This window comes from Shinella granuli, from assembly GCF_004341885.1.
Taxonomy (GTDB): Bacteria; Pseudomonadota; Alphaproteobacteria; order Rhizobiales; family Rhizobiaceae; genus Shinella; species Shinella granuli.
The window spans coordinates 1-57,671 of record NZ_SLVX01000017.1; the positions used below are offsets into that span (position 1 = coordinate 1).

47 protein-coding genes (1 of these 47 running past the window's edge) are annotated in these 57,671 nt (G+C 64.5%); 35 read left to right on the forward strand and 12 right to left on the reverse strand.

All coding sequences use genetic code 11. The features are described 5' to 3' along the window. Positions 1-97: NAD(P)(+) transhydrogenase (Re/Si-specific) subunit beta (locus tag EV665_RS22145; protein ID WP_133035726.1), on the forward strand; the 97-nt coding region annotated here is incomplete at its 5' end. 45 nt (positions 98-142) lie between these two features. Here EV665_RS22145 and EV665_RS22150 read toward each other — a convergent pair. Continuing rightward, entirely contained in the window at positions 143-1,330 is a 1,188-nt protein-coding gene (locus EV665_RS22150; protein ID WP_133035727.1) for a serine hydrolase domain-containing protein, read from the reverse strand. A 54-nt stretch (positions 1,331-1,384) separates the two neighbouring features. After that, positions 1,385-2,590, reverse strand: a complete 1,206-nt coding sequence (locus EV665_RS22155; RefSeq protein ID WP_162853131.1) for an ester cyclase — start codon at positions 2,588-2,590, stop codon at positions 1,385-1,387. 216 nt (positions 2,591-2,806) lie between these two features. Between EV665_RS22155 and EV665_RS22160 the strand changes: the two genes are divergently transcribed. From EV665_RS22160 to EV665_RS22210, 11 genes are all read left to right on the forward strand, one after another. After that, entirely contained in the window at positions 2,807-3,826 is a 1,020-nt protein-coding gene (locus tag EV665_RS22160) for a LacI family DNA-binding transcriptional regulator (RefSeq protein ID WP_245507797.1), read from the forward strand. 169 nt (positions 3,827-3,995) lie between these two features. Further along, a complete protein-coding gene (locus EV665_RS22165) occupies positions 3,996-5,249 on the forward strand; it encodes an ABC transporter substrate-binding protein (protein WP_210234662.1) in 1,254 nt (417 codons plus the stop codon). Continuing rightward, positions 5,191-6,276 (forward strand): carbohydrate ABC transporter permease, encoded by a 1,086-nt coding sequence (locus EV665_RS22170; protein WP_210234663.1) that lies wholly within the window; start codon positions 5,191-5,193, stop codon positions 6,274-6,276. Before EV665_RS22165 ends, EV665_RS22170 begins: the two co-directional genes overlap by 59 nt. A gap of 1 nt (position 6,277) precedes the next feature. Beyond that, a complete protein-coding gene (locus EV665_RS22175) occupies positions 6,278-7,105 on the forward strand; it encodes a carbohydrate ABC transporter permease (RefSeq protein WP_064331057.1) in 828 nt (275 codons plus the stop codon). A gap of 8 nt (positions 7,106-7,113) precedes the next feature. Then, positions 7,114-8,208 (forward strand): nuclear transport factor 2 family protein, encoded by a 1,095-nt coding sequence (locus tag EV665_RS22180; protein ID WP_133035729.1) that lies wholly within the window; start codon positions 7,114-7,116, stop codon positions 8,206-8,208. A gap of 3 nt (positions 8,209-8,211) precedes the next feature. After that, positions 8,212-9,294, forward strand: coding sequence for an ABC transporter ATP-binding protein (locus EV665_RS22185; RefSeq protein WP_064331055.1), 1,083 nt, complete (start codon positions 8,212-8,214; stop codon positions 9,292-9,294). 15 nt (positions 9,295-9,309) lie between these two features. Further along, entirely contained in the window at positions 9,310-9,534 is a 225-nt protein-coding gene (locus EV665_RS22190) for a hypothetical protein (RefSeq protein WP_133035730.1), read from the forward strand. After that, positions 9,534-10,562: a LacI family DNA-binding transcriptional regulator gene (locus EV665_RS22195; protein ID WP_133035731.1), complete on the forward strand. Its 1,029-nt coding sequence runs from the start codon at positions 9,534-9,536 to the stop codon at positions 10,560-10,562. Before EV665_RS22190 ends, EV665_RS22195 begins: the two co-directional genes overlap by 1 nt. Positions 10,563-10,634: 72 nt before the next feature. Beyond that, entirely contained in the window at positions 10,635-11,606 is a 972-nt protein-coding gene (locus EV665_RS22200; RefSeq protein WP_133035732.1) for a cupin domain-containing protein, read from the forward strand. Positions 11,607-11,702: 96 nt separating this feature from the next. Next, a complete protein-coding gene (locus EV665_RS22205) occupies positions 11,703-12,398 on the forward strand; it encodes an RraA family protein (RefSeq protein ID WP_064331051.1) in 696 nt (231 codons plus the stop codon). A gap of 26 nt (positions 12,399-12,424) precedes the next feature. Then, positions 12,425-13,180 (forward strand): alpha/beta fold hydrolase, encoded by a 756-nt coding sequence (locus EV665_RS22210; RefSeq protein WP_133035733.1) that lies wholly within the window; start codon positions 12,425-12,427, stop codon positions 13,178-13,180. Positions 13,181-13,211: 31 nt separating this feature from the next. Here EV665_RS22210 and EV665_RS22215 read toward each other — a convergent pair whose 3' ends face one another. Continuing rightward, positions 13,212-14,087 carry a LysR substrate-binding domain-containing protein gene (locus EV665_RS22215; RefSeq protein ID WP_133035734.1) on the reverse strand — a complete coding sequence of 292 codons (876 nt, stop codon included), beginning with the start codon at positions 14,085-14,087 and terminating at the stop codon, positions 13,212-13,214. A gap of 115 nt (positions 14,088-14,202) precedes the next feature. On the opposite strand from EV665_RS22215, the gene EV665_RS22220 reads away from it, so the two are divergent. The 7 genes from EV665_RS22220 to EV665_RS22250 all read left to right on the forward strand — a co-directional run bounded on the left by EV665_RS22220 (position 14,203) and on the right by EV665_RS22250 (position 24,450). Continuing rightward, positions 14,203-15,855, forward strand: coding sequence for a Na/Pi cotransporter family protein (locus EV665_RS22220; RefSeq protein WP_133035735.1), 1,653 nt, complete (start codon positions 14,203-14,205; stop codon positions 15,853-15,855). Between the two features lie 102 nt (positions 15,856-15,957). Continuing rightward, entirely contained in the window at positions 15,958-17,148 is a 1,191-nt protein-coding gene (locus EV665_RS22225) for a 2-aminoethylphosphonate--pyruvate transaminase (protein WP_133035736.1), read from the forward strand. A 20-nt stretch (positions 17,149-17,168) separates the two neighbouring features. Next, positions 17,169-18,431 (forward strand): phosphonoacetate hydrolase, encoded by a 1,263-nt coding sequence (phnA, locus tag EV665_RS22230; RefSeq protein WP_133035737.1) that lies wholly within the window; start codon positions 17,169-17,171, stop codon positions 18,429-18,431. Positions 18,432-18,440: 9 nt separating this feature from the next. Then, positions 18,441-19,895, forward strand: a complete 1,455-nt coding sequence (gene phnY, locus EV665_RS22235) for a phosphonoacetaldehyde dehydrogenase (protein WP_133035738.1) — start codon at positions 18,441-18,443, stop codon at positions 19,893-19,895. 261 nt (positions 19,896-20,156) lie between these two features. Next, the gene (locus tag EV665_RS22240; RefSeq protein WP_133035739.1) at positions 20,157-21,179 is read left to right on the forward strand and encodes a putative 2-aminoethylphosphonate ABC transporter substrate-binding protein; all 1,023 of its coding nucleotides are present in this window, start codon (positions 20,157-20,159) and stop codon (positions 21,177-21,179) included. A gap of 77 nt (positions 21,180-21,256) precedes the next feature. Next, complete coding sequence (locus EV665_RS22245) at positions 21,257-22,432, forward strand: putative 2-aminoethylphosphonate ABC transporter ATP-binding protein (RefSeq protein ID WP_064331044.1); 1,176 nt, start codon at positions 21,257-21,259, stop codon at positions 22,430-22,432. Between the two features lie 8 nt (positions 22,433-22,440). Further along, the gene (locus EV665_RS22250; protein ID WP_133035810.1) at positions 22,441-24,450 is read left to right on the forward strand and encodes a putative 2-aminoethylphosphonate ABC transporter permease subunit; all 2,010 of its coding nucleotides are present in this window, start codon (positions 22,441-22,443) and stop codon (positions 24,448-24,450) included. A 75-nt stretch (positions 24,451-24,525) separates the two neighbouring features. Here the strand turns inward: EV665_RS22250 and EV665_RS22255 are convergent, their stop codons facing one another. Further along, positions 24,526-25,575, reverse strand: a complete 1,050-nt coding sequence (locus EV665_RS22255; protein WP_133035740.1) for a GlxA family transcriptional regulator — start codon at positions 25,573-25,575, stop codon at positions 24,526-24,528. A 201-nt stretch (positions 25,576-25,776) separates the two neighbouring features. Here EV665_RS22255 and EV665_RS22260 point away from each other — a divergent pair, with 201 nt between their 5' ends. The 5 genes from EV665_RS22260 to EV665_RS32415 all read left to right on the forward strand — a co-directional run bounded on the left by EV665_RS22260 (position 25,777) and on the right by EV665_RS32415 (position 31,817). Continuing rightward, positions 25,777-26,559, forward strand: coding sequence for a DeoR/GlpR family DNA-binding transcription regulator (locus EV665_RS22260; RefSeq protein WP_064332617.1), 783 nt, complete (start codon positions 25,777-25,779; stop codon positions 26,557-26,559). 88 nt (positions 26,560-26,647) lie between these two features. After that, a complete protein-coding gene (locus EV665_RS22265) occupies positions 26,648-29,098 on the forward strand; it encodes a GcvT family protein (RefSeq protein ID WP_133035742.1) in 2,451 nt (816 codons plus the stop codon). A gap of 247 nt (positions 29,099-29,345) precedes the next feature. Then, complete coding sequence (locus EV665_RS22270) at positions 29,346-30,755, forward strand: adenylate/guanylate cyclase domain-containing protein (protein WP_064331042.1); 1,410 nt, start codon at positions 29,346-29,348, stop codon at positions 30,753-30,755. Between the two features lie 149 nt (positions 30,756-30,904). Further along, entirely contained in the window at positions 30,905-31,546 is a 642-nt protein-coding gene (locus EV665_RS22275) for a thermonuclease family protein (protein ID WP_133035743.1), read from the forward strand. Between the two features lie 109 nt (positions 31,547-31,655). After that, a complete protein-coding gene (locus EV665_RS32415; RefSeq protein WP_162853132.1) occupies positions 31,656-31,817 on the forward strand; it encodes a hypothetical protein in 162 nt (53 codons plus the stop codon). A 63-nt stretch (positions 31,818-31,880) separates the two neighbouring features. Here the strand turns inward: EV665_RS32415 and EV665_RS22280 are convergent, their stop codons facing one another. Continuing rightward, positions 31,881-32,720, reverse strand: a complete 840-nt coding sequence (locus EV665_RS22280; RefSeq protein WP_133035744.1) for a fumarylacetoacetate hydrolase family protein — start codon at positions 32,718-32,720, stop codon at positions 31,881-31,883. A gap of 112 nt (positions 32,721-32,832) precedes the next feature. Here EV665_RS22280 and EV665_RS22285 point away from each other — a divergent pair, with 112 nt between their 5' ends. After that, entirely contained in the window at positions 32,833-33,507 is a 675-nt protein-coding gene (locus tag EV665_RS22285; protein ID WP_133035745.1) for a GntR family transcriptional regulator, read from the forward strand. A gap of 135 nt (positions 33,508-33,642) precedes the next feature. On the opposite strand, the gene EV665_RS22290 is transcribed toward EV665_RS22285, so the two are convergent. After that, positions 33,643-35,034: an efflux transporter outer membrane subunit gene (locus EV665_RS22290; protein ID WP_245507800.1), complete on the reverse strand. Its 1,392-nt coding sequence runs from the start codon at positions 35,032-35,034 to the stop codon at positions 33,643-33,645. Positions 35,035-35,727: 693 nt separating this feature from the next. Here EV665_RS22290 and EV665_RS22295 point away from each other — a divergent pair. Further along, positions 35,728-35,946 carry a hypothetical protein gene (locus EV665_RS22295; protein ID WP_064331037.1) on the forward strand — a complete coding sequence of 73 codons (219 nt, stop codon included), beginning with the start codon at positions 35,728-35,730 and terminating at the stop codon, positions 35,944-35,946. A gap of 155 nt (positions 35,947-36,101) precedes the next feature. Continuing rightward, on the forward strand, positions 36,102-37,658 hold the full coding sequence (locus tag EV665_RS22300) for a VOC family protein (RefSeq protein ID WP_133035747.1): 1,557 nt from the start codon (positions 36,102-36,104) through the stop codon (positions 37,656-37,658). Positions 37,659-37,706: 48 nt separating this feature from the next. Here the strand turns inward: EV665_RS22300 and EV665_RS22305 are convergent, their stop codons facing one another. Together EV665_RS22305 and EV665_RS22310 are read right to left on the reverse strand one after the other, a co-directional pair. After that, positions 37,707-38,264, reverse strand: coding sequence for an NADPH-dependent FMN reductase (locus EV665_RS22305; RefSeq protein WP_064331035.1), 558 nt, complete (start codon positions 38,262-38,264; stop codon positions 37,707-37,709). A 74-nt stretch (positions 38,265-38,338) separates the two neighbouring features. Further along, positions 38,339-39,292 carry a ring-cleaving dioxygenase gene (locus EV665_RS22310; RefSeq protein ID WP_133035748.1) on the reverse strand — a complete coding sequence of 318 codons (954 nt, stop codon included), beginning with the start codon at positions 39,290-39,292 and terminating at the stop codon, positions 38,339-38,341. 362 nt (positions 39,293-39,654) lie between these two features. Here EV665_RS22310 and EV665_RS22315 point away from each other — a divergent pair, with 362 nt between their 5' ends. The 7 genes from EV665_RS22315 (at position 39,655) to EV665_RS22345 (ending at position 53,203) form a co-directional block, all read left to right on the forward strand. Further along, positions 39,655-41,973, forward strand: a complete 2,319-nt coding sequence (locus EV665_RS22315; RefSeq protein ID WP_064331033.1) for a methyl-accepting chemotaxis protein — start codon at positions 39,655-39,657, stop codon at positions 41,971-41,973. A gap of 540 nt (positions 41,974-42,513) precedes the next feature. Next, on the forward strand, positions 42,514-43,599 hold the full coding sequence (locus tag EV665_RS22320; protein WP_133035749.1) for an efflux RND transporter periplasmic adaptor subunit: 1,086 nt from the start codon (positions 42,514-42,516) through the stop codon (positions 43,597-43,599). Next, positions 43,596-44,669 (forward strand): efflux RND transporter periplasmic adaptor subunit, encoded by a 1,074-nt coding sequence (locus EV665_RS22325; protein WP_133035750.1) that lies wholly within the window; start codon positions 43,596-43,598, stop codon positions 44,667-44,669. Before EV665_RS22320 ends, EV665_RS22325 begins: the two co-directional genes overlap by 4 nt. After that, complete coding sequence (locus EV665_RS22330) at positions 44,666-47,743, forward strand: efflux RND transporter permease subunit (protein WP_133035751.1); 3,078 nt, start codon at positions 44,666-44,668, stop codon at positions 47,741-47,743. The genes EV665_RS22325 and EV665_RS22330 overlap by 4 nt, the downstream gene beginning before the upstream one ends. Before the next feature lie 468 nt (positions 47,744-48,211). Continuing rightward, positions 48,212-49,429, forward strand: coding sequence for a polysaccharide biosynthesis/export family protein (locus tag EV665_RS22335; RefSeq protein WP_133035752.1), 1,218 nt, complete (start codon positions 48,212-48,214; stop codon positions 49,427-49,429). Between the two features lie 157 nt (positions 49,430-49,586). Next, positions 49,587-51,614, forward strand: a complete 2,028-nt coding sequence (locus EV665_RS22340; protein ID WP_162853133.1) for a capsular polysaccharide biosynthesis protein — start codon at positions 49,587-49,589, stop codon at positions 51,612-51,614. 176 nt (positions 51,615-51,790) lie between these two features. After that, positions 51,791-53,203, forward strand: coding sequence for a capsule biosynthesis protein (locus EV665_RS22345; protein WP_133035754.1), 1,413 nt, complete (start codon positions 51,791-51,793; stop codon positions 53,201-53,203). Positions 53,204-53,286: 83 nt separating this feature from the next. On the opposite strand, the gene EV665_RS22350 is transcribed toward EV665_RS22345, so the two are convergent. The 4 genes from EV665_RS22350 to cysQ form a co-directional block, all read right to left on the reverse strand. After that, positions 53,287-53,970 carry an ABC transporter ATP-binding protein gene (locus tag EV665_RS22350; RefSeq protein ID WP_133035755.1) on the reverse strand — a complete coding sequence of 228 codons (684 nt, stop codon included), beginning with the start codon at positions 53,968-53,970 and terminating at the stop codon, positions 53,287-53,289. Then, a complete protein-coding gene (locus EV665_RS22355; protein ID WP_162853134.1) occupies positions 53,967-54,755 on the reverse strand; it encodes an ABC transporter permease in 789 nt (262 codons plus the stop codon). Before EV665_RS22355 ends, EV665_RS22350 begins: the two co-directional genes overlap by 4 nt. Positions 54,756-54,785: 30 nt before the next feature. Then, the gene (locus EV665_RS22360; RefSeq protein ID WP_133035756.1) at positions 54,786-56,198 is read right to left on the reverse strand and encodes a KpsE/RkpR family capsule polysaccharide export protein; all 1,413 of its coding nucleotides are present in this window, start codon (positions 56,196-56,198) and stop codon (positions 54,786-54,788) included. Positions 56,199-56,389: 191 nt separating this feature from the next. Further along, a complete protein-coding gene (gene cysQ / locus EV665_RS22365; RefSeq protein WP_162853137.1) occupies positions 56,390-57,196 on the reverse strand; it encodes a 3'(2'),5'-bisphosphate nucleotidase CysQ in 807 nt (268 codons plus the stop codon). A gap of 203 nt (positions 57,197-57,399) precedes the next feature. On the opposite strand from cysQ, the gene EV665_RS22370 reads away from it, so the two are divergent. Then, a protein-coding gene (locus EV665_RS22370; protein WP_133035758.1) for a sarcosine oxidase subunit beta family protein crosses the window boundary here: on the forward strand, positions 57,400-57,671 show its 5' portion. Its footprint extends 979 nt past the window's final position; the window shows 272 of its 1,251 coding nt (coding positions 1-272); the start codon lies at positions 57,400-57,402; its stop codon lies beyond the right edge, outside the window.

Consider the following 57,671-nt stretch of genomic DNA (forward strand, 5'->3'; position numbering starts at 1 on the left):
CGGCATCGAGAACCCGCTCTTCTACAAGGACAACACCCGCATGTTCTATGGAGATGCAAAGAAGAGCATCGATCAGTTGTTGCCGGCACTGGCGTGAATCGGTGAATGGGGCGATGTGGACGGGCGCGGTCTGGCTTCGTTGCTAGCCTCGGTAGGCCGCATCCCGTATCGCGCCGGGAAATCGACCGCTGGTGCCTTCGAAGGCGGTGTTGGTCAGCGCGACGACGGTCAGTCGTTCCGTCGGATCCAGGAAGAAGCTGTGGCCGTAGGCCCCGCCCCATTGAACGGTGCCCGGTCGTTGCGGTGTGTCGGCAAGCGGGTCGGAGAGCACTGCCCAGCCGTAACCGAAGCCCCAGCCCGGCCCTTGCGTCCCGACCCCGGGCCCGACATGGTCGCGCATCATCATCCGGATCGTCTCGTCCCGCAGGATCGGTTTTCCACCCGTGCGGATCGCCTCCATGAACCGGAGAATGTCATGGGCCGTGCCGATCATGCCCGCGCCGCCGGAGGGGAAGGCTTTGGCAGAAAAGGCGCGCGAGGGAGAGAAACGGACGACCCCGTCGATCTTTCCCGGATGTCCCGTGGCACGAATGGCAGGTCCACCCAAAACGGCAATCTGCTCTTGCGTGAGGGCAAGCGCGATGCCGTCATGCATGCGGACCGGTCCGGCAGGACCGCCTGCATAGGGCGTGACGAGCCTCTGGCCGGCCGCGGCGGTGAAGCGGGTCTGAAGCATTCCGAGCGGCTGCGTCACCAGTTCGGCGACGATATCGGGCAAGCTGTCGCCCGTTACCCGGCAGAGCACGGCACCAAGGACATCGATGCCCAGCGAGTATCGCCACGATGTGCCGGGCTTGAAGGCAAGCGGCAGTTGCGCCAGCCGGTCGACGTTCTCCGCAAGGGTCAGCTCCAGCCCGTCGAGACCATCCGAAACACCGGCCGTGTGCCAGGGACTGCCCGTCGGCTCCAGATAGGAATGCGACAGGCCGCTCGTATGGGTCAGAAGCTGATGGATGGAGATGTCCGGCCGGCTGCCGTCAGGGCAGGGCGGACGGAATTCCGGCAGCCAGCGGCTTACGGCGTCATGAAGGCCGAGCGCGCCTTTTTCGACGAGGCGCAGGGCCGCCGCCGTGACGATGGACTTGGAGACGGACGCAAGGCGGAAGACGGCATCGTCCCGCATGGGTATGCGGGCTTCGCGGTCGGCGAAACCCGCGGCGCGCGCGTAGACGGGCTGTCCGGCGCGGCTGACGAGAACGACCGCGCCGACGATCCGGCCGGCCGCGAGCGCGCCTTCAAGGGCGCTATCGAGGGCGGTGAGCGATGCCATGGCACTATCCGACAGGGATGCCGGCCCGCTTTGCAGCGAGCCGGACCGTTGGTTTCAGGAAAAGAGCTGGGTCAGGACGCCGAACTCGTTGAAGACGGTCCATTCCTTCTGGATCCTGCCCTTGTCGATCGCCCATTGGCTGATGCCCCAGAGGTTCACCTGCTTGCCGGTCGGCTCGCCATAGGGGCCGAAACCGCGATGGGTGCCGACGGCGCTCCAGCGGATCGAGACGACGTAGCCTTCCCGGGCATTGCCCATCCAGTAGACGTCGTCGACATTCATGGCGAGATCGGGGAACATGGCGACGATCGACAGCAGGAAGGACCGGATCTGGCCCGCGCCGCGATAGACGCGCCCGGTCGAGCCCTGCATGACGACGTTCGGCCCGTAGATATTGTCGATGGCGCCGAAGTTGCGCCGGTTCCAGACCGTATGGAAGGCAGCCCTGACGAAGCCTTCCAGGTCGTCCTCGACCGAGGGGAGCGTCATCTCGGCCGGTTTGCCCTGGCCGGGAAGCCGCTTCGGTTCGCCCGCCAGGAAATTCGACGGCAATGCGGCGCCTGCCCTTGCGGCGGCAAAACGCCTGGCGGTCTCGACGACATCGATGCCGAGCTGCTGCAGCAGACCCGCGGTGTCGTAGATGACATGCTCGTGAAAGATCTCGTTCGCCCGCGCCACGCAATTGGCCATGCACCAGAGCTGCACGCGCCTGCCCGTCGGCGCGCCGAAGCGGCTGTAGCCGGTGTTCGTGCCGAGGATCTTCGTGCGGTGCGACGTATGGAAACCAACATCCTCGTTGCCCGCCCAGACGACCTCGTCGGCCACGAGGCGGATATCGGGGAAGGCGTTGTTGGTATGCACCGTATCGGCCACGATCTTGTCGCGGCCGTATTGCAGCCCGATGTCGTCCCACACGGTGCAGTCGTGGCTGTAGGTGTCGTAGATGTAGCCGATGTCCTTCTCTTCCCAGATGCGGTGGGTGATCCGCACGATGTAGTCGACGATGTTGACATAGGTGGGATCGAAGCCCCGCATCGGATGGGAAGCGAGCCCCTGCGGGGCCTTGCCGATGAAGTTGTCCGTCCCGCCCCGGCGATAGGCATCGAGCGAGATCGAGAAGTCTTTCGGCATGTGCTCCCTGGCGAGCGCTTCGAACTGGACGCGCGATGATTCCTGCGCGCGGTCCGGTGCGGGATTCGATTTCGGCTTGTTGCCCGCGGTCGCTTCGGCAGGCAGGCGGTCTTGGGTTGTTGCTGTCATGTGAACCTCCATTCGCATACGTATGCTAGCACGAATGCGAATGTTGGCAATGGCGGGGTCGCGAATTCTTTTTCCGCCGTGAGCCCTGGCCTGGAGCTTTTTGCCGGGGCGGGCGGGCACGGCCGATCAGATCCGCTTGCCTAAAGGGGACCGCGGGTCCTATGTCTTCCCGCAGGGAAATGCCGCGAAGGGTTGATCGATATGAAGAAAAGGCGTGTGACATCCACCGATGTGGCCCGGAAGGCGGGTGTGTCGCAGTCGGCCGTCAGTCGCACGTTTTCGCCTTGGCCGACGCAGTCCGGCGTGTCTGCAGAGATCAGGGAAAAAGTTCTGCGGGCCGCAAAGGAGCTTGGCTACCAGCCGAATGCGATTGCGAGGTCGCTTATAACCCAAAGGTCCAGGATCGTCGGCGTGCTGTTCAGTTATCTCGACAATCCGTTCTACGCGCGGGCCCTGGAGCTGCTGTGCCACGGCCTGCAGGCAAGGGGCTACCACGCTCTCGTCTTCATGATGTCGGACACGCTACAGGATATCGATTCCACCGTATCCGATATCCTGCAATATCAGGTCGATGGGCTTCTGACCGCTTCCGTCGAGCTTTCTTCCAAGCTGTGCATCGAGTGTACCGAGCGGGGAATCCCCGTCGTGATGTTCAACCGAACCCAGGACGACCCGGGCTTGTCGGCCGTGACCACCGACAATATCGGTGGCGGACGACTGGCTGCGAAGGCTCTTCTCGATGCCGGCTGCGAGCGGCTCGCGGTGCTGGCGGGATGGGAGGGCGCCTCGACAAGCCGCGATCGGGAGTTCGGCTTCCGGGCGGAGCTGCACGCGCGGGGTGCGGAGCTTTTCGAGCGGGCAAACGGCAACTTCAATCTTGAAGACACCGCGCAGGCGACGCGAGCCTTTTTCAAGGATCGGAACCCGGCGGAGCGACCCGACGCCCTGTTCGTGATCAACGACTATATGGCGATCCGGGCGATGGACGTGATCCGCAATGAGCTGGGCCTGCGCATTCCCGAGGATGTCAGCGTCGTCGGCTTCGACGATATCTCGACGGCGGCGCAGCCGACCTATGGGTTGACCACCGTGCGCCAGCCGATCAACCGGATGGTCGAGGCCAGCCTGCGCCTGCTTTTCGAGCAGATCGAGGATTCCGCTGCTCAGCCCGAGCATGTGATGCTTGGCGCCCAACTGGTAGAGCGCCATTCGGTTCGCCGCAAATCCTCCCCTTGAATTTTTCTTCGAACGGATATTGCATTCGTATGCAAAAAAGGTATCTTGCATACGAATGCGAGGAGCATTCCAATTCTTCAGAGGGAGTTTGAGCATGATCACGAGAAGGCAGATGCTGCAGGGTGGCGTTGGTGCTGCTGCCGCCATGACATTTGGAATACCTCGCGGAGTGTCCGCACAAATCCTCCCCGGCAAGCCGTTTGCGGGCTCCGTCGTCAATATTCTCCTGCCCCATGCCTCTCAGTTCCGCGCCCATGAAAAGCGCTTTGCCGAATTCGAGGAGCTGACCGGTATCAAGGCCGTCTACAATTATGTTCCTTACGCGCAGGTGCGCGACAAGATCGCCGCGGAAGCCGTGGCCGGCAGCTCCAACTATGATGTCGTCTGTTACCAGGATAGCTGGGGGCCGTCGCTTTCGCTCTATCTGGAGCCGATCGACGCCTGGCTGGCGCGCGACGGCGTCGACATGAACAGCTATCCGCAGGCCTACAAGCTCGGCAGCGAGATCGGCGGCAAGGTCTTCGGCCTGCCGATCCGCGGCCATCCGCAGATGCTTTTCTACCGCAAGGACCTGCTCGCCGAAGCCGGCGTCGAGCCGCCGGCGACCTGGGAAGACCTCGTAACGGCCGCTAAGGCGGTTCAGGACAAGTCCGGTGTCTCCGGCCTCGCCATGTACTACGGCAAGGGCAACGGACAGCAGAACCTCTTCCTCTGGCTGAACTATCTCTGGGGCAAGGGCGGCGATCTCTTCACGCCGGACTTCACGGAGACGCGCTTCACCGAGCCGGTCGCGATCGAGGCGACGCAGATGTATCTCGATCTTCTGCTGAAGCACAAGGTCGCGGCGCCCGGCTCGGTGCAGTTCGCCGAGGACGATGCGGTCAATTCCGTCGCCCAGGGCAAGTCCGCGATGGTCATGGTCTGGTGGTGGGTCTATTCGGTGCTTACCAGCGACAAGTCGACGTTGAAGGCCGACCAGATCGGCTTTGCGCCCATGCCGAAATTTGCCGGCGGCAGCCCGGTTTCCTATGCGCTTTCCCTGCCGTTTGCCGTCAGCGCGCTGTCGAAGCAGAAGGATGCGGCCTGGGAGTTCATGAAGTGGGTTTCCCGGCCGGAGCTGGAGCAGGCCTGCGTCATCGACAAGTCCAATCCCGATACGTCGGATATCGTCGTCACGCATACGGCCAGCTTCCTGGATCCGAAGGTCAACGACGCCAATTTCGGCCTGCACCGGGTCGCGGCACAGAGCCTCGAAGGCTCCCGCATCATGCCGCAGCTGAAGGAATGGCCGCAGATCGGCACGACGCTCGAAAACACCATCTCGGATCTGGCGACGGGGGCGAAACCCGTCAAGGACGGGCTCGATGAAGCCGCGCGCGACATCGACCGCATCCTGCGCCGCGCCGGTTACCGCAAGGGCTGAGGCCCGTTGCGCTCTCTTCCTGCGGCGGGCCGGGAACCTGTCGCCGCCGCAGGTCGATAATGTCGCGGAAGGCCCGACTGGAGGCGTCGATTGCTTTGCAACCGGTGGCGACGGGCCGACGATGGAACCGCAAAGAGGAGCTGTTCACTTGGTGGACAAACATCTGAAATATTGGCTTGTGGCGCCCGCCCTGATCATCATGGCGATGACGCTGCTTTACCCGCTCGTTGCCGGGTTCTGGTTCTCGCTGCACAACTGGAACATCGCCCAGGAAGCGACGCTCGGTCCCTTTGTCGGGCTGGACAATTATCGGCTCATTCTCACCGATGACCCCGACTTCTGGGGCAGCGTTCGGGTGACCGGCATCTTCACCGTCTTTTCCGTGGTGATCACCCTGGTGCTGGCGATGGCGCTGGCGCTGGCGCTGCTGCTGGTGGGCAATGACGGTCTTACCGTCAATGTCCGCACACTGCTGGTGCTGCCGTTCTCCATGTCGCCGGCGCTGCTCGGCATATCCTGGCGCTTTCTGCTCAATCCGGAATTCGGCGCCATTTCCGCCGGGCTCGGGGCTATCATCCCTGCGTTGAAAGGTGTTCCCATCCTTGCCGATCCGACCCTGGCGATGGCGGCGCTCATCGCCTCGGACGTCTGGCACTGGTCGCCCTATTTCATGCTGCTGTTCGTGGGCGCTCTTGCCGCCCTGCCGCAGGAGACGATCGAAGCGGCCCAGGTCGATGGCGCCTCGCGGTTCCGCGTGTTCTGGGAAATCATGCTGCCGCAGTTGCGGCCGGTGCTGACGATCGCGATCCTGCTCAAGGCGATCTTCTCGCTCAAGGTGCTCGATCAGGTGGTCACGCTCACGGCGGGCGGCCCCGGCACGGCGACCGAAACGCTTGCGCATCTCGTCTACCTCACGGCTTTCCGGTTCTACGACCTCGGCTATTCCGCCGCGATCGCCTACCTGCTGGCCGCGGTCATGGGGGTCCTGGCCCTTCTCTACACCCGGTTCGTTATGGAGCGCGCGTGATATGAACGTTCGGTCAAAACACAGGCTTGCCAAGGCTGCGCGCTACGTCGCCCTTGCAGTCGTCGTGCTGATTTTCTTCGGGCCGATCGCCTGGATCCTCGCGACGGCGTTCAAGAGTGCGCCGGACGTGTACTCGCTGAAGATCTTCTTCACGCCGACCCTCCAGAACATCCGCGATTCCTTCGCCACCCCGTTCCTCGTCGGCGAAAGAACATGGAACAGCATCGTCGTGACGTTCTGCACGCTCGTCTTCTCGCTGCCGATCGCGACGGCTGCGGCCTATGCCTTTTCCCGCTTCCGCTTTCCGGGCGGCAGCATCTGGCCGATCGGCGTGCTGGCAACGCAGTTCATCCCGCCGGTCGTCGTCATCATCCCGCTCTTCATCGTCTTCCGGCAGGTCAACCTGCTGGACACCAGGACGGCGCTGGTCATCGCCAACATGTCCTTCGTCGTGCCCTATGCGATCTGGATGATCAAAGGCTTCATCGACAGCATACCGATGGACATGGAGGAAGCCGCCCAGATCGACGGCGCGTCCCGCCTCAGGGCGATCTGGGACGTCGTCGTTCCCGTCGCCCTCCCGGGCATCGCGACGGCGGCGATCTTCTGTTTCGTCGTCTCCTGGAACGAGTTCTTCTATGCGCTCGTGCTGACGCAGCAGGATGCGACCACGATGCAGGTCGGTCTGATGAGCGCCCGCACGGAACGCGGCGACGTCTGGGAGATCATGGCTGCGATGGGCCTTGTCATCATCCTGCCGATGCTGGTCCTCTCCCGCTTCGTTCAGAAATATTTCACCAAGGGCCTGATGTCAGGCTCGGTCAGATAGGACGCAATATGCCTACGCCCGTATCACCAAGGATAAGCCAGGTTCGGCACGTCCCCATCGAGAAGCTGCTGAAGCCGGTCGAGCGCGGTTCGTTCCCGATGGACGGTTTCGACGACGACTTCGGCGATATCGTCGACTACATCTTCAAGATCACCCACTGGATCTGGGCCGACCGAGCCGTTGGGCAGATCTATGACTATTATGCCGAGAACTGCACGGTCTATACCGGCTTCGACGTCACCCGTTCCGTGGAGGATGTCGTCACCGGCACGCTCTCCATGCTGCAGTCGTTCCCCGATCGCGAGATGGATTTCATCAACGTCGCATGGAGCGGTGATCCGAAGGAGGGATATTACACCAGCCATCTCGGCTTCTCGCGCATGACCAATCTCGGTCCTTCGTCCTATGGTCCGACGACCGGAAGAGCCTCGCGTTTCTTCACGATCGCGGACTGTGTCTCGCGCGACAACCAGATTTTCCTGGAATGGCTGATCCGCGACAACGGCGCGGTCGCAAAGCAGCTCGGTGTCGATATCCACGAATTGGCAAGAAGGCTTGCGCAGGACGATGCCCGGCAGGGCAGGAAACCCTGGTTTGCCGACACGCTGGAGAGCTTGCCGGCCGTGCGCAGCCCGCGCCAGCCGGCCCCGCTGGACCGTCCGAAAAAGAGCCTGGAAGACCGTCTGCGGCACACGTTGCACGATGCCTGGAACCGGCGTCTCCTGAACGTGCTGCATGATTTCTACGATCCTGATGTCGTCGGGCATCTTGCCGGCGGGCGTGAAATCGCCGGCAAGGACGGGCTGATCTACCACTATGTGCAACTGCTCGCCGCCATTCCGGATGCGGAATTCTCGTTCGACCATTACTGCGATGTCGTCGAAACGGATGGCGTGCTTGCGGCGGTCCGCTGGTCGATCACGGGGCATCACAGGGGCGACGGCCTGTTCGGCGCGCCGAGCGGCAAGCCGGTCTATGTGCTGGGAATGTCCCATTTCCGGTTCGAGGGAGAGAACGTGGTCGAGGAGTGGACGCTCTATGACGAGCTTTCGATCCTGCGACAGATTTATGCCGAGCCGGCAACGGCCGACGGGGAGGAATAACCTTTGGCATCTGTAACACTGAAAAACGTGGCCAAGCGCTTTGGTCATTTCACGGCGCTCGAGCAACTGGACCTTTCCATCGGCGATGGCGAGTTCCTCGTCCTGCTTGGCCCCTCCGGCTGCGGCAAGACGACCACGATGCGCATGGTCGCGGGCCTGGAATACCCGTCGAGCGGCGAGATCCGGATCGGGGATCGCCTCGTCAACGAGGTGCAGCCGAAAGAGCGCGACGTCGCGATGGTCTTCCAGAACTACGGCCTCTATCCGCATATGAGTGTCGAGCAGAACATCGCCTATCCGCTGAAGGTCCGGGGCATCGGGAAGACCGATCGCGCGGCAAGGGTAAGGGCGGCGGCCGACAAGGTGGAGCTCGGGCCGTTGCTGGCCCGCAAGCCGCGGGAGCTTTCGGGCGGCCAGCGCCAGCGCGTTGCCCTGGCGCGTGCCATCGTGCGCACGCCGCAGGTGTTCCTGATGGACGAGCCGCTGTCCAACCTCGACGCCAAGCTGCGCGTGACCATGCGGGCCGAGATCAAGCACCTGCAGCATGAGCTGGGCGTGACCACGATCTACGTGACGCACGACCAGATCGAGGCGATGACGCTTGCCGATCGGGTTGCGGTGATGAACGAGGGCCGCATCCAGCAATTGGGCACGCCCGCGGAAATCTACGACACGCCGGCCAATCTTTTCGTTGCCGGCTTCATCGGCTCCCCGCCGATGAACCTGATCCCCGGTGCGGTTTCCGGCGGTACGTTCAAGGCGACGGATGTCTCCGTCACCCATCCGGATTTCGGTGCCGACGGCGCCGGCATTCTGGGGATACGGCCCGAGGATATCGAGGTCGTCGATCCGCAGGTGGCAGGCATCGTCGGCAGCGTCTATGCGGTCGAACTCACCGGCGAAGCCAATCTCGTCACGGTCCTGACCGGCACGAGCCGCGTGATCGCCCGCGCGTCCAGGGCCTGGGACGGCAAGATCGGCGACAAGGTCGGTCTGCGGCCCGATCCGGCGCGGATACATCTCTTTGATCAGCAAACCGGCTTGCGTATCGAACCCCGGCGTGTGCCGGGCGCCGGTAATCACTGACAAGGAAACACGGCCATGGCTCTTACCTATCCCGAACGCGCGAAGACCGGGGCCTGCCGGCTGCCGGAGGCGACATGCGCCAGCCTGGTCTTCAGCGTTTCGGGGAAGGTGAAAAAGAAGCTTGGGCATCCGTCACGAGGAGGGGACATTGCGGTTTTCGTCCCCTATCGTGCGCGGGATGTCTTTGTGATCGCGGGGAAATCCCGGCAGATGACGGATGTGAGCGGGGCGGGGAACTGATGGCAAACGAGAAGGTCACGTCGAACGATGTTGCGCGGCTTGCGGGCGTAAGCCAGTCGGCGGTGTCGCGATACTTCACGCCGGGAACCTCGGTCTCGAAGAAAACGGCTGACAAGATCAAGGCGGCGGCCGAAGAGCTCGGTTATCGTCCGAACGTGCTGGCCCGCTCGCTGATCACCGGCCGCAGCCGCATTATCGGCCTCGTCGTCGCCTATCTCGAAAACTATTTCTATCCGGAAGTGGTCGAGCGCCTGTCGAAGGCGCTGCAGGACCAGGGCTATCATGTGCTGGTCTTCATCTCCTCCATCGCCTCGGAAGGGGTCGATCAGATCACGCAGGAGATTCTCGACTATCAGGTCGACGGCATCGTGCTCGCCTCCGCAACCATGTCCTCCGAGCTTGCGGCCCGCTGCCATGCGTCCGGCGTGCCGATCGTGCTCTTTAACCGTCTTCAAGACGATGTCAGGCTTTCGGCCGTCACCTCCGACAATCGTGGCGGGGGCCGGCAGCTCGCCGATCTGCTCGTGTCGCTCGGCCACACCCGTTGCGGCTATATTGCCGGCTTCGAGGGCGCCTCGACGCAGCGCGACCGGGAACAGGGTTTTCGCGACGGGCTGGAGGCTGCGGGGCTGTCGCTCTTCGCCCGCGAGGTCGGAAACTTCCGTTATGAAGAAGCCCAGGCGGCGGCACGGCGCATGTTCGCCGGCGCGGAACGGCCGGATGCCGTCTTCGTCTGCAACGATCATATGGCTTTTGCCGTGATGGATGTCCTGCGTTTCGAACTCGGCCTGCGCATTCCCGAGGATGTCTCCGTCGTCGGTTTCGACGACGTGCCGCCGGCGCGCTGGCCGGCCTACAACCTGACGACGATCCGCCAGAGCGTCGATGACATGGTCGCCGAGACGGTGGCGATGCTCATGCAAAGCATCAAGCAGGGCGACGGGACTGCGCGCCGCGTCACCCTCGACGGCACTCTCGTGGTGCGCGGTTCGACGCGCACAAAAGCTCCAACAGAAGAGACACGCTAACCAAAACGCCCCGGAGGGGACGGACAAGCCGTGCCTGCAATCCATTTTGCATACGTATGAAAGGATGAGAGAATGCAAATTTCCCAGACGGAAATGGAAAAACGCATCGTTCGCTATGGTGAACTGAGGCCCTGCCGCACCGCGTTCATCGACGCCCATACGCCGGGTTCGAACCAGAAGGAAAACTTCACGATCATCGGCGGCGGCGTTTCGGAAAGCGCCGACCAGCATGTCCATATCAAGGACACGCCCGGCTTCAACATCGGCGCGGCGGGCCAGCCGCCGAAATGCCGCAACTCACTGCATTCGCACCGCACGGCCGAAGTGTTCTTCGTGCTCAAGGGCCGGTGGCGCTTCTTCTGGGGCCGCTGGGGCAATGCCGGCGAGGTCGTGCTGGAAGAGGGTGACATCTTCAACATCCCGACCGGCATCTTCCGTGGCTTCGAGAACATCGGCACCGACTATGGAATGATCATGGCGATCCTCGGCGGCGACGATGCCGGCGGCGGCGTGATCTGGGCGCCGCAGGTGATCGAGGACGCCAAGGATCACGGCCTCGTGCTCGGCGAGAACGGCAAGCTCTATGACAGCAAGAAGGGGCAGACGCTGCCGGATGGCATCAAGCCGATGCCGCTTCTGACGGAAGAGGAGCTGAAGGCCTTCCCGGAAACGCCGGTGACCGAGGTGGTGCGCGATTACGTCGCCCGCTACTGGGACCTGATGGCGCTGGCGCAGAAGGCTCCGGCCAAGGTGATCGGCGAAAACGCGCTGCTGCGCGACAAGCCGGGCTTCGAGGTCGAGCTTCTGACCCGCGGCTCCATTCCGGAAACGGCTTATGTGAACGCGCGTCACGAGGTGCTGATGGTCATGCGCGGCCATTGGAAGCTTACCTGGGACGGCGGCGAATCCGTCCTCGCCCCCGGCGACACCTGCGCCGTACCGCCGGGCCTGAAGCACGGCTTGACACCCTCGATGACCGGTGAGGCGAGCCTCTACCGCGTCGTCGCGACCGGCGACGAGGCCGGCTTCACCTGGCGTGGCTGAAGCGTCCAATGCGGCGGCGAACATGCCGCCGCGTTTTCAATCATTCAACAGGCTCCAGCCCTCCGGCGGGAGCCTGACACATCGGAGGACAGAATTTTGGACGACGCTCTTCTCACCCTGCTGCGCAAGGTCGACACGCCCACCGTCTGCAACGCGATCGAGGTGGCGCAGGGCAGGCGCGGCTTCAATGCCTTCACCCGCGGCACGGTGATCTCCTCGGCCCCGACGGCGCCATCGGTTGTCGGCTATGCCCGCACGGCGAAGATCGCCGCCGCCGTTCCTTCAAACGAGGACGCGGCTGCCATCAAGACGCGCCGCCGCGATTATTACCGGCACATGGCGGATGGCAGCTCGCCATCGATCGCCGTGATCGAGGATCTGGATTTCCCCCATTGCGTCGGCGCCTTCTGGGGCGAGATCAACGCCACCGTCCATCGCGGCCTCGGCCTTTCGGGTGTCCTGACCAATGGCGTGATGCGTGATCTCGGCGACGTGCCCGATGATTTCCCGATGATTGCCGGCTCGATCGGACCGAGCCATGCCTTCGTGCATGTGGAAGCGATCGGTGTGCCGGTCACGGTCTTCGGCATGACGGTCGCGCCGGGCGATCTCGTTCATGCGGATCGTCACGGCGCCGTCGTGGTCCCGCCCGAGGTCATTCCCGTGCTTGCCGCATCGATCGAGAAACTGCAGGCGACCGAGCGGCTGATCCTGGAACCTGCTCGACAGGAAGGTTTCGATCTCGCAAAGTTCGAGGAGGCCTGGGCAAATTTCGAGGCAGCCCGAACCTGACTCCCTTTGCGCGGCCCGTTTTGGTAATGGAAAAGGCATTCGACACGATGGATGATACCCCGACGACCGGTGACCTGCGGCCGCCGCTCCTGCTGCTGCCGGGCACGGCCTGCGACCGACGGGTCTTCGCGCCCTTGATCGAAAGGCTCGGCGATTATCCGATCCTGATCGGCGACATGGCTGGCGCGCGGACGATGCCGGACCTGGCCGAGATCATTCTTGCGAATGCGCCGCCATATTTCCTGCTCGCGGGCTTCTCGCTGGGCGGAATCTGCGCGCTTGAGATGGTCGCCCGACAACCGCAGCGGATCGGAGGGCTCGCTCTGATTGACACGACGGCGCGCCCCGATCCGCCGGCCAATGCGGCAGTCCGGCGCAAGGCCGTGGCGGATGCGTACGAGAAAGGTATGGACGGCTTCATCCTCGATGCCTGGCCTCGGCTGGTGTCTGCGGCCAATGTCGGGGACGAAGCCTTGCGCGACACGATCGTCGCCATGGCGCGCGATTGTGGCCCCGGCCGGCTCGAAGAGCAGGCGGAAGTCGCAATCCATCGCGCCGACAGCCGCCCGCGGCTCTCCGCCATCACGCAGCCGACACTTGTCGTTGCCGGCATGCATGAGGCGGTGTGCCCGCCCGATGTCCAAAAAGAGATGGCGGAGGCTATCGCCGCCGCCGAACTTCATTTCATCGCGGATGCCGGCCATTTCGCCCCGCTCGAGCAGCCCGACGCGATGGCGCTTCATGTGCAGCGCTGGCTGGCGAGCATCGTGTCGCCCAACTGAACTGGGTCGTGCCGCGACCGCGGTCTTCCCATCATGCCGGAGAAGGCACGAGCTGGCGAGCAACGTCGAAGAAGGCATTCACGAGCTTGCCGTTGCTGCGCTCGCGCAGGCAGATGAGAGCCTCGTCCATCAGCATTTCCGGGGCGTCGATGCGGATGGGGACGAGGCGGCTGTCCTGGCCGAATTCGGCTGAGGAGACGAAACCGACACCGCCGCCCGCCGCGACGATCTCGCGAACGGCCTCGCGGCCTTCCGCCTCGATGAGCGGCGTCAGCGGCACGCCGCACTGTTCCGACATGGCCTCCAGTTTCTGGCGGGTCTTGGAGCCGCGCTCGCGCATGACGAGGGGGTGGTTTGCCAATTCCCGGAAGGTCACCGTCTCCTGGCCCGCGAGGGGATAGTCGCGGCTTGCAAAGGCGATGATCGGCGTCGAATTCAGCTTGAGAATTTCGAAGTCGCTGGACTGCGGGATCTCGCCCAGCACGCCGATGTCGGCCTCGTAGGCATGAAGGCTGGTGATGACCGTCTCCGTGTTGCCCGCGTCGATCGAGACCTGCACCGAGGGATAGGCGCGGCGAAAGGCGGCGAGGATGTGGAGGAGATGGTGGGCGGCGTCGGCGACGATGCGCAGCTTTCCCGCCCGCAGCGCCCGCGATTCCGACAGGAGGTCGAGTGCCTGCTGCTCGACGTCGAACATGCGGCGGGTGATTTCGAGGAGCTGCTGGCCGGCCTGGGTCAGCGTCACCTGCTTCTTGTTGCGGTTGAAGAGCAGGACGTCGTATTCCTCTTCCAGCTTGCGCACCTGGTCCGACACGGCCGGCTGGGTGAGGAACAGGGCCTCGGCGGCGCGCGAAAAGCCGCCGTGGATGGCCACGTTGTGAAAGGCGCGGAGTTGCACATAGCGCATGACGGTCGGCCTTCGATAGCTTGAATCTATGCATTTATTAAAACGAACGATTTGATTTATGTAAAGCGGGAAAGGATAGTTCGGGGATTTCCACTCTCTTTGCGGAGCGCGCCTCATGAACCTTCCGGCCGTCGTCCTCGAGCTTGCCGCCGCCACCGTCCTCCTGCTCTACGCTGTCAGCCTGGTGAAGAAGGGCGTCGAAGCGGCCTCGGGCGATATGGTGGCGCGCACGGTCGGCGGCGGGGGCGGAAGGCTTCGGGCCGCGCTCTACGGCTGTCTCGTGGCGATCGCCCTGCAGAGTTCGACGGCGGTCGCCATGCTGGCGGCCGGTTTTGCCATCAGCGGCGCGCTGGCGCTCGATGCGGGGCTGGCGGTGCTGCTCGGCGCCGATCTCGGCTCGGCGCTGGTGGTCAAGATCCTCTCCTTCGACCTGCACTGGCTGGCGCCCCTGCTGATCGCCGGCGGCGGCCTGCTCCACCTGAAGGCGCGCTCGCGCAAGGCGGTGGAAGCGGGGCGCGCAGTGCTCGGCATCGGCCTCCTGCTGCTGTCGCTGCAGATGATCGGCCATGCGACGCTGCCGCTGGCGCAGAGCCCGCTTCTGCCTTCCGCCATCGCCTTTCTCGGCAAGGATGCGCTGACGGTGATGATCCTCGCGGGCATCTTTACCTGGGCGCTGCATTCCAGCGTGGCGGCGATCCTGCTCATCGTGACCTTCGCGGCGAAGGGGATCGTGCCGCTCGATGTCGGTATTCCCCTGGTTCTCGGCGTCAATCTCGGCGGGGGACTGATCGCCCTCTGGCTGACCCGCGGCCTGCCGGTCGAGGGACGGCGCCTGCCGCTGGGCAACCTCCTGTTCCGCGCGCTGTTCAGCGCCGCGCTCTTCGCGCTGTTTGCGCTGCATGCGCCGTTCGACTGGCTGCCCGGCGCGGCGGTGGCCGCCAAGCTCGTCAACCTGCATGTGCTCTTCAATGCCGCGCTGGTTCTGCTCGGGCTCGTCGGCTGCGGCCTGATGGGACGTCTCGTCCGGCTTCTCATGCCGGAGGCGGCCGGCGAGGGCGACCTGACGGCCCATGTCAGCGCGCTCGACCGGTCGTTGATCGAAAAGCCGGCGCAGGCGCTTGCCGCCGCGGCGCGGGAGGTGCTGCACATGGGCAACCTGATTACCCGGATGCTGGAGCCGGTCATGACGGTCATCCAGTCGCCGACACCGGAAACGGTCGCGGCGTTGCGCCGGATAGACGGCGACATCCACAGGGCCCACAGCGAGATCAAGCTCTATATCGCGGCCGTCAATCGCGGGGTGCTTACCGAGGAGCAGTCGCGACGGGGCATCGAACTCACCGAGGCGGCGATCCACCTCGAATATGCCGGCGACGTCGTCGCGAAGAGCCTGCTGCAGATGGCGCAGGAGCGTCTCGACGGTGCGGGCGCCTTTTCGCAGGAAGGCTGGCGGGAACTGATGCTGCTGCATGGCGCGGTGTTTTCCAATGTCCGGCTCGCGGCCAACCTCCTCGTTTCGCCCGATCCCCTCATTGCCCGTGAAATGGTGCGGCAAAAGGAGCATGTCCGCAGCCTGGTGGAAACGAGCAGCAAGAACCATCTGGAGCGCCTGCGGCAGGGTGTGGCCGCCAGCATCCAGTCCAGCGACATGCATCTGGAGATCGTACGTGCGCTGAAGGAGGTCAATTCGCTGGTCACCACCATGGCCTATCCGCGCCTGCGGGAAACCGGCGACCTGCTGGAAAGCCGTCTCGTGCCCGCCGCGTGAATTCATAATTTTTATCGATAGATTGATACAAAAGAACGATTTTACAGATATGTCTTTCCGCCGCATTGTCGTTTCCGGATAAGCCAAACGTGAGGACGGACCATGCCAAACACCGCTTCTGCCCCGCTTGAAACGCCAAGGCTCGGCGAGCCCTATCTCCTGACGCCGGGCCCGTTGACGACGGCCTACGAGGTCAAGGAGGCCATGCTGCGGGACTGGGGGTCCTGGGACGCCGACTTCCGCGCCATGACGGCGGAACTGCGCCGCGAGCTCCTCGACATCGCCGGCGACACGGCGGGCGATTTCGACTGCGTGCCCATGCAGGGCAGCGGGTCCTTCTCGGTGGAGGCCATGCTCGGCAGCTTCGTGCCGAAGGACGGCAAGGTGCTGGTGCTGAGCAATGGCGCCTACGGCAAGCGCATCGCCCAGACGCTGTCCTATCTCGGCCGCGACCACGTGGTCATCGACAAGGGCGACTACATGCCGCCGCGCGGGGCCGAAGTCGCCGCCGCGCTTGATGCCGATCCCGATATCAGCCACGTCGTCGTCGTCCATTGCGAGACCAGCTCCGGCATCCTCAACCCGCTGAAGGAAATCTCCGAGACCGTCTATTCGCGCGGCCGCAAGCTGCTGGTCGATTCCATGAGCGCCTTCGGCGCGGTGCCGGCCGGCGTCAATGACTTCCGCTACGAGGCGATCGTCTCCTCGGCCAATAAGTGCATCGAGGGCGTGCCGGGCTTCGGCTTTGTCATCGCCCGCAAGAGCGAGCTGGAGGCCGCCAGGGGCCGCAGCCATTCGCTCAGCCTCGATATCCACGCCCAGTGGGATTACATGAACAAGACCGGCCAGTGGCGCTTCACGCCGCCGACCCATGTCGTCGCCGCCTTCCTGGAGGCGCTGCGCATCCATCGCGAAGAAGGCGGCGTCGCCGCCCGCGGTGCGCGCTATGCCCGCAACCGCGACGTCATGGTGGCGGGCATGCGCGAGGCCGGCTTCGAGACGCTGCTCGCCGACCAGTGGCTCTCGCCGATCATCGTCACCTTCTTCAGCCCGGCCCATCCGGCCTTCGCCTTCGACCGTTTCTACGATCTCATGAAGGACAAGGGCTTCATCATCTATCCCGGCAAGCTGACGGTGGTGGACAGTTTCCGCGTCGGCTGCATCGGTCGCATGGACGAGCATGTCATGCGCCGCGTGGTGGACGCCGCCCGCTCCTCCCTTGCCGAAATGGGCGTCGACAGCGCCGCCCCGCCGGCCATCGCCCTTGAAGAACGCAGCCGTCTCGCGGCTTAACGAAGAGAATGGAACCTTCGATGAACCAGATGTCCAAGATCACCGTCACCGCCAACCGGCGCACCTATCCCTGGCCGAATGTCCCGGCCATCGCCATCTGCCTCGACGGCTGCGAGCCGGCCTATCTCGACGAGGCCATCAAGGCCGGCCTGATGCCGACCCTGGAGCGCATCCGCAGGACCGGCACGGAGCGCACCGCGCTCAGCGTCATCCCGAGCTTCACCAACCCGAACAACCTCTCCATCGCCACCGGCCGCCCGCCGGCGATCCACGGCATCTGCGGCAACTATCTCTACGAGCCCGCGACCGGCAAGGAAGTGATGATGAACGACCCGCGGTTCCTGCGCGCGCCGACCGTCTTCAAGGCTTTCTACGATGCCGGCGCCAAGGTCGCCGTGGTGACGGCGAAGGACAAGCTGCGCGCGCTGCTCGGCCACGGCCTGGCATTCGACGATGGCCGTGCGGTCTGCTTCTCCTCGGAAAAATCCGACACGTCGACCAAGGTGGAGCACGGCATCGACAATGCCTCGGCCTGGCTCGGCCGGCCGGTGCCGGAAGTCTATTCCGCCGACCTCTCGGAATTCGTCTTCGCCGCCGGCGTGAAGCTGCTCAGGGAATTCCGCCCCGACGTCATGTATCTGACCACCACCGACTACGTGCAGCACAAATATGCGCCGGGCGTGCCGGAGGCCAATTCCTTCTACGAGATGTTCGACAAGTACCTGACGGAACTCGACGCGCTCGGCGCGGCGATCATCGTCACGGCCGACCACGGCATGAAGCCGAAGCACAAGGCGGATGGCACGCCGGACGTCATCTACGTGCAGGACCTGCTCGACGAATGGCTCGGCAAGGACGCCGCCCGCGTCATCCTGCCGATCACCGACCCCTACGTCGTGCATCACGGCGCGCTCGGCTCCTTCGCCACCGCCTACCTGCCGGAAGGGGCCGACAAGGAGGAGATCATCGAGCGGCTGAAGGCGATCGACGGCATCGACGTCGTGCTGTCGCGCCCGGAGGCCTGCGTGCGCTTCGAGCTACCGGACGACCGCATCGGCGACATCGTGCTCGTGTCCTCGGAAAACAAGACGCTCGGCACCAGCGAGCACCGGCACGACCTTGCCGCGCTGAACGAGCCGCTGCGCTCCCATGGCGGCCTTACCGAGCAGGAGGTGCCCTTCATTGCCAACCGCGTCCTTCCGGAACTCTCTTCGGCCGGCACGCTGCGCAATTTCGACGCCTTCTTCTACGCGCTCGTCGCGGCCGCCCAGCCGGCGCATTAGGAGGGAGCGATGACCAAGGTTGAAACGACATTCGCGATCCGCCACGAGCCCATGCGGATCGCCGGCAAGGCGGTCGATACCGAAGGGCGGATCGAGGTGCACTATCCCTGGAACGATGCCGTCATCGGCACCGTTCCGGCCGGCAATGCCGAGCACGCCCGCAAGGCCTTCGAGATCGCGGCAAGCTACCAGCCGAAGCTGACGCGCTACGAGCGCCAGCGCATCCTCCTCAAGGCGGCCGAGCTGCTGGTCGCCCGCAAGGAGGAGGTCTCCGACCTCATCACGCTGGAACTCGGCATTTCCAAGCAGGACTCGCTCTACGAGGTGGGCCGCGCCTTCGACGTGCTGACGCTGTCCGGCCAGATGTGCATCCATGACGACGGCGAGATCTTCTCCTGCGACCTCACGCCCCATGGCAAGGCGCGCAAGATCTTCACCACCCGCGAGCCGCTGACCGCCATCTCGGCGATCACGCCCTTCAACCACCCGCTCAACATGGTGGCGCACAAGGTCGCCCCGGCGATCGCGACGAACAACTGCGTCGTCTTGAAGCCGACGGAGCTGACGCCGATGACGGCGCTCGTCTTCGCCGACATCCTCTACGAGGCCGGCCTGCCGCCGGAAATGCTCTCCGTCGTCACCGGCTGGCCGGGCGATATCGGCATGGAGATGATCACCAATCCGAACTTCGACCTCATCACCTTCACCGGCTCCGTGCCGGTCGGAAAGCTGATCGCCGCCCATGCCCAGTACAAGCGCCAGGTGCTGGAACTCGGCGGCAACGACCCGCTGATCATCCTCAACGACCTCTCCGACGACGATCTCGCGAGAGCGGCTGATTTGGCGGTTGCCGGCGCGACCAAGAATTCCGGCCAGCGCTGCACGGCGGTCAAGCGCATCCTCTGCCAGGAGCGCGTCGCCGACCGCTTCGTGCCCCTGGTGCTGGAGCGGGCGAAGAAGCTGAAGTTCGGCGATCCCATGGACCGCGCGACGGAACTCGGCACGGTCGTCCATGCCAAGGCTGCCGAGGTCTTCGAGCGCCGCGTGCACAAGGCGGCGGAAGAGGGGGCGGAGGTGCTCTACGATCCCGGCCGCAGGGGCGCCCTCCTGCCGCCGATCGTCGTCGACCGGGTTTCCCATGCAAGCGAACTGGTCATGGAGGAAACCTTCGCGCCGATCATCCCAATCGTGCGCGCGCCCGACGACGACGACGCGCTGATCGCGCTCTCCAACTCTACCGCCTTCGGCCTTTCCTCCGGTGTGTGCACCAACGACTTCCGCCGCATGCAGAAGTATATCGCGGGTCTCAAGGTCGGGACGGTGAACATCTGGGAAGTGCCGGGATACCGCATCGAGATGAGCCCCTTCGGCGGCATCAAGGATTCGGGCAACGGCTACAAGGAAGGCGTCATCGAGGCGATGAAGAGCTTTACCAACGTCAAGACCTTCTCCCTGCCATGGTGATCTGAGCAAACCCCTGCAGGATCGCCTTTCCTGGGAGCCGTTTCGCACGGCTCCCTTTTTTGTCGCCTGCCCTATGGGCAAGTGCCTGCAAATGAAGCAGATTTACTATCGTTTTTTCTTTCTGAATGATAAGAATAATAAATTTTACTTACTGAAAACCCCTGCCAGAATGCCTCTTGAAGCCGACCATACAAGGGCGACGACGAGATCGTCCACCGTGCTTCCCGGATTTTTCCAGGCCTTCAGAGGAGAATTTCAATCATGAACAAACGCATGCTTTTTTTGCTTGCCGGCGCCATGTCCGCCGTGATCCCCGCCATTGCTTTCGCTGAAACCCAGCTCACGGTCTACACCGCCGTGGAAGCCGTCGACCTCGACCGCTACAAGGCGACCTTCGAGAAGGCGCACCCCGACATCAAGATCAACTGGGTGCGCGATTCCACCGGCGTCATGACCGCAAAACTGCTCGCCGAGAAGGACAACCCGCAGGCCGACGTCGTCTGGGGCCTTGCCGCGACCTCGCTGCTCCTGCTCAAGACCGAGGGCATGCTGGAACCTTACCAGCCGAAGGGCGTCGAGGCGCTCGACACGAAGTTCGTCGACAAGGACAACCCGCCGAGCTGGGTGGGCATGGACGCCTATGTCGCCGCGCTCTGCTACAACACCGTGGAGGGCGAAAAGCTCGGCCTGACGCCGCCCACGAGCTGGGAAGACCTCACCAAGCCGGAATACAAGGGCCATATCGTGATGCCGAACCCGGCCTCGTCGGGCACGGGCTTCCTCGATGTCTCCGGCTGGATGCAGATGTGGGGCGAGGAGGAGGCCTGGGGCTTCATGGACAAGCTCCACGAGAACATCTCCGCCTATACCCATTCCGGCTCGAAGCCCTGCAAGATGGCAGGCGCAGGCGAGGCGGTGATCGGGGTCTCCTTCGAATTCCCCGGCGCCAAGGCCAAGAGCGCCGGCGCGCCGATCGACATCATCTTCCCCTCGGAAGGCTCGGGCTGGGAAGCCGAGGCGACGGCGATCATCGCCGGCACGGCGAACCTGGAGGCAGCCAAGACGCTGGTCGACTGGTCTATCACCAGGGAGGCCAACGAGATGTACAATGCCGGTTATGCCGTGGTCGCCTATCCGGGCGTCGCCAAGCAGGTCGAGCACCTGCCGACGGACATCGCCTCCAAGATGATCGACAACGACTTCGAATGGGCCGCCAACAATCGCACCGCGATCCTGAAGGAATGGCAGAAGCGCTACGACGCCAAGTCGGAGCCGAAGAGCTGATATTGATCGGCCGGGCGGGGTGCCTTTGCGCTCCGCCCATCGCATTCCCCTGAAATCCCTGCCAGCGGAGCTTGCCGATGAGACATGCCCTGTCGATCGAACCGACGCCAACGACCCTTTCCAGGGCTGCCGCACCCGCCGGTGCCGAGCCGGCTCCCTATCTGAAGATCACCGACCTGTGGAAAGCCTACGGAGATTTCGTCGCGCTGCGCGATATCTCGCTGAGCATCGCCAGAGGGGAGTTCATCTGTTTCCTCGGCCCTTCCGGCTGCGGAAAAACGACGCTGCTTCGTGCCATCGCCGGCCTCGACCTCCAGACGCAGGGCACCATCCTACAGGACGGGCGGAACATTTCCACTCTGCCGGCGTCGAGCCGCGATTACGGCATCGTCTTCCAGTCCTACGCGCTCTTCCCGAACCTCACCATCGAGCAGAACATCGCCTTCGGCCTTGAAAATACCGGCCGCTCGAAAGAGGGCGTGAAGGCGCGCGTCGACGAGCTTCTGGCAATGGTCGGTCTTTCTGCGCACGGGAAGAAGTATCCCGCCCAGCTTTCCGGCGGCCAGCAGCAGCGCATCGCGCTCGCCCGCGCCATCGCCATATCGCCGGGCCTGCTCCTGCTCGACGAGCCGCTTTCCGCGCTCGACGCCAAGGTGCGCGTGCATCTTCGCCACGAGATCAAGGCGCTGCAACGCCAGCTCGGCGTCACCACCATCATGGTGACGCACGACCAGGAGGAAGCGCTCGCCATGGCAGACCGCATCGTGGTGATGAACCACGGCGTCATCGAGCAGGTCGGCTCACCCACGGAAATCTACCGGCATCCCGAAACCCTCTTCGTCGCCGACTTCATCGGCGAGACCAACCAGTTCCCGGCGAAGGTCATCGCCGACGGCGAGGTCGAGATCGGCCATTCCGCCTTCCGCTGCTCGACGGAGGACTTTTCCGCCGGCCATGCCGCCACCGCCGTCGTACGCCCCGTCGATATCATTCCGCACGGTGCCGATGCCCACGCGGTCAACGCCGTCGATCGGCCCGCCACGCCGCAGAACCTGATCGACGCCGAGGTCCGGGAGATGGAATTCCTCGGCATGTTCTGGCGCACGCGGCTGGCTGCGCCGCGTCTCGGCGAGCGCACGCTCGTCGCCGACTTCTCGGTCAATGCCGTGCGTCGCCTCAGCATCCAGACGGGAGGCGTCATCCAGGTCGAGATCCCGCGCGAGCGCCTGCTGCTCTATCCGAGGAGCGCGTGACGATGAACATGGTCCTCGAAGCGCCCCATCTTCCCCTCACCGGCAAGCGGCTGCGGCAGGAATCCTCCCGCGACGACCGCATCAAGCTCGGCTTCATGGCCGTCATCGGCCTCTACCTGATTATCGCGCTCGGTGCGCCGCTCTTCGTCATGTTGTCGAAGTCGCTGTCGACCTACCGGTTCGACCTTGCCGCCTTCGAGTTCCAGGTCAGCGACGAGACGGGCGCGAACTGGGGGCCGGTCCTCAGCGCAGAAGCCCTGAACCGGGAACTTCGCGCCGTGACGGACGGGGAGCTGTCGACCAATTCCGACGGGCGGCTTGCGGCGACGAAGTTCTTCCCGGAATTCAGCTTCCGCAGTCCCGTGCACTATCGCATCCGCGGCACGACGGACGACGCGGCCTTCCTCGTCGGCTCGACGCTGGAAAAAGGAACGGAATGGCGCGACTACGATTCCGGCACCTTCCGGCGTGTCGTGCTGCGCCCGGCGCGCAGCCTCGGCGTCGAGAATTTCGCGACCTACTTCTCCACGCCGGCGCTCGCCCAGTCGATCTACAATTCGGTGCTGATGGCGTCGATCAGCACGATCTTCACCGTCGCCATCGCCTTCGCGCTCGCCTATGGGCTGACGCGTAGCTGCATGCCGCTGAAGGGGCTCTTCCGCGGTATCCTGACGATCCCCATCCTCGTGCCCTCGCTGCTGCCCGGCATCGCGCTCGTCTATCTCTTCGGCAACCAGGGCGTCTTCAAGGACTGGCTGATGGGCTATTCCATCTATGGTCCGATCGGTATCGTCATCGGCTCGATCTTCTTCACCCTGCCGCATGCCTTCCTGATCATCCTGACGGCGCTTTCCGTCGCGGATGCGCGGCATTACGAGGCCGCCGCCTCGCTGAAGGCCAGCAAGTGGCGCACCTTCAAGACCGTCACGGTGCCTGGCGCCCGTTTCGGTCTCGTCTCAGCCGCCTTCGTTGTCTTCACGCTGGTCATCACCGATTTCGGCCTGCCGAAGGTGATCGGCGGGCAATACGGCATGCTCGCCGTCGACATCTACAAGCAGGTGATCGGCCAGCAGAACTTCGAGATGGGCGCGGTCGTTTCCGTCATCCTGCTCGTGCCGGCCATTCTCGCCTTCGTCGTCGACCGGCGCATGCAGAAGCGGCAGGTGGCGCTGCTTTCTGCCCGCGCCGTGCCCTATGCGCCGAAGCCGAACGCCCGCATGGATGCGATCTGCTTTTCCTTCGCCTGCCTCGTCAGCCTGTTCATCCTCGGCATGATCGCCATGTGCCAGATCGCGGCCGTGGTGAAGTTCTGGCCCTATGACCTGACGCTGACGACGAAGAACTTCGCCTTCGACCTGATGGACGGCGGCGGCTGGGCGGCCTATGGCAATTCGATCCGGCTGGCCCTCCTGACGGCACTGTTCGGCTCGCTCGTCGTCTTCGCCGGCGCCTACATGGTGGAGAAGGCGGATGGCTTCCGCGTCGGCCGCGGCATCTTCCATTTTCTCGCGATGATGCCCATGGCGGTGCCCGGCATGGTGCTCGGCCTTGCCTATATCTTCTTCTTCAACAACCCGGCCAATCCGCTCAACGCCATCTACGGCACGATGACGATCCTCGTCGTCTCCACGGTGACGCATTTCTACACGGTCGCGCATCTGACGGCGCTGACCGCCCTCAAGCAGATGGATCCGGAATTCGAATCCGTCGCCGCCTCGCTGAAGCAGCCCTTCCACCGGCTGTTCTTCCGGGTCACGGTGCCGGTCTGCCTGCCGGCGATCCTCAACATCGCGATCTATCTGTTCGTCAATGCGATGACGACGGTCTCGGCTGTGGTCTTCCTCTACTCCACCGATACAAAGCTCGCCTCTGTCGCGGTGCTCAACATGGACGATGCGGGCGACATCGCGCCAGCCGCGGCCATGGGCATGATGATCTTCTACACGAATGTCGCCGCCAAGCTCATCCACGCGGCGATCGCCCGCAGCCTGCTCGCGCGGACCCAGGCCTGGCGCTGACGCGCGTTCTCGACAAGGCAGAAAGGCCCCTTCTCCGCCGCGGAGAAGGGGCCTTTCCCTTGGGAACGAGACGTCTCATGCGACGTGCCGCGCGTCCGTTGCAAGCGGTTCGCCGTCATGGCGGCGATGGGAAAGGGACCGCCGCTCCGCTTCGGCCAGGCGCGTGCGTTGCGGCGTGCAGCCATAGCGCTCGCGGTAGGTGCGGGAAAAGTGCGAGGCGGTCGAAAAGCCGCAGGCCATGGCGATTTCGATGACGGGAAGGGACGAGGTAACGAGCAGCAGGTGCGCCCGCTCCAGCCTCAGGTCGAGATAGTAGCGCGCGGGCGTGCGCCCCATCTCCCGGCGGAACAGGCGCTCCATCTGGCGGCGGGAGAGCCCGCTTGCCGGCGACATGTCGGCGAGCCGGAGCGGTTCGGAGAGATTGGCTTCCATCTGCTGCACGATGCGGATCAGCGTGGCATTGTCGATGCCGAGACGGGCCTGAAGCGGCAGGCGCTGGCGTTCACCGGCCTCCCGGCGACGCTCGCAGAGCGTGATCTCGCAGATGCGGTTGGCGATATCCCTGCCCAGCTCCCTTTCAACGATATGCAGGATCATGTCGAAGGACGCGTTGCCGCCGGCGCAGGTATGAAGGCCCGCGTCGATCTCGAATGCCGTCTGATTGGCCTTCGCCGCGAAGAAGCGTTCGGAAAAATCCGGGAAATGTTCCCAGTGCACGGCGCAGCGCCTGCCGTCGAGGAGCCCCGCCCGGGCGAGCGGATAGAGGCCGCCGGCAAGGCCGGCCAAGGCGATCCGGCTGCGCTGGCACAGCCGCAGCCAGGCCTCCAGCGCCCGGTCCGGCGCGGGTATGCCACTTCCGCCGCAGATGGCGACGAAGCGCCGCGTTCCCGACCGGTACAGCCGGTCCCGTTCCTCGGCAAGCGCGTGGTCGGCGGCAAGGCGCATTCCGCACGAGGACCGCGCCGCCCGGCCGTCGCCCGTCACGATGTACCAGTCGTAGACCGTGCGGCCGGCAACCTGATTGGCCACGCGCAGGGCTTCGAGCGCCGCGGAGAAGGCGTGCAGCGCGAAGCCGTCGAGCAGATAGAAGGTGAAACGGCTGCCGTCCGTGTACGCCTGTTGCATTGTCTCCTCCTGATCTTGAAAAGCCGTCTTTGGGCAGAATGGAAAAAATAATTACATAATGCAACATTAAAGGACATTGTGCGGCACACTTTGTGGAACTTGATCTTCAAAATCCCATGACATGCCTCGGCATCAGCCGCGCTGAGTAGCGAATTTCACGCCCAGCTTGTCAAAGCGACAAAAATGATCGCAGATATCGCCATGTCAGACTCTCAGAACGCCCGCGCCCTTGCTCCCCGCCGCCATGCTGAAATCCTGCGCCGTCTCGCTGCGGACGGCACGGTCGGCATTACCGAACTCGCCGATTTTTTCGACGTGTCGCGGCAGACGATCCGGCGCGACCTGAAGCTCCTCGCCGAGCGCGGCCAGCTCGATCTCGTGCATGGCGGGGCAACACTCTTCGAACCCATCGAGGCCGCCTTCACCGAGCGGCGCGAAGAAAATGCGGGGGCGAAGGCGGCGATCGGCCGCGCGGCCGCGGGGCTCGTGCGCGACGGCATGGTGGTCTTTCTCGATTCCGGCACCACGACTCTCGCGGTGGCGCAGGCCCTGTCCGAACGGAAAAACCTCACGATTTGCACCACTTCCCTTTCCATTGCGCTTCTCATGTGCCGGCAGCCCCAGGTGCGGGTGCATATGCTGGGCGGCGAGATCGACCCGGATGAAGAGGCGGCCGTCGGCATCGATGCGCTGGAGGCGATCCGTCATTTCCGGGTCGATGTCGCCTTTCTCGGCGGCGGCGGGCTCTCGCCGGACGGGGAGGTGACGGACTTCACGCGCAGCGGCGCGGAACAGCGCTCCCGCATGGCGGGCACGGCCGCGAAGGCCTATTTCGTGCTCGACAGCTCGAAGTTCGGCCGGCTGACGCCCCTTCGCATCCCGCGCTTCGAACAGGCTGCCGGCGTGATCGTCGACCGGCGTCCACCGGAGGCGATCTGCGAGGCGCTGGAACGGAGAGGACCGGTCGTGATCGTCGCGACGTGATGAAATGTAATTTTTTGTAACTTTTTGTCTTGTTCTTTGGTGGCGTTTTGTTACCGTGCGGCCTTCCATGGTTTCGGGAGGTCGTTTCATGGCGCAGGAATTTCCAACACAGGCACAGGTCGTCATCGTCGGCGGCGGCATCATCGGCTGCTCGGTGGCCTATCATCTGACGAAGCTCGGCTGGCAGGACGTGGTCCTCTTGGAGCAGGGGCAGCTCAGCGGCGGAACCACCTGGCATGCCGCCGGTCTCGTCGGCCAGCTTCGCAGCCATGCCAACATGACCAGCCTCATCAAATACTCGACCCAACTCTACAGCGAGCTGGAGGCCGAGACGGGTCTTGCCACCGGTTGGAAGAATTGCGGCTCGCTTTCCGTCGCGCGCACGGCCGAGCGTATGACGGTGCTGAAGCGCACGGCCGCTTCCGCGCGCGCCCAGGGCGTCGCGATCGAGGTGATATCGCCGAAGGAGGCGCAGGACCTCTGGCCGGTCATGGCGATCGACGATCTCGTCGGCGCCGTGTGGCTGCCCGGAGACGGCAAGGCCAACCCCACGGACCTCACGCAGTCGCTCGCCAAGGGCGCACGCAGCCGGGGGGCGCGCATCTTCGAACGTGTGCGGGTCACCGGCATTTCCGTCGCCAACGGCACGGTCACGGGCGTGGAGACGGACCGCGGCGCGATTTCCGCCCAGGTCGTGGTCAATTGCGCCGGGCAATGGGCGCGCAAGGTGGGCCAGATGTGCGGCGTCTCGGTGCCGCTTCACTCGGCCGAGCATATGTATATCGTCACCGGGCGTATCGAGGGCGTGCATCCGGACCTGCCGGTGATGCGCGACCCCGACGGCTATATCTATTTCAAGGAAGAGGTCGGCGGTCTCGTCATGGGCGGCTTCGAGCCGGAGGCCAAGCCGTGGGGTATGACGGGCATTCCCGATGATTTCGAGTTCGCCCTTCTGCCCGACGACTGGGACCAATTCGAGATCCTCATGCAGAGCGCGCTTCAGCGCGTCCCGCAGCTTGCCACCTCGGAGGTCAAGAAGTTCTACAACGGTCCGGAGAGTTTCACGCCGGACAACAACTTCATCCTCGGCGAGGCGCCGGAGCTGAAGAACTTCTATGTCGGCGCCGGCTTCAACTCCATGGGGATTGCAAGTGCCGGCGGTGCCGGGCGGGCGCTTGCGGAATGGATCGTCAACGGCGCGCCGACCATGGACCTCTGGCCCGTCGACATCCGGCGCTTTGCAGGCTTCAACAACAATCCGCGCTGGCTGCACGACCGCGTCAAGGAAACGCTCGGCTTGCACTATGTGATGCCCTGGCCGAACCGCGAGCTGGATACGGCGCGGCCCTTCCGTCGGTCTCCGCTTTATGACCGGCTGGCTGCCAAACGCGCCTGCTTCGGTTCGAAAATGGGCTGGGAGCGCGCCAACTGGTTTGCCGCGGAGGGCGAGCGGCCGGTGACCGAGTACGCCTTCGGCCGACAGAACTGGCACGAAGCGGTGAAACGCGAAATGAAGGCGACACGCGAGGCGGCAGGCCTCTTCGACCAGACCTCCTTTGCCAAGCTGCTCGTGCAGGGCCGCGATGCCGCGATGGCGTTGGACCGTATCTGCGCCGCAAGGATCGATGTGGAGGTCGGTCGCTCCATCTATACCGGCATGCTGAACGAGCGCGGCGGTTATGAAAGCGACCTGACGTTGATGCGGCTTGCCACCGAGCGTTTCCTCATCATCACCGGCTCGGCGCAGGCCGTCCACGATGCGGACTGGATTCGCAAGAACATCCCTGCCGATGCCCATGTCACGCTGACCGACGTCACGTCTTCCTATGCCGTGCTGGCGCTGATGGGGCCGAGATCGCGTGATATCCTCGGTCGGCTTACCTCTGTCGATCTTTCCAGCGAAAGCTTTCCCTTCGCCACCAACCGCGAGATCGACATCGGTTATGCCACCGCCTATGCCAACCGCATGACCTATGTGGGCGAACTTGGCTGGGAGCTGATCGTGCCGACGGAATTCGCGGTCGGCGTCTATGAGGCGCTGCATGCGGCGGGGGCCGATCTCGGGCTTGTCGATTGCGGCTACTATGCGCTGGAAGCGCTGCGCCTGGAGAAAGGCTATCGGGCCTGGAGCCGCGAGCTGACGCCGGACATAACGCCTTACGAGGCGGGCCTTGCCTTCGCGGTCGCCCTCGACAAGCCCGGCGGCTTCATCGGCCGCGACGCCCTCGTCGCCGCGAAGGCGAAAGGTGTGCTCAACCGGCGCATCGTGCAGTTCACCGTGGAGGATTCCGGGCCCATGCTCTGGGGCGGCGAGCTGATCCTGCGCGATGGGCAGCCGGTCGGCGAGATCCGCTCGGCGGCCTATGGCCACACGCTGGGCTGCTCCGTCGCCCTCGCGCTTCTCGAAAGTCCGGCCGGAGTGGACCGCGCCTTTCTGGAAACTGGCCGCTTCGAGGTCGAGCTTGCTGGCGAGCGCTTCCCTGTCGCGGCGCATCTTTCGCCGGCCTACGATCCCGGAAGCCTGAGAGTGAAGGCATAACGGGCGTGAAATTGCCGTCAGGCCGCATCCCTCGATGGAGGAGGGATGCGGCCCTCATCGCCATGAAGGATGGCATCGACGATCCTGTCTTCTTCTGCCGCAGGCCTTGGCGACTGCCGTAGGCCATCTTGGTGATGCGCGCCGTTCGTGGCCGCTGAAAATCATCCCGCGCCCGTTCGCTGGGAATGACCGCAGGAGAGCCCTTCTCGTGGATATCTCTTGCGACGATATGGGTGTAGGATGGGGCATGAGTGAAGCTCGGACTTTATTCGAAGTTCTGCGCCAGTCGGTGACGCCTGGGGTTGTCGATGCGTTCGAACGGCTTGTTCGGGATGCACCGGATCGCAAGCTTTGCCGCATAAACGCGCTCGCCTTTGCCGCGGCCGAGGGGCTTGGCGAGGAAGAGGTGATCGCGGGCTTCATGCAGGCCACCCGGCTCGGCATTTTCGACCTGTTCTGGAACGTGCTGTGCCCGGGATGCGGCGGGGTGCTCGATGCCGGCACGTCGCTGAAGAGCGTGCAGAGCACGGAATATACCTGCGCGCTCTGTGCCGCCGGGTATGAGCCGACGCTCGACGAGATGGTCGAGGTGACGTTCACGATCAGCCCGCGCGTGCGCCATATCGCGGCCCACAATCCGCACGAATTGCCGCCGAGCGAATATTTCCGACAGGTCTATTGGGGCTCCGGCCTCGACCTGCCGGAGGAGGGCTATGACGAGAAGGTCGACGAGTTCGTGCTCGAAGCGCTGGAGCTGCCGCCCGGCGAGAAGGCGGTCATCGCGCTGCAACTGCCGGCGGAATTCGTCATCGTCTTCGAGCCCGTGACGCATGCGGCGCAATTTCTCGACGTCCGCGGGGAGCCGACGAAGGAGCGGCGCAACCTGACCCTGGTCTTCGACCGCACGCATCGCCACAACGAGACGCTGGTGCTGCAACCGGGGCCTCTGCGCATCCAGATGGAGAACCATGTCGATGTGCGCACGCTGCCGTCGGTCTGTGTCGCCAACGAGGCGCTGCATGCCCTGCTCGGCCGCCGCCGTCCTTTCCTCACGGCCAAGCGCCTGCTCTCCAACCAGACGTTTCGCGATCTCTATCGTACCGACACGCTCGACATCGACCAGCGGCTGAAGATCACCAGCCTCACCTTCCTGTTCACCGACCTGCGCGGCTCGACGGAACTCTACGAGCGGGTCGGTGATCTCGCGGCCTTCGATCTGGTCAGGACGCATTTCAAGGTTCTCAGCGAGATCGTCGCCGCCGAGGCCGGTGCGGTCGTCAAGACCATCGGCGATGCGGTCATGGCGACCTTTCCCACGCCGGACCGGGCAGTGGCGGCGGCCATGCGCATCCGCGATGCCATGCGCGCCTTGAACGATACGCGCGGCAGCGAGGACCTGCTGCTGAAGATCGGCATTCACGAGGGCCCCTGCATCGCGGTCAATCTCAACGAGCGGCAGGATTATTTCGGCCAGACGGTCAACATCGCCTCCCGTGTCCAGCATCTCGCGACCTCGCTGGAGATCTTCGCCACCGGCTCGGTGCTGCAGGACCCCCGCGCCTCCGACCTGCTGTCGCACCGGGGCGTGAGCCCCGTCGCGCACAATGTCACCCTTCGCGGCATTGCCAGCGAGATCAGCATTTTTGCCATTCCCTGACGCCAACGGATTGTCGCTACTCGTTTTTCTCCGGCTTTCCCGGATCCGGATCGGTGAACGCCGCCCCCATGCCGAAAGGCGTTGGTCGAGGCGATCTGGTAACCATATCTTCAAGAGATCGTCGCACTGTCTCGCGCAGGAGACAGGTGATGGCGAAGACGGCGGGCAGGCGGAAGAAACGGGCAGGATCCAAGCGGGCGGCGCCGGCGCGGCGCGGCGGCATGGCGCATTGGTATGTGCTGGGCGCGGCGGTGGTCGGCGGCATTCTCTATCTGGACAATCGCCTGCCGGGACCGGAAACGCCGGCGACGGCGATCAGGACCGCCTCGATCGAACGCAAGGAAAAGACGGTCGAGCGCGAGGCCGTGCTGGCGCGGCCGAAGCAGCGGCCAGCCGAAAAGGCCGTGGAGCAGGCCCTGCCGATGCCGGAAAAGCTGCCGGCATTTTCGGGAAAATGGTTCATCTGCACGACGCAGACCGACTACTGCGTGCTCGACGGCAGCACCATCCTCTATGCCGGCCGCAAGGTGCGGCTCGCCGATGTCGACACGCCGGCGATCGCGGAGGCGCGCTGCGATGCGGAGCGCCTGCGCGGGGGGGATGCGAAGCTCCGGCTGCGCGAGATTCTCAACGAGGGCGACGTCACGCTGGTGGCGAAAGGCGGAGTGTCCGGAAAGGCCGGGGCGGCGCCGTATCTCGTGCTGCGCGGCGGCCAGTCGGTCGGCCAGCAACTGGTCAAGGAAGGGCTTGCGAGGCCCTGGACGGGCAAGCACCAATCCTGGTGCGGTTGACGGATTCGTCCTTGCGCAACCTGTGCCTTTCCGGCACAAGCCAGACGCAAGCCTGCGTTCCTATGCTTTCCGTTAACCGGGATGGTGCCGGCTGGAAAGGGACAATGACATGTCGAACGACCTCGAGCGTTACAGCGATCCGGACAATGCAACGGTCGCGCTCTTCCTCCTTGAAAACGACATGGACGAGCTGACGGATATCCTCGTGGCCGCGCTGGACGAAGCCTTCCGCATTCTCGGCGACGAAGCCCCGCCCGCGACGGTGCACTGATCGCCGACACGAAAGAGGGGCCCTTGAGGCCCCTCTCGCTTTTCAGGCTCTCCGGAAAATGACTTACCCTGCGGCGACGACCTGGCGCTGCACGCCGAGGCCTGCGATGGAGACTTCCATGCGGTCGCCGGGTTTCAGGTAGCGCGGCGGCTTCATGCCCATGCCGACGCCGGGGGGCGTGCCCGTGGTAATGACGTCGCCGGGCTCCAGCGCCATGAACTGCGAGATGTAGTGCACGAGGAAGGGCACCTTGAAGACCATGGTGCTTGACGAGCCGTTCTGCACCAGTTCGCCGTTGACGCTGAGCGTCATGGCGAGATCGGCGGTATCCACCTCGTCGGTCGTCACCAGCCAGGGGCCGATCGGGCCGAAGGTCGGGCATCCCTTGCCCTTGGTCCACTGGCCGCCGCGCTCGATCTGGTAGGCGCGTTCGGAAATGTCGTTGCAGACGCAATAGCCGGCGACATAGTTGAGGGCATCGGCCTCCGAGACGTAGGAGGCGTGCTCGCCGATGACGACGGCAAGCTCCACTTCCCAGTCGGTCTTTTCCGAGCCGCGCGGGATGAGGATCGTGTCGTCGGGGCCGACGATGCAGGAGGGGGCCTTGTTGAAGAGCACCGGCTCGCTCGGCACGGCCATGCCGCTTTCGGCCGCATGGTCCGCATAGTTGAGGCCGACGGCGATGAAATTGCCGACGCGGCCGACGCAGGCGCCGAAGCGGCTGCCTTCCGGCGCGAGCGGCAGGCTCTTCGGATCGATGGCGGCAAGGCGCTTCAGGCCCTCGCGGCCGAGAACGTCGCCGGCAATATCCGGCACCACGCCGGAAAGGTCGCGGACCTTGCCGTCCGCGTCGATCAGTCCGGGCTTTTCCGCGCCCGCCGCGCCAAAGCGCACCAGCTTCATGAGAACCTCCGTTGGGTGTCACCGATTTCGGTTGCGCGCACCATTCCCTTGGTTTTACATCAAGTCAACGATTTTCGAAAATCCTCCAATTTTATAAATTCGGCGGGGCGTGATGGAGCAGAAGAAGGCAGGCGGGCGCACCCTGGCGGGCGATGCCTATGAGGCGATCCGGCAGGCGATCCGCACGGGCGCGGTCAAGCCCGGCGACCGGCTGCGCTTTGCCGATCTCCAGGCGCTGTGCGGCATGAGCGTGACGCCGGTGCGCGAGGCGCTGGCCCGGCTGACGGCGGAGGGGTTCACGGTGCTGGACGATCACCGCGGCTACAGCGTCGCAAGCCTCTCGCTCGCGGAACTGCGCGACATCACGGCAACGCGGCAGCTCTGCGAGGGCGAGGCGCTGCGGCTTTCGGTGTTGCGGGGGGACGCCGACTGGGAGGGAAGGGTGATCGCCGCCCATCACCTGATGGCGCGCATCCCGCAGGCGCGCGAGGATATTCCCTCGGCGATGCGCGAGGACTGGGAGGCCCGCCATTCGGTTTTTCACGCCGCGCTCATCTCGGCCTGCGGCTCGCCGAGCCTCCTGGAGATCTGCGGCAAGCTGTTTTCGCGTGCCGACCGGTACAGACGCCTCTCCGTCAGCCTCGTCGGTGCCACGCGGGATGTGACCGGAGAGCATCGGCGGCTGATGGAGCTTGCCCTCGCGCGGGACGCCGAGGGCGCCGCCGCGGCGCTGCGCGACCACTATGGCAGGACGGCGGCGGCGCTTGAAGGTTTTTTCACGACCTAGAGCCCATTTCGGCGCCGGCCGGAACGTTCTGCCTTCAAGGCAGCGGAACAAAAAAGGGGGGCGGCAGACCTGTGCCTGCCGCTCCCCCGTGTTCTGTTCGATACCGGGTGAGCCACCCGGATGACGCGCTTCCGCTTACCTGCTTGCGACGGTCGCCGAGCCGATTTCCGCGCCGCCGCCGATCGCCACATTGAGGGCGACGAAGTCGCGGGCAAGCTGGCGGATCGCGGAAGCGAGCTGCAGGCGGGCCGTTGCGACGTTGCGTTCGGCATCGAGCACGTCGAGGATGGTGCTGGCGCCGCCGCGATAGCTTTCACGGGCAAGGTTCAGCGTCTGCTCGTAGGAGTTCACGACCCTGCGCTGGGCGGCGACGGTCTGGCCGTCGCGGATCAGCGCGGCCTGTGCATTCTCGACCTCTTCCACGGCGTTCAGCACGGTGGACTTCCAGGTCAGATACTGCTGCTCGGCTTCCGAGCGGGCGATCTTGACCCGTGCCTTCAGCGCACCGCCGTTGAAGATCGGCAGCGTCAGCGACGGGCCGAAGGACCAGCTTGTCAGGTTGCCGGTGGCGGCGCTGGTGAAGTTGCGCGTCGCGCCGATCGAGCCGCCGAGCTCGATGCTCGGATAGAGATCGGCCTCGGCCACGCCGATCTGCGCCGTCGCCGCCTGCAGGCGGCGCTCGGCCGCGCGGATGTCCGGACGGTTGCGGATGAGGTCCGCCGGGATGCCCGTGCGCGTCGCATACCGCGGCATCGGCTGCGCGGCGCCCTTGGTCAGGCTGGAGGTGATCGTGCTGGCCGGCAGGCCGAGCAGGGTCGCGATGTGGTTCGCCGACTGGTGGAAGCCGGTCTCAAGGCCGGGCAGATCGGCCAGCGTCTGGTTGACGAGACCTTCGGCCTGCAGCACGTCGAGGCTGGAGGCGGCGCCCGCTTCCTTGATCTCGTTGGTCAGCTTCAGTGTCTCGCGGCGCGATTCCAGGTTCTTGCGGCTGAGCGCCAGCGCTTCCTGATAGTAGCGTGCGTTGACATAGCTCGACACGAGGTCGGAGAGATAGGCAAGGCGCGCGACGTTGACGTCGTCATAGGCGGCGTCGAGCGAGGCGTTGGCGGCTTCCTTCGAGCGGCGGTACTGGCCGAAGAAGTCGAGCAGCCAGGAGGCGCTCGCGCCCGCGGTCAGCGACTTCGAGGAGGACGAGTCGCGGCCCGAGGTGCGGCGCAGGTAGTCGCCGTCCTGGCCGCTTGCCGAGGCTTCCGCCGAAGCGCCGATGCTCGGCAGCGCGCCGGCGCCGGCGACGATGACATTCGCCTCGGCCGCCGTGATGCGCTCAAGGGCCTGCAGCACGGTGAGATTTTCGGCCATGCCCTGGTGGACGAGATCGTTGAGGCGCTTGTCGCGGAAGGATTCCCACCACGGATTGAGCGTCACGTTCTCGCCGCTCGTGGCCTTGCTTTCGGAAAACTTTGCGGGAAGGGCGGTCTCGGGCTTCTGGTAGTCGGGGCCGACGACGCAGCCGGACAGGAGAAGCATGCTCAACGGAAAAAGCGTCCTGGTGAAATTCATGGGCCTACCCTGCCAGCGGTCGTGGCGTACTTATTAACAGAACAAAATCGCGATTCACTCTTTATTCATGTTTGGAGGGAAGATCGAGCCTCCCTCCAAAAAAAGAATGGTCCCACAGCGTTTTTCCCCCGCTTCATTCGGAGGGTGTGTCCGCAGGGCAACTGGAGCATTTGCCCACGGCTTCCGGTTTTGCCCGCCCTGCGCAAGCGCGCGATTGCGGCTGCGCGATCTGGTTGCGTCATGGCTTTTCCCCGGAATGTTCGTCTTCGCGACATATTTTCCTGAAAAATGCTGCAAGCGCGAACATTATTTTGCGATTCGAATTGTCACACAAATTCGGCAGTAATTTATTCCAAAATTCTGCGGATTCCATTGACAAGAAAAGGAGGGGCGCCTATGTGTTGGAGCATCGCATGAGGGCCGCATGCGTTTTATTCCGGTCCGCCTCTGACGCGTCCATTTCAGAGCGTCAGCGCCAACAAGAGGGAGTGTGTCATGTACGATATCAACTGCATCGCCTCCGTGCGTGTGGCGTGCTCCTGTCGTGAAACGATTACAGGGAAAGCGCATACGGCCCTTTGCCGAATGTGATCTGACTTCCCTCTTCGATTTTAGCGCAAGATTTGAATGAGCTGTGCCTTCGGTGCGGCAGGAGTTGTTATGCAAAAGCAGGTTATCGAAATCGGTGGTGAGGCCGTCGGTGTTGTCGTTCCCGATGAGGATCGGCTGAAATTCGTGGCCGTCAAATATTCCGTGTGGGATCTGGATTCCCAGCGTTTTTCCTCGGCTGACGAGGTACGCGTGGCGATCCGGCGTCTCCTCAACGATCCGTCCGCCTCGACGCGGGCGATGTCGCCGGCCCGTATCGCGGCCGCCTGAACCCAATCCAGACGATCCGGTGTCCCTGGCACCGGGATCCACCGGCCCCGCCCGTCAGCGGGGCCGGTTCCGTTTTGTGGACAGTGCATCTACCGGGCGGTGGCTGGCGCGCGGTGCCGAATGCTGATTGTGTAGCCCGCGAAAGGAGGTGCCCCATGGTCAGCGGCATCCATCACATCACGGCGATCACCCGGAAGATCCAGGCGAACGTCGATTTCTACGTGGGCTTTCTCGGCCTGCGCCTCGTCAAGCGCACGGCGGGTTACGAGGACGCCGACCAGCTTCACCTTCTCTATGGCGATGCGGCGGCCAGCCCCGGCTCGCTGATCACCTTCCTTGCCTGGGAGGATGGGTCGCCCGGCCGCGTCGGCCTCGGCCAGCCCGCGGAGATCGCCCTTGCCATCAAGCCGGAGGCGATCGGCTTCTGGCTGACGCGCGCGCTGACGCAGAACATCGCGACGAGCGGTCCGGCGCAGGAGTTCGGCGAACCCGTGCTTCGGCTGAAGGATCCGGACGGCATCATCGTCAAGCTCGTCGGCGAGGCGGATGTGGACGGCCCGGCACCCCATGTCACCAAGGACATCGCGGCAGCCGACGCCATCCAGCGCATCCGCGGCGCGACGATCTTCTCCGAGAAGCCGGCCGAGACGGCGGCCTTCATCGCCGATCATTTCGGCTATCGGACGGTGGCGGCGGCGAACGGCATCACCCGGCTTGCCGGCGAATCGGCCGACGTGCTCGACATCCGCGATGCGAGCGGCTTCTGGACGTCTGCGCCCGGCACCGGCACGATCGACCATATCGCTCTGCGCGCACCGGACCGCTCCGCCGTGGAAGCGCTCGCCGCCCGGCTTTCCACCGAAGGGGCGGGCGAGACCAACATGCACGACCGGAAGTATTTCTATTCGCTCTATGCGCGCGAACCCGGCGGGGCGCTGCTCGAATATGCGACGGACGGTCCCGGCATGACGGTCGACGAACCCTTGGAGGCGCTTGGCGAGAAACTGTTCGTGCCCAGGCATTTTCGCGCCGACCCGGAAGATGTCCGGGCGCGGCTTCCGCAGTTCTCCCTGCCGGGAGAAGAGCGCATGACCGAACGGGACCTGCCCTTCATCCACCGGGTGCACCGGTCGGAAACCCCTGATGGTACTGCTGTCGTGCTCCTGCACGGCACCGGCGGCAACGAGGCGAGCCTTCTGCCCTTTGGGACGAAGCTCGCGCCCAATGCCGTGCTGCTCAGCCCGCGCGGCCGCAGTCTCGACGAAGGCTATCCGCGCTTCTTCCGCCGGCTGACCGCCGTCACCTTCGACCAGAAGGACATTGCAGGCGAGGCGGAAGCCTTCGCGGCCTTCATGGAAGGGGCGAATGCGGCTTATGGGCTCGATCCGGACAGGACGCTGTTCGTCGGCTATTCGAACGGCGCGAACATGATCGGCGCGATCATGCTGCTGCATCCCGGCATCATCCGCAACGCGGTGCTGCTGCGCGGCATGAACGTGCTGGAAACCGTGCCGGAGGCGGACCTTTCGGGGGCGAACGTGCTGATGGTCACCGGTCAGTCGGATCCCTACAGGGCCTATGCCGGCGAACTTGAGGCGCATCTGAAGGCGGCCGGCGCATCGGTCGAAAACCGGCTGCTTGCCGCCGGTCACGACATCGGCCCGGCGGACCTGGAAGTCGCCAGGGCCTATCGGGAACGCATCCTCGGCTGAGGCCGGGGCAACCGAAAAGGGGCGCGTTGCAGGACGCGCCCCTTCTTTCTATCGCTTGTATTCCGTCACGAAGGCCGAGAAGCCGGCGATGAAATCACTGAGCTTCCTTTCCGTCGCCTCGTCGGCGATCCGGCCGTCCTCGATGACGCTGCCGGCGCGCGAGACCAGAAGCTTGGCGCCGAACCAGGGCACGGTGCCGAGCGTGCGCATGACGGGCAGCCAGGCCTCCTGCGACAGAAGCGTGCCGAAATTGCCGGGCGAGGCGCCGGTGATGGCGAAGGGCTTGCCGCCGAAGACGCGGGCGATGTCGGAGGAGGGACGGCTCATCCAGTCGATGGCGTTCTTGAAGACGCCGGGAATGCCGTTGTTGTATTCCGGCGTGAAGAGAACGACGCCGTCCGCCGCCGCCACGAGGTCCTTCAGGCGTGTGACCGCTTCGGGAAGGCCCGCTTCTGCCTCCACGTCGGCGTCATAAAGGGGAATGCCGTGGATCGAGCCTTCGGTGATCGTCACACCTTCGGGCGCCATGGCGAGGGCGGCGCGCAGCAGCGCCGTGTTGTAGGAACCCTTGCGCAGGCTCCCCGAGATTGCCACCAGTTTCGTCATCCCGACTCTCCTTTCCAAAACATGGGCATAAAAAACCCCGGCGGACGGTTTGTCACGCCGGGGTTTCTTCCGTTCTAGACGAGGGGCTTCAGCCGGGCCTCGATCTGCGCGCGGCGCGGTTCGAGGAAGGGCGGCAGCGACAGGCTCTCGCCCAGCGTTTCAAGCGGCTCGTCCACGGCGAAACCGGGGCCGTCCGTGGCGATCTCGAACAGGATGCCGTTCGGCTCGCGGAAATAGAGCGAGCGGAAGTAGAAGCGCTCGACCTCGCCGCTGGAGGGCAGGCGGAAGCCGCGCAGGCGCTCCGTCCAGGCATGCAGCGCTTCCTCGTCCGGCGCGCGGAAGGCGACGTGGTGCACGGCGCCGGCTCCCTGGTGGGCGACCGGCAGGTCCGGTTCGACGGCGACATGCAGTTCGGCCGCCGGGCCGCCTTCGCCCATCGAGAAGACATGCACGTCGCCCGCGCCGTCCGGATTGGGATAGGTCGCGGTCTCCTGCATGTTCATCACCTGGACCAGCACGGCTTCGGTGTTGCGGATATCCGGCACGCTGAGCGTGATGGGGCCGAGGCCCTTGATCTGGTGCTCGGCCGGAACCGGGCTTCTTGCCCAGGGATTGGCAGGCGTGCCGGCATCGTCGGCGACAAGGCGGAAACGCTGCCCCTCGCCATCCTCGAAATCGAGGCTGGCGCGGCCGCCGACATCACGAATCTCGCCGGCCTTGACCTTCAGCTCGCCGAAGCGGGCCTTCCACCATTCGAGCGTCGCAAGGCTGGCGACGCGCAGGCCGGTGCGCGAGACGCTGTGCGTGCCGCGCCGCTCGTGGCCGACCGGCCAGTCGAAGAAGGTGAGGTCCGTGCCGGGCGAGGCGAGACCGTCGGCATAGAAGAGGTGGTAGGCGCTGGTGTCGTCCTGGTTGACGGTCTTCTTGACGAGGCGAAGGCCGAGGACCTTCGTGTAGAAGCGCAGGTTCTCCGGCGCGTTCGCGGTGATCGCCGTCAGGTGGTGGATGCCTGTGAGCTGCAGGGTCATGATGAAGCTCCTCTCCCCGGACAGTCCGGGATATCTGTGCTGCCCCGTTTCAGGGCCTTGCGTTGAGGTGAATATCGCCCTTCGCAGGTACCGCCGGAAGATCGGCGCGGACGAACGGATCGTTCACTTATCCTGAACGGCAGATCCTTTCGCCGCACCGGCGGCCTCCGGCAGGAAGAATTTTCCGCCCGTTCTGTTCCATGGCGGGATGGCTCAAATTTTATCGTTTCATAAACCAGCATTCGCTTACGCTGCCGGCCTGCGAAATGACTTCGTCTCTGTTTCGCCGCGTCCGCCGGCATGTTCCGCCATTTGTGATGACTGCCGCTGCGGACTTTCCCGCGCGGATGGGAGGAGACGTCATGCTGCCGAAGACTGCGACTGCCCGAAACATGCTCGCCATCGTGGCGGCCGGCGTTGCCACGACCGTTGCGACGGCGGGCGTTCTGCTCTTTCTGTCCTATCGTGCCGTGGAGGAGCGCTCCATTTCCGAAATGGTCAACGCGGCAGAGGCGAGCGCCGGGAAGGTGGAGACCTATTTCGCACAGGTCAAGGCGTTGAGCTGGAACATGCGCTCGGCGCTCTATGCGATGAAGGCGACGGACGCGCCGAGCCGCGAGACGATGAACGGCATCTTCGACCGCTTGATGGCCGACAATCCCTTCGCGCTCGGCGTCAGCACCGGCTGGGAGCCGGATGCCTTCGACGGCAAGGATGCGCACTATGTGAACCAGCCGGGACACGACGCCACGGGCCGCTACATTCCCTACTTCGTACGCAACGAGGGCAAGGTCGAGATGGTCGCGCTCGTCGATTACGACAAGCCCGGCCCCGGCGACTACTACCAGGTGCCGAAGGCCACGGGCAAGGATCTGCTGACGGAGCCCTACAGCTATGTCATCGGCGGCAAGAACGTGCTGATGACCTCCTTCATGGTGCCGCTCGCCTTCGACGGTGCGTTCAAGGGCGTCACCGGCGTGGATATCGCGCTCGATGCGCTCGCCACCGACATGGCGAAGCTGAAGCCGCTCGGCGAGGGCTATGTCGCGCTGCTCAGCCAGGGCGGCAGCATCGTCAGCTATCCGGATGCGGCCGTGCTCGGCAAGACGCTCACCGATTCCGGCCTCGACACGGCGGCCTGGCAGGCGCTGATCGCCAATCCGGAAAAGGCCATGGAAATCACCGATGCCAACGGCCTCACCTCCGTGGCGGTCGCGGTGCCCGTGCCGCTCGTGCCGGGCACCACCTGGTACACGGTGGTCGCGGTGCCGAAATCGGTGCTCTTTGCCAATCTGTCCGCCCTTGCGGTCACCTCGATCATCGTGATCGCCATTGCGACGGGCCTGATGATCGCCATCGGCTGGCTGCTCGCCGCCCGCTTCCGCAAGCGCCTCGAAACCGTCATCGTCGCGACGAGCGAGATCGCGCAGGGTCGGACGGATGTCGATCTCAGCGAATCCGAGCGCAAGGACGAGATCGGCGAGATGGCCCGTTCGCTCGCCGTGCTGCGGGATGCGACGCTCGCCAAGGTGCGGCTCGAGAGCGAGGCGGAGCAGAACCGCGCGCTTTCGGAAGACGAGCGCCGCCAGCGTGCCGAAGAGGCCGCCGAGCGCGAGCGCCAGACGCGCATTGCCGTCGAGGCGCTTGCCGAAGGCCTCCAGAAGCTGGCCGACGGCGACATGACGCATCGCATCGAGCATGCCTTTGCCGGCTCGCTCGACCAGGTCCGCCACGATTTCAACGCCTCGGTGGAAAAGCTGCAATCGGCGCTGCGCTCCGTCGGCAGCAACGCCAATGCCATCCAGGCCGGTTCCGCGGAAATCCGCTCGGCCTCCGACGATCTTGCCAAGCGCACCGAGCAGCAGGCGGCTTCCGTCGAGGAAACCGCGGCGGCGCTGGAGGAGATCACGACCTCGCTCAAGGATGCCACGAAACGGGCGGAGGATGCCGGCCAGCTCGTCGAGCGCACCCGCCTCGGCGCCGAAAAATCGGGTGAAGTGGTGCGGCGCGCCGTGAGCGCGATGAGCGGCATCGAGAATTCCTCGCGGGAAATCTCCAACATCATCGGCGTGATCGACGAGATCGCCTTCCAGACGAACCTTCTGGCGCTGAATGCCGGCGTCGAGGCGGCCCGGGCGGGCGAGGCGGGCAAGGGCTTTGCCGTCGTCGCGCAGGAAGTGCGCGAACTGGCGCAGCGCTCGGCCAATGCCGCCAAGGAGATCAAGGCGCTCATCACCAAGTCGGGCGAGCAGGTGCATCTCGGCGTGGCGCTGGTCGGCGAGACGGGCTCGGCGCTGACGGAGATCGTCGACCAGGTGCAGGAGATCGACCAGAACGTCGCGGCGATCGTGCGTTCGGCGCGTGAACAGTCGACGGGCCTCAACGAGATCAGCGCGGCGGTGAATTCCATCGACCAGGGCACGCAGAAGAACGCGGCCATGGTGGAGGAGCAGACGGCGGCAAGCCATGCGCTGGCGACCGAGGCCGCCGCGCTCAACAGCCTGATCGCGCAGTTCCGCCTCGGCACCGGCACGATCGCCCGCCCGGTGGTCGCCTCGGCTGCCGAGCATCGTCCGGCCGCCTCCGGCGCGCGGGCGCTCGGCAACACGCTGGCCCGCGCCTTCGGCGGCGGACAGGCGGCTTCGGCCAATGCGGCGGCGCAGGACTGGCAAGAGTTCTGAGCCTTCCCGATGGACCATCCCGAAAGGCGGCCCGGTGAAATGGGCCGCCTTTTGCTGGATGAAAAAGGCGCACAACGTTTGTGCGTTGCACACAAATTGGCCAGGCCGATGCGGCTGCCTGATCGAGTTTTTCATTAGGCGTGTCTTTAGTAATATGAAATCATTTTTGTATTTAGCGCGCCTTCAATCTGGCACGCTTTCTGCTTCCTCTTCTGCAGGTCCAGAGGGGGCCAGAAGAGAAGCGTCCAACGAATGACGCTCCGATAAAGCCGCCGTGCAGCCCAGTGGGAACCGGAAAGGTTCCGCGGCCGCCGGCGGCTTTCTTGTCCGCGCGGCATGCGGCTGCCGTTAGCGCACTGAAAAATATGACTTATTATATTCCTCTATCGAATGATCTTCCCGGTTGGCTTTTCGGGCGGACTCCGCCACACTCGCCTGCGGCAAGATCGCGCCTCGCACAGGCCGTGGCTTGCCAGTCAGATCTTCGCGATATAATGAGGACCCACATTAAATGGGTTTTCTGCAACGGTGGAGACGGCGATGAGCTCAGCGGGAAACAGGGCGGGCGGGGTGCTGCTGGCGGCGTTGGCAATTTGCGCCGCCGCCTGGCCGGCATGGGCCGATGGGGCGCCAAGGCCGGTGCACACCGCCGCCGTGCATTTCGAAGAGCGTGAGCAGACCGTCACCGTCACGGGGGAAGTGGTCGCGCGGGTGGAGACGGATCTTTCCTTCCGCGTCGGGGGGCGCATCACCGGCTGGTTCGTCGATGTCGGCGGCGTGGTCAAGGAAGGTCAAGTGCTGGCGCGGCTCGACCCCGAGGAGCAACGGGCCGACGTCGAGGCGGCGGAGGCCGGGGTGCGCGCGGCGGAAGCGCAGCTCAAGCTCGCCCGCGCCAATTTCGACCGCCAGAAATCCCTGCTGAGCGACGGCATCAGCACCCGCCGCGATTTCGACGACGCCGAAACGGCCCTGCGCACGGCGGAAAGCGCCCGCGAAGCGGCGATCGCCCAGCGCGACACGGCGAAGGAGGTGCTGTCCTATACCGAACTGCGCGCGCCCGCCGACGGCATCGTCACCGCGCGCCTTGCCGAGACGGGGCAGGTGGCGCAGGCGGCGCAGACCATGTTCACAATCGCCGATACCGGCCCGCGCGACGCGGTCTTCGATGTCTACGAATCGCTGTTCTTCGCCCAGCCGGCGGAGGACGGCGTGGTCGTCACCCTGCTCAGCGACGACAGGGTGCGCACGACCGGCAATGTGCGCGAGGTCTCGCCGACGATCGATGCGCAGACCGGCACGGTGCGCGTCAAGATCGCCATGGACCGCACGCCGCCGGAAATGACGCTCGGCTCCTCGGTCGTCGGCGTCGGTGCGCTGGCGCCGCGCCGGGTGGCGGTGGTGCCCTGGCAGTCGCTGTCGGCGGGCCTTGATGGCAAGCCGGCGCTGTGGATCGTCGACAAGGCGAACAGCACGGTGGACCTGCGTCCGGTCGAGGTGCTCTCCTTCGAGACGGGCGCCGCGCTGCTTTCGGGCGGCATTGAGGAGGGGGAGACCTACGTCGCCGACGGCACGAAGCTGCTCCGGCCCGGCCAGACCGTCAGCGCGATCGAAGGAACCGCCCGATGAGGAGATCTGTCCTGTTCGCAACGGTCGCCATCGCCACCGCGGCGCTGGCCGGCTGCAAGAAGGAAGAGGAAGCCGCTGCGCCGCCGCGCCCGGTCCTGTCCATGGTGGTTGCCCCGACCGCGCTGCCCGGCACGCGCTTTGCCGGCACGGTTCAGGCGAAGGTGCAGGCCGCGCTCGGTTCGCGCGTTTCCGGCCGCCTCGTCTCGCGCACCGTCCATGTCGGCGATCTCGTGAAGAAGGGCGACGCGCTCGCCGTGCTCGATGCGACGGCCTATGAGCTGGCCGTGCGCTCGGCGCGGGCCGAGCTTTCCAGCGCCGAGGCGACGCTTTCGAGCGCGATCGCCACCGAGGAGCGGCAGAAGACGCTGCTCCAGTCGAACGCCGCGGCCCAGGCCGCCGTCGAGAGCGCCGAACAGTCGCGCGAGGCGGCCGATGCCGGCCTGACGCGGGCGAAGACGGCGCTCGTGAAGGCGGAGGAACAGCTTTCCTATACCCGCATCCTTGCCGAATTCGACGGTGTCGTCGTGGCCACCGGTGCCGAGGTGGGGCAGACCGTCTCGCCCGGCGAGGCGATCGTCACGGTGGCGCGGCCCGACGAGCGCGATGCCGTGGTCGACATTCCGGAGACGGCGGAGGCCATCGCGCTCGGCAGCCGCTTCACCGTGTCCCTGCAGATCAACCCCGACGTCACGGTGAAGGGCGTGGTGCGCGAGGTCGCGCCGTCGGCTGATGCCGTCACGCGCACGCGGCGGGTGAAGATCGCGTTGGAAAACCCGCCGGATACGGTCCGCCTCGGCACGACCATCACCGCCGAGCTCGAGGGGCCGGACCTCACCGCCATCATGATCCCGCAGACCGCCGTGCTTCAGAAAGATGGCAAGCCGCATGTCTGGCTGGTCGATGGGGAGAAGGGCGAGGTGCATCTGGTACCGATCGAGACCGGTCCCGCTGTTGGGCGCGCCCTTCAGGTCGCGGACGGGCTGAAAGCCGGCGACCGCATTGCCACCGCCGGGGTGAACAGCCTCGAGGAAGGCCAGAAAATCAAGGTTGAAGACGAGGCAGGCCTATGAAGAAGTTCAACCTTTCGGACTGGGCGCTCGATCATGCATCGCTCGTCTGGTACTTCATGATCGTCTTCGCGCTGCTCGGCTTCTTCACCTACCAGAATCTCGGCCGCGAGGAGGATCCCTCCTTCACCATCAAGACGATGACGATCAGTGCCGCCTGGCCCGGGGCCTCCGTGGAGGAGACGACGCTGCAGGTGACCGAGCGCATCGAGCGCAAGCTGGAGGAGCTGGAATCGCTCGATTTCACCCGCAGCATCACGACGCCCGGCCAGACGCTGATCTTCGTCAACCTCAAGCCGACGACCCGCGCGCGCGACGTCGCCCCCACCTGGGTGACCGTGCGCAACATGATCAACGACATCAGGGGCGAATTCCCCTCCGGCGTCGTCGGCCCGGCCTTCAACGACCGTTTTGGCGACGTCTTCGGCAATATCTACGCCTTCACCGCCGATGGCCTCTCGCCGCGTCAGTTGCGCGATTATGTCGAGGATGCCCGCCGGCGCATCCTCACCGTGCCCAATATCGGCAAGGTCGACCTCGTCGGCGCGCAGGATGAGGTGATCTATCTCGAATTCTCGACGCGCCAGCTTGCCGCGCTCGGCATTTCCACCCAAGAGGTGGTGTCCACGCTGCAGGCGCAGAATGCCGTTGCGCCCTCCGGCGTGGTGCAGGCCGGCGGCGAGCGCGTCAGCGTGCGTGTCGGCGGGCAGTTCAGCTCGGAGGCGAGCCTTCGCGACGTCAACCTGCGCGTCAACAACCGCTTCTTCCGCCTCAGCGATATCGCCACGATCACCCGCGGCTACGAGGACCCGCCTTCGGCACTCTTCCGCTTCAACGGCGAACAGGCCATCGGCCTTGCCATCGGCATGAAGCAGGGCTCGAACCTTCTCGAATTCGGCGCGGCGGTTGAAAGGGAGATAGAGCTGCTTTCCCATGAACTGCCGGTCGGCGTCGACGTGCATCTCGTCTCCGACCAGCCGAAGGTGGTCGAGGAGGCGGTATCGGGCTTCACGCGGGCGCTGTTCGAGGCCGTCGTCATCGTGCTTGCGGTCAGTTTCGTCAGCCTCGGCATCCGCGCCGGCCTCGTCGTGGCGCTGTCGATCCCGCTGACGCTCGCGATCACCTTCGTCTTCATGTACTACGACGGCATATCGCTGCAGCGCATCTCGCTCGGCGCGCTCATCATCGCGCTCGGCCTGCTCGTCGACGATGCGATGATCGCCGTCGAGATGATGGTGGCGCGGCTGGAAATGGGGGATTCGCTCAGGAAAGCGGCGACCTATGTCTATACGTCCACCGCCTTCCCCATGCTCACCGGCACGCTGGTGACGGTGGCGGGTTTCATCCCGATCGGCCTCAACAACAGCGCGGCCGGCGAGTTCACCTTCAGCCTCTTCGTCGTCATCGCCATCTCGCTCGTCGTCTCGTGGGTCGTCGCGGTCATCTTCGCGCCGCTGCTCGGCGTGACGATCCTGCCGAAGACGATGAAGAAGCATCACGAGGAAAAGGGCTGGTTCGCCCGCAGCTTCGCGCGCCTGCTCGATGTCTGCATGCACTGGAAATGGACGACCATCGTCGCGACCGTGCTGGTCTTCGGCGTGTCGGTCTTCGCCATGCGCTTCGTGCAGGAACAATTCTTCCCGTCTTCCGACCGGCCGGAGCTCATCATCGACTGGTCGCTGCCGCAGAATGCCTCGATCGCCGAGACCAATGCGCAGATCGCCAGGCTGGAGGAGGAAAAGCTCAAGGGCAACCCGGATATCGAACGCTGGTCCTCCTATGTCGGGCAGGGCGCGGTGCGCTTCCTCCTGTCCTTCGACGTGCAGCCGCCGTCGCCCGCCTTCGGCCAGACGGTCATCGTCAGCAAGGACCTGGAGGCGCGCGACCGCCTCAGGGCCGATCTCCAGGCCTATCTGCGCGAGACCTTCGTCGGCACGGATGCGCTGGTGAAGCTGCTCGACATCGGCCCGCCGGTCGGCCGGCCGATCCAGTACCGCGTCAGCGGTCCGGATATCCAGGAGGTGCGCAAGCAGGCGCTCGCCTTCGGCGAACTCATCGGCAAGGACACCCGGCTCGGGGATGTCGTCTACGACTGGAACGAGCCGGCCCGCGTGGTGAAGGTCGACGTGCTGCAGGACAAGGCCCGCCAGCTCGGCGTCACCTCGCAGGACATCGCCTCCGCCCTGAACGGCGTCGTCGGCGGCACGACCGTCACCCAGATCCGCGACGACGTCTACCTGATCGACGTCATCGGCCGGGCGCGAGCCGCCGAGCGCGAATCCATCGAGACGCTGCGCCAGCTCCAGCTGCCGACGGCCAACGGCACCTCCGTGCCGCTCGCCGCGGTGGCGAACTTCCGCTACGAGATGGAGCAGCCGGTCGTCTGGCGCCGCTCGCGCCAGCCGACCATCACCGTCAAGGCCAGCATCACCGGCGGCGTGCAGCCGGCAACGATCGTCTCGCAGATGGAAAAGGACGTTGCCGCCTTCCAGGCGCAGATGCCCTCCGGCTATGAGGTCGCGGTCGGCGGCACGGTGGAGGAAAGCGCCGACAGCCAGGCGCCGATCGTCGCGGTCGTGCCGCTCATGCTGTTTGCCATGGCGACGATCCTGATGCTCCAGCTCCAGAGTTTCTCGCGGCTCTTCCTCGTCTTCGCCGTGGCGCCGCTGGCGCTCATCGGGGTGGTCATCGCGCTGCTCGGCAGCGGGGCGCCGCTCGGCTTCGTCGCCATTCTCGGCGTGCTGGCGCTGATTGGCATCCTCATCCGCAACTCGGTCATCCTCGTCGTGCAGATCGAGGACCTGAGGCGCGAGGGCATGCATGCCTGGAAGGCCGTGCGCGAAGCGACGGAACACCGCATGCGGCCGATCATGCTGACGGCGGCGGCAGCCAGCCTCGCGCTCATCCCCATTTCCCGCGAGGTGTTCTGGGGGCCGATGGCCTATGCCATGATGGGCGGCATCATCGTCGGCACGGTGCTGACGCTGCTCTTCCTGCCGGCGCTCTACGTCGCCTGGTTCCGCATCAAGCCGGAGGCGGCGGAGGAGCCGGCGCCCGAGCCCATCGAGGCGGCTTAGGGCGATCCGGTCGGGCCTGCGCGGCGATTGCACCCCTCGCAGGCGTGAAAATCAGGCCCCCATATTTTTGCCCATCTCCCCCGTCACTGCTTTTGGGCGACAGGCCGCTTCCGGAAGGTCAGAGCCGGGCAAGGCATGGATATAAACTGCGAAATCGGGGGCGCGTTCATTGTCGGGCGGGCGGAGGAAAAGTTGCGTTCTTTTTGTCGCACCCCCTCTGAAAAAGCTGGTGGAAAAAGTTGATTTCCAACGCCAAAGCGCCAGCCGACTTTTCAGAACGTAACGAATGTGCAAGGGATTTGCTCCATGGTGTCGGCGGGGGCCGCATGGATTTGTGTGGTGGGACTAAGGTTTGGTCATGGGACTTGACGAGACATTGGAACTGCATGTCTATGGCACCCTGTCGTGGCAAGCGGCTGGCTCTTGCCCCGTGCCTTGTGAGGTACGGTCGAAGGGAAATGCTAAGTGATGATCGCAATTGAAGACGTGGGCACGCCGCGCAGGCTTTTGGGCGCATTTGCGCGGATTCTTGCGGCGGGTGCCCTGTTGACGCTGGCCGGCTGCGTGGTCCCGAGCGACGGCCCGCTGACCCATGAGGTCCTTTCTGCCGGCGCGGACGGCAAGTCCTACGAGATTCCCCAGACCAAGCTGGTTTTCGACGTCGTGAACGTCGACCAGCGCGTCGCCAACAGCGTCAGCGCGGCCAAGCGCTATGGCCTGTCCAGCACCTTCGGCTTCGGCGGTGGCGGCGGCACGCCGGTCATCGGTGTCGGCGATCATCTGGAAGTCACGATCTTCGAAGCGGGTCCGGACGGCCTGTTCTCCACCACCGAGCGCAAGTCGACGACGATCCCGGTCATCGTGCAGCCGGATGGCCACGGCCAGATCCCCTATGTCGGTTCCGTGCGTTTCGCCGGCATGACGATCGATTCGGCGCGCGCCACGATCGTCGATGCACTGAAGGCGAAGGCCGTCGAGCCGGATGTCATCGTTTCCATGGCGGGCAATGCCTCGCGTACCGTTTCCATCCAGGGCGACGTCAACAAGTCGGGCATCGTGCCGCTCGGCCTCAGCGGCCAGCATCTCAGCGAAGTGATCGCCATGGCCGGCGGTGCCGCCAAGCCGCCCTACGACACCTATGTCAGCCTCAAGCGCGGCGGCAAGTCGCGCAGCGTGCTGCTCCAGTCGGTCATCGACAATCCGAAGGACGACATCTACGTCAAGCCGGACGACCAGATCTACCTGACCTATGATCCGCAGACCTTCGCGGCGCTCGGCCAGACGAAGAAGCCCGGCAAGATCCGGTTCGATGCGGCCAAGCTCAGCCTCGTCGAGGCGGCGGCGCTCGCCGGCGGCGGCAATGTCGCGACGGCCGATCCGAAGGGCTATTTCGTCTTCCGCTACGAGGATGAGAACGTCTATCGCAGCGTCGTCGGCGACGACCGGTTCCGGGACCTCATCGCGCGCGGCATGGTGGCGGATTCGGAAGGGCGCTATCCGATCGTCTATCGCCTCGATCTCGGCGCGACGCAGAGCTACATCGTCGCGCAGAACTTCCCCGTGCGGAACAAGGACGTCGTCTATCTGGCGCGCCACGTCGCAACGGATCTTGCGAAGTTCCTGACGATCGTTTCCAGCGGTTCGAGTGCGGCCTACAATATCCAGCGGACGGCTGACCTGCTCTGACAGGCGGGCTTCGGCCCGCTGATGCGGCGATGCCTGCGCGGTGGCCGACGGCGCGCAGGCGAAAGCGTTTTCGCTTTTGTTTCAGCGCAATTGCGGGCACAAAACGGCCTCGCACTTTGCTGGAATTGCTTCAGCCGGAATGGCTTTCGAGGACTGCATGGCCGGCCAGGCACGCAAAACCTATGCGCTTCTTTCCTTCGGGCTGTGGCAGCAGCGGGCCGATGTCGCGCGCCTGCTCGATGCCGAGATCGTCGCCTGGCCCTTTGCGCTGCCCGGCCGCATCGACGGGTTCATCGGCTGGGGACGCCGGTCGTCCGGCCGCCGGGCCGTGCGACTTGCGGCGCGCACCGGCAAGGAGGTCATCAGCCTTGAGGACGGCTTCCTGCGCGGCTTTGCAGCGGGGCGAGGGGAACCGAGCCATTCCTATGTGATCGACCGGGAAGGTATCTATTTCGATGCGCGCCATCCGAGCGGCCTCGACCGGCTGCTGTCGCAGCCGGTAACTGACGCCGCCGCGCTCGCACGCGCCGGCGGGTTGATGGCGCGGCTGCGCAACGCGCGCCTGTCGAAATACAACAACAGCCCGGTGCTGACGCCGGCGGCCGCCGGCGTACCGCATGGCCGGCCTTTCGTCCTGCTCGTCGATCAGGTGGCCGGCGATGCTTCCATTGCCGGGGCAGGGGCGAGCGCGGCGAGTTTCCGCACCATGCTGGAGCATGCGGTCGGCCATCATCCGGGAAAGACGCTGGTCGTGCGCACCCATCCCGCGGCGGGCGACCGCAGCCTCCTGCGGCAGGCGGCGAACGCGCTCGGTGTCGAGATCGTCGTGCCCCCGCGCATGAACCCCTGGCCGCTGCTGGAAGAGGCCGACTGCGTCTATACGGTGTCGAGCCAGCTCGGCTTCGAGGCGCTGATGGCTGAGCGGCCCGTCCATTGTTTCGGCACGACCTATTATTCCGGCCGTGGTCTCACGGTCGATCACGATCAACTGTCGCCCGCCCGCCCGCCGGCCTCGCTCGAACAGGTTTTCCACGCGGCCTATATCGACTATTCGCACTATCTCGACCTGCATACGCGCCAGCCCTGTACGCCGGAGCGGGCGGTCGAACAGGCGATCACGGTGCGCGATCAGCGTGCCCGTATTGCGCGCAAGGTCTTCACCGCCGGCTTTTCTCCGTGGAAGCGCAGGGCCATGACGCCCTTCCTGAAGGGCATGGCGGGCGATCCGGTCCATGCCCGTTCGCTCGAAGCGGCGGCCGCTGCGGCGAGAGCGTCCGATGGCGTCGTCGCGCTCTGGGGAAGCGATGCGGCGCTGCCGGCCGACGTGCCGGCCATGCGGCTCGAAGACGGGTTCATCCGGTCCCGCGGGCTTGGCGTAGACCTCGCCATGCCGTCCTCTATCGCACTCGATGGCGAGCACGTCTATTACGATGCGCGGGGCGAAAGCCGGCTGGAGGCGCTGATCGTGCATGGCACGGTCGATGAGGGCCTGCGGCGGCGGGCGGGCGATCTCATACGCCTTCTGGTCCAGCGCGGCGTCTCCAAATACAATCTCGGCACCGCTGCCGACCTGCCGACGGTTGCCGAAGGGCGTGTGAAAATCCTGGTGCCGGGGCAGGTGGAGAAGGATGCGTCCATCCGCTACGGTTCTCCCGTGGTGCGCTCCAATGCCGATCTCGTGCGCGCCGTGCGGGCGCTCTTTCCCGATGCCTTCATCGTCTACAAGGCGCATCCGGACGTGGTTTCCGGCGTGCGCGACGGCGGCGCCGAGCCGCAGGAGGCCGATCTCGTCGTTCGAAGCGGCGATATCCTGCAATGGATCGGCTGGGCGGACCGGATAGAGACGATGACCTCGTTGGCAGGCTTCGAGGCGCTCTTGCGCGGCAAGGCGGTGGGCGTGCATGGCGCGCCGTTCTATGCCGGCTGGGGCCTGACCGACGACCGCCTGCCCATTCCCCGGCGCGTGCGCCGCGTCGATCTTGAGGCCCTGGTGGCCGAAAGCCTCATCCGCTACCCGCTTTATATCCATCCTCTCAGTGGCTTGCCGTGCCGTCCGGAGGATTTGGTTGAAGAAATTTCGGGCGCCGCCATGAAAACGCCCGGAGTCGGGCGGAAGCTCCTTTTGTGTGCGGCGCAACAAATCAACCGCGTGGGGGTGTTGCTTCGCGACTCGCGGTTGCGGTAAAAGACGGTCAGAAAAGTGGGAACATATCCGAGTCGCTGTCTTTTGCGCAGCAGGCCCGTTCGGGCCGGGGGATCGGCGACAAAATCGGGGAGTACGGCAGATATGGTTGCTAAGACGGCGCCTTTATGCGAATACCATTCCACCCAGCAGCATAATCTGAGTTGAGCCGACCTGTCATGAGCGTACAGCATGATACCGAATTGAAGGCGGGTCGCTCCGACGCCGAAAGCGTCATTGGCGCGCGTGGATCGCGGCTGATCAATCTGGCGTTGCGCCGCAAGCTTTCCAAGCGCTTCCCCTCGAAGAGCGCGCCGCGCGTGCTTTTCCTGCAGGGGCCGGTCGGTCCCTTCTTCCGCAAGGCCCAGGCGCTGCTCAACGACAGCGGTTTCGATGCCTGGCGTATCTGTTTCAACGCCGGCGACCGGCTGTTTGCCCGCGGCGGCAAAATCCTGCATTTTTCCGGCACGGTCGATGTCTGGCGGGACTGGTTCACCGAGATCGTCGGCGAGCATGGCTTCGACCATGTCGTGCTCTTCGGTTGCGAACGCGAGATCCACAAGATCGCGATCGAGCAATGTGCCACGCTCAACATTCCCGTTCTCAGCCTTGAGGAAGGGTATATCCGCCCCGGCTTCGTCACGATGGAGACCGGCGGCAACAACTGGCGTTCGCCGATTGCGGGCCTCCTGCCGTCCGACAAGGATGACGAAAAGCCGCGCGAGCGCATGCGCGGGACGAATTTCCCGTCTTCCTTCGGCGCCATGGCGACCTATGCCTTCACCTATTTTTCGGTGCGCGGCATCTTCTCGACGCTGAGCGAACGCAAGCTTTTCCACAAGCACAAGCGGTCTCTGGCTCCCGAAGCCTTCTACTGGATCAAGAACTATTATCGGAAGTTCCGCAATCTCGGCAGCAACTACCGCACCATGGAGCGGCTGCTCGAGCACCATGATAAGAAATATTACATCGTGCCGCTGCAGGTGCACGATGACAGCCAGCTCGGCGCGGCGGCAAGCGGCTGGAACAACCAGAAGCTCATTCTGAAGTCCATCGTCTCCTTTGCGCGAAACGCGCCGCCGACACACCAGCTGGTGTTCAAGATCCATCCGATGGAGCGCGGGCACAGCCAGGACAAGCAGTTCATCCGCCAGGTTGGCGTGCTCAACAATGTCTCCGAGCGCATCCACATCCTCGACAGCGGTTCGCTGGGTCTGATGACGCGGCATGCGGCCGGCATGGTGACGATCAACAGCACGTCCGGCCTCTCGGCGCTCCAGCACGGCATTCCGCTTGCCGTGCTCGGCCAGGCCTTCTACCGGCATCCTTCGCTCGCCTTCTGCGTCAACAAGGGCATCGAGCTCGACAGTTTCTGGTCGTCCGGCCATGTGGCGCCGCTGGCGCAGCGGCGCGACTACCTGAACTGGATCGCCCAGGAATGCCTGCATCCCGGCGACTACTATGCCTATGAGGGCATCGAGGTCGCGGCGAATTCGCTGCTTGCAAAGCTGCGGGCCATGGATGCGGCAGGCCGGGTGATGGCGTTGCCCGAGGCGTCCAACGTCATGCCCCTGCTGGCGCAATCGCAGTAAGGGCGGCAAGCCCCTTTTTCGGCTATCAGCACGGCCGAGCGTCCCCGACACGGTTGCGGGGCGCTTTTTGCATGTTTCGGGATTCAGGCGGAGCGGCGCTGGCTGGCGGAGGTGCGAAGGATCTCTTCATGCACCTCGATCGCTTCCTCGATGTCGTTGTAGAAGGTGAGCTGGCCGTTGTTCATGACGCCGCCGATGTCGCAGAACGAGCGCAACAGGCCAGAGGAGTGCGAGACGAGCAGCAGGGTGGCGTTCTCGCGCCGCTCGTCGAAGACGTCCTTGCACTTCTGCTTGAAGGTGGAGTCCCCGACGGCGATCACCTCGTCGATCAGGTAATATTCGAAGCCGATCGCCATGCAGATGCCGAAGGAAAGGCGTGCCTTCATGCCCGCCGAATAGGTCTTCACCGGCATGTCGAGATAGGGGCCGAGCTCGGAAAAATCGGCGACGAAATCCAGGACCTTGTTGCGGTTCTTGCCGTAGATGTCGGCGATGAAGCGGGTGTTCTGCGCGCCCGTCAGCTTACTGTGCACGCCGCCGTTGAAGCCGAGCGGCCAGGAGATCTTGCCTTCGCGCAGGATGCGCCCCGAATCGGGCATGTCGCCGCCGGAGATGAGGTTCATCAGGGTGGACTTGCCGGCGCCGTTGCGGCCGAGAATGCCGATATTGGTGCCCGGACGAAAAGCGGCCGTGAACCGGTCGAGGATCACCTTCTTGCCGCCGCCGGGGCGCGGGAACGCCTTGCTGACATTGTCGAAGATGATCATGAGCCAATGATCTTTCGGCGGAACGTGCGTTCAAGGACAAGTGCCGATGTCAGCAGCGCGGTGGCGATCCCGAGAACGTATGGCTTGCTGAGCAAGGCATTGTAGTCGAGATAGGTCGAGGTGCGGAACCATTCGACGCAATGCATGAACGGGTTCCACCACAAAACAGCCTGGAAGCTCGGTGGCATCTGCGCAGGCATGAAGAAGATGCCGGACAACAACATGAGCGGCATGCTCATCATGCTCAAGAAGGTATCATAGCGCGGCACGAGCGAGCCGACAGTGGCGTTGAAGGCCGCAAAGGAAAACGCGAAATAGAGGATGGCGAATATGGCTTCCGCGAATTCCGCGGGATAGACGATGATGTCGCGATCCAGCGTGAACGCCAGACCCGTCATGAACAAGGCGCAGATGATCAGCCAGATGGTTGCTTCGAGCAGGAAGGTCGCGATGAGCGTATCCAGCGGACGGACCAGCGGATAGGTCAACATCGGTTGATTGGTGGCGATCGCCTTCTCGGTCTTGCGCGCGATGCCGCGGGTCATGCGGAAACCGAAGACCCCGGCCAGCATGAACAGGAGGGCATTGTCGCCAAAGGGAATCTGGGCCTTTGCCGCGGTATGGATAAGGAGGAAGATGCCGATATAGGCGGCAGGCTCGATCAGGATCCAGACGAAGCCCAGCCGGCTTTCCCCGAAACGCGTCACCGCGCTGCGAACGACGAGCGCCGAGATCACGCGGGCGTTTTCCCCAAGGGCATAACTGAGAGGCCTGTCGGCGAGCAAAGCCATTCCGCTACCCTTTCTTCAACGCGATCAGATCGCGTGATCCTTCACGGACCGGACTGCGAAATAACCAATGAGCCAAAGGCAGCTTGCGGCCGCAAGCACAATGAGCGTGTTGACCATGCCAAGCGGGTAGAGGGCGATTTCCGGCTCCCGCGGGGGAACGTAGACGGCGAAATAGCGCTCCTGCTTCTGCGCTTCCTGCATGGCCGTTTCCAGCGCGGCAAGCGACGTCGTGTAGGCCTTGACGGCAAATTCCTGTTCGACGGTGAGTTCGGTGAAGCGGTCGATCATCTCGGGCAGTGCACGGCCGGCTTCCAGGCCGCTGCGCGTTGTCTTGCCGCCCGTGTCTCCCGTCTTGTCGCCGCTGATGCGATTCTTCTGTTCGACAAGCTGCTCTTCGAGCGCAAGGATCTGCCGCTCGATGACGCGCGCGGAGGGGGCGTCTCTGCTGACGGAATCAACCAGCGCCTTGTAACGGGTGCGCAGTGTCGCCAGTTCCTGCTCGAGCGAACTGATGATCGCTGCTTCCATGGTCGCGACAGCCGTCGGATCGACCGCTTGTTCGGTGATGCGAAGATCCGTGATCTGGCTGCGGATGTTGCGCAGACGCTCCTCCGAACGCGCGACCTGCTGGTTGGCGACCTCGATGAATTGCCTGCGCGACTTGTCGGAGAGCGTGTTGACCAGGTTTTCCGAGACGGTGAGGACCGCATCGGCGATCTGCTTGGCGTCCGACGGCGAGAAGGCAAAGACGCGCATGGTCACGTTGCCGGTCGTCGAATTGTAGCTGATCTCCACCATGTCCCGCCAATAGTCGCGGAACTCGTCCAGAGGCCGGCTCTCATTCTCGCGATAGAGGAAGTCGATCGACGGACGGGAGTAGACGGTCCGGATGTCGAGACCTGTCTGATCCTTGATGTCGGGCAGGATCTGCGCGGAATGGATATAGTCCGCGACGATGTAGGAGTCACCCGCCTGGACGGACGAGCCGACAAGCCCGGTCAGGCCGAGCGCGTTGAGAGACGCCTGATTGGCTCCCCGGACGGAAAACTGGGTTTCGACCACATATTGCGGCGTCGCCACGAACAGATAGTAGAGGCTGGCGAAAATCGTCGGAAGGATGGCCGCCAGGGCAAAGGAGATCAGGCCCCAGGGTCGTTCCTTCGTCTGCTTGGGAATGTTGGGTAACGTAAGGACGGTGCTGACGATATCGACGGGCGCCCGCGCCCGTGTTTCCGCCCGTGAGCCGAGATTGTCCTCGTCCTGAACGTTCGGATCGATTCGGCGCCGAACCGTTCCTGCGTTCTGCTTGATCTTCACGACCTTCTGCTCTGCTGCGCGCTGGCGGGCGCGGCGTTTGGCGATTTCGAGCAGGCTGCTCGTGTTGTCGGCGACGTGGGTCGGGGTTTCCGCCACGAGGGGCGCTTTCTCATCTTTCACGTCGGCTCACTCTTTCCAACAACAAACGGGGCGTTGCCTATATGCTTGTCGCCGCAACTTATTCGAAATTGCCTTTACAGACAATAAAAATGCCGCGGTGGCCCGGTGCCCGCAAGGCCCGCCCGCAGGGCGGACAGGTAGGGAAAATCCGCCCCTTCCGGCCGGCGCGCATTCCTCGTCGAGCAATCTGGTTATTTTGTGGTCGCCGCCGAAGCGGTGCTCCAGTCGGCGCTCGCGGCGATGAAGTTCGGATTGGCGAAATCCGCGTCGTCCGCCTGGCGGGTCTTGCCGTAGAGGAGGGGGGCGCCGTCGAGCGTGCGGGTGTCTCCGCCGGCTGCGCGCAGCACCGCGTCGCCCGCGGCCGTGTCCCATTCCATGGTGCGGCCGAAGCGGGGATAGACGTCGGCAAGCCCCTCGGCGACGAGGCAGAATTTCAGCGAGGAGCCGATCGCCGTGCAGGCGTCGATGCCGTGGTCGTCGAGGAAGCGGGCCGTTTCGGGCGTGGCATGCGAGCGGCTGGCGACGGCCGTCAGGGCATTGCCACGTCGGCGGCAGCCGATTGTCTGGCGTCTGGCGATGGTGGCCTTACCGGTCACCTCGAAGCGTTCCGCCCGCGCGTCGTCGGCGATGAAGCCCGTCGAGAGCGCGGGGGCATAGACGATGCCCGCGACCGGTGCCCGGTCCCGGATCAGGGCGATGTTGACGGTGAATTCGCTGCGCCCGGCGATGAATTCCTTCGTGCCGTCCAGCGGATCGACCAGGAAGAAGGTGCCGCCGGAAATATCCGGCACGCGGCCAGCGGCGACGGCCTCCTCGGCGATGACGGGAATGTCTGGGAAATGCTGCGCAAGCGCGGCAAGAATCAGCCGCTCGGCTTCTTCGTCCGCGGCGGTGACCGGCGATTGGTCCGCCTTGTAAAGGACATCGGCCCCGGCCTTGTGGATGGCCATGATGGCGCTGCCCGCGGCCAGCGCCGCGCTCTCCAAGACTTGCCTCAGTTCCATCCTGTCTGCCTGCATGTTTCCGGTCCGGCTTTCCTGCTGTTGCCATAACGGCGGGACGGCCTGAAAGCAAATGCCCCGTCTTTCCGGCCCTGATAGCAGCATGTGGAAAGACCCGGACCTGGGATGCGACAAGATGACGCCGGACTTGCCGTTTGTGCTGCATATGCGAATGTGGGGCGACTGATCCGGGATTTCGCATGCGCTACTCCGCCCTTTCGATCTTCAAGCAAGCCCTTGCCGGCAACCTCGGCTGGACGCCCGCCTGGCGGGAACCGCAACCGAAACCGCATTATGACGTGATCATCGTCGGCGGCGGCGGGCATGGCCTTGCGACGGCCTATTATCTCGCCCGGGAATTCGGCATCCGCAACGTCGCCGTGGTGGAGAAGGGCTATCTCGGCTCCGGCAATGTCGGGCGCAACACGACCATCGTGCGCTCCAATTACATGCTGCCCGGCAACGAGCCGTT

Bases quoted from the DNA above. Each gene is read 5' to 3' on its own strand.
- EV665_RS22280 (WP_133035744.1), bottom strand. From the start codon at position 32,720: ATGAAGCTGGTGCGCTTTGGCGCGGCGGGCGCGGAAAAGCCCGGACTG.
- EV665_RS22260 (WP_064332617.1), top strand. From the start codon at position 25,777: ATGTCAGACTCTCAGAACGCCCGCGCCCTTGCTCCCCGCCGCCATGCT.
- EV665_RS22290 (WP_245507800.1), bottom strand. From the start codon at position 35,034: ATGCTTCTCCTGTCCGGCTGCGTCGTCGGCCCCGACTACCAGAAGCCC.
- EV665_RS22155 (WP_162853131.1), bottom strand. From the start codon at position 2,590: ATGACAGCAACAACCCAAGACCGCCTGCCTGCCGAAGCGACCGCGGGC.
- EV665_RS22180 (WP_133035729.1), top strand. From the start codon at position 7,114: ATGCCTACGCCCGTATCACCAAGGATAAGCCAGGTTCGGCACGTCCCC.
- EV665_RS22195 (WP_133035731.1), top strand. From the start codon at position 9,534: ATGGCAAACGAGAAGGTCACGTCGAACGATGTTGCGCGGCTTGCGGGC.
- EV665_RS22305 (WP_064331035.1), bottom strand. From the start codon at position 38,264: ATGACGAAACTGGTGGCAATCTCGGGGAGCCTGCGCAAGGGTTCCTAC.
- EV665_RS22300 (WP_133035747.1), top strand. From the start codon at position 36,102: ATGGTCAGCGGCATCCATCACATCACGGCGATCACCCGGAAGATCCAG.
- EV665_RS22200 (WP_133035732.1), top strand. From the start codon at position 10,635: ATGCAAATTTCCCAGACGGAAATGGAAAAACGCATCGTTCGCTATGGT.
- EV665_RS22350 (WP_133035755.1), bottom strand. From the start codon at position 53,970: ATGATCATCTTCGACAATGTCAGCAAGGCGTTCCCGCGCCCCGGCGGC.
- EV665_RS22340 (WP_162853133.1), top strand. From the start codon at position 49,587: ATGGCCGGCCAGGCACGCAAAACCTATGCGCTTCTTTCCTTCGGGCTG.
- EV665_RS22265 (WP_133035742.1), top strand. From the start codon at position 26,648: ATGGCGCAGGAATTTCCAACACAGGCACAGGTCGTCATCGTCGGCGGC.
- EV665_RS22320 (WP_133035749.1), top strand. From the start codon at position 42,514: ATGAGCTCAGCGGGAAACAGGGCGGGCGGGGTGCTGCTGGCGGCGTTG.
- EV665_RS22225 (WP_133035736.1), top strand. From the start codon at position 15,958: ATGCCAAACACCGCTTCTGCCCCGCTTGAAACGCCAAGGCTCGGCGAG.
- EV665_RS22285 (WP_133035745.1), top strand. From the start codon at position 32,833: ATGGAGCAGAAGAAGGCAGGCGGGCGCACCCTGGCGGGCGATGCCTAT.
- EV665_RS22295 (WP_064331037.1), top strand. From the start codon at position 35,728: ATGCAAAAGCAGGTTATCGAAATCGGTGGTGAGGCCGTCGGTGTTGTC.
- EV665_RS22240 (WP_133035739.1), top strand. From the start codon at position 20,157: ATGAACAAACGCATGCTTTTTTTGCTTGCCGGCGCCATGTCCGCCGTG.
- EV665_RS22315 (WP_064331033.1), top strand. From the start codon at position 39,655: ATGCTGCCGAAGACTGCGACTGCCCGAAACATGCTCGCCATCGTGGCG.
- EV665_RS22190 (WP_133035730.1), top strand. From the start codon at position 9,310: ATGGCTCTTACCTATCCCGAACGCGCGAAGACCGGGGCCTGCCGGCTG.
- phnA (WP_133035737.1), top strand. From the start codon at position 17,169: ATGAACCAGATGTCCAAGATCACCGTCACCGCCAACCGGCGCACCTAT.
- EV665_RS22220 (WP_133035735.1), top strand. From the start codon at position 14,203: ATGAACCTTCCGGCCGTCGTCCTCGAGCTTGCCGCCGCCACCGTCCTC.
- EV665_RS22330 (WP_133035751.1), top strand. From the start codon at position 44,666: ATGAAGAAGTTCAACCTTTCGGACTGGGCGCTCGATCATGCATCGCTC.
- EV665_RS22245 (WP_064331044.1), top strand. From the start codon at position 21,257: ATGAGACATGCCCTGTCGATCGAACCGACGCCAACGACCCTTTCCAGG.
- EV665_RS22175 (WP_064331057.1), top strand. From the start codon at position 6,278: ATGAACGTTCGGTCAAAACACAGGCTTGCCAAGGCTGCGCGCTACGTC.
- EV665_RS22345 (WP_133035754.1), top strand. From the start codon at position 51,791: ATGAGCGTACAGCATGATACCGAATTGAAGGCGGGTCGCTCCGACGCC.
- EV665_RS22335 (WP_133035752.1), top strand. From the start codon at position 48,212: ATGATCGCAATTGAAGACGTGGGCACGCCGCGCAGGCTTTTGGGCGCA.
- EV665_RS22210 (WP_133035733.1), top strand. From the start codon at position 12,425: ATGGAAAAGGCATTCGACACGATGGATGATACCCCGACGACCGGTGAC.
- EV665_RS22215 (WP_133035734.1), bottom strand. From the start codon at position 14,087: ATGCGCTATGTGCAACTCCGCGCCTTTCACAACGTGGCCATCCACGGC.
- EV665_RS22270 (WP_064331042.1), top strand. From the start codon at position 29,346: ATGAGTGAAGCTCGGACTTTATTCGAAGTTCTGCGCCAGTCGGTGACG.
- EV665_RS22255 (WP_133035740.1), bottom strand. From the start codon at position 25,575: ATGCAACAGGCGTACACGGACGGCAGCCGTTTCACCTTCTATCTGCTC.
- EV665_RS22275 (WP_133035743.1), top strand. From the start codon at position 30,905: ATGGCGAAGACGGCGGGCAGGCGGAAGAAACGGGCAGGATCCAAGCGG.
- EV665_RS22325 (WP_133035750.1), top strand. From the start codon at position 43,596: ATGAGGAGATCTGTCCTGTTCGCAACGGTCGCCATCGCCACCGCGGCG.
- phnY (WP_133035738.1), top strand. From the start codon at position 18,441: ATGACCAAGGTTGAAACGACATTCGCGATCCGCCACGAGCCCATGCGG.
- EV665_RS22250 (WP_133035810.1), top strand. From the start codon at position 22,441: ATGGTCCTCGAAGCGCCCCATCTTCCCCTCACCGGCAAGCGGCTGCGG.
- EV665_RS22170 (WP_210234663.1), top strand. From the start codon at position 5,191: ATGAAGCCGCGCGCGACATCGACCGCATCCTGCGCCGCGCCGGTTACC.
- EV665_RS22310 (WP_133035748.1), bottom strand. From the start codon at position 39,292: ATGACCCTGCAGCTCACAGGCATCCACCACCTGACGGCGATCACCGCG.
- EV665_RS22150 (WP_133035727.1), bottom strand. From the start codon at position 1,330: ATGGCATCGCTCACCGCCCTCGATAGCGCCCTTGAAGGCGCGCTCGCG.
- EV665_RS32415 (WP_162853132.1), top strand. From the start codon at position 31,656: ATGTCGAACGACCTCGAGCGTTACAGCGATCCGGACAATGCAACGGTC.